This window comes from Corynebacterium sp. HMSC076D02, assembly GCF_001813815.1.
Taxonomy (GTDB): Bacteria; Actinomycetota; Actinomycetes; order Mycobacteriales; family Mycobacteriaceae; genus Corynebacterium; species Corynebacterium simulans.
Map to the genome: position 1 here is coordinate 2,623 of NZ_KV814074.1, position 47,953 is coordinate 50,575.

The 47,953-nt window shown below is 60.3% G+C and carries 41 protein-coding genes, 1 tRNA gene, 1 other RNA gene and 1 pseudogene; 13 read left to right on the top strand and 31 right to left on the bottom strand.

Annotated features, from left to right (window positions below; all coding sequences use genetic code 11):
• Positions 1-137: 137 nt before the first annotated feature.
• From HMPREF2935_RS10230 to thrC, 5 genes are all read right to left on the bottom strand, one after another.
• Positions 138-1,772: a CTP synthase gene (locus HMPREF2935_RS10230; RefSeq protein ID WP_070456092.1), complete on the bottom strand. Its 1,635-nt coding sequence runs from the start codon at positions 1,770-1,772 to the stop codon at positions 138-140.
• Positions 1,773-1,965: 193 nt separating this feature from the next.
• Entirely contained in the window at positions 1,966-2,496 is a 531-nt protein-coding gene (locus HMPREF2935_RS10235) for an NUDIX hydrolase (protein ID WP_061923922.1), read from the bottom strand.
• Positions 2,497-2,544: 48 nt separating this feature from the next.
• Positions 2,545-3,444: a trypsin-like serine protease gene (locus tag HMPREF2935_RS10240; protein WP_246817666.1), complete on the bottom strand. Its 900-nt coding sequence runs from the start codon at positions 3,442-3,444 to the stop codon at positions 2,545-2,547.
• 28 nt (positions 3,445-3,472) lie between these two features.
• Positions 3,473-3,625 (bottom strand): hypothetical protein, encoded by a 153-nt coding sequence (locus tag HMPREF2935_RS13280; protein ID WP_162839576.1) that lies wholly within the window; start codon positions 3,623-3,625, stop codon positions 3,473-3,475.
• A 21-nt stretch (positions 3,626-3,646) separates the two neighbouring features.
• A complete protein-coding gene (thrC, locus tag HMPREF2935_RS10245; RefSeq protein WP_070733135.1) occupies positions 3,647-5,095 on the bottom strand; it encodes a threonine synthase in 1,449 nt (482 codons plus the stop codon).
• A 38-nt stretch (positions 5,096-5,133) separates the two neighbouring features.
• On the opposite strand from thrC, the gene HMPREF2935_RS10250 reads away from it, so the two are divergent.
• Positions 5,134-6,435 carry an MFS transporter gene (locus HMPREF2935_RS10250; protein ID WP_062038130.1) on the top strand — a complete coding sequence of 434 codons (1,302 nt, stop codon included), beginning with the start codon at positions 5,134-5,136 and terminating at the stop codon, positions 6,433-6,435.
• Here HMPREF2935_RS10250 and HMPREF2935_RS10255 read toward each other — a convergent pair.
• From HMPREF2935_RS10255 to HMPREF2935_RS10280, 6 genes are all read right to left on the bottom strand, one after another.
• On the bottom strand, positions 6,432-7,151 hold the full coding sequence (locus HMPREF2935_RS10255) for an AAA family ATPase (RefSeq protein ID WP_070733093.1): 720 nt from the start codon (positions 7,149-7,151) through the stop codon (positions 6,432-6,434). The two genes, HMPREF2935_RS10250 and HMPREF2935_RS10255, sit on opposite strands and share 4 nt — an antisense overlap.
• A 9-nt stretch (positions 7,152-7,160) precedes the next feature.
• Positions 7,161-7,379, bottom strand: coding sequence for a hypothetical protein (locus HMPREF2935_RS10260; protein WP_062038124.1), 219 nt, complete (start codon positions 7,377-7,379; stop codon positions 7,161-7,163).
• Positions 7,380-7,495: 116 nt separating this feature from the next.
• Positions 7,496-7,921, bottom strand: coding sequence for a hypothetical protein (locus HMPREF2935_RS10265; protein ID WP_062043862.1), 426 nt, complete (start codon positions 7,919-7,921; stop codon positions 7,496-7,498).
• A gap of 33 nt (positions 7,922-7,954) precedes the next feature.
• On the bottom strand, positions 7,955-8,314 hold the full coding sequence (locus tag HMPREF2935_RS10270) for a hypothetical protein (protein ID WP_062043859.1): 360 nt from the start codon (positions 8,312-8,314) through the stop codon (positions 7,955-7,957).
• Between the two features lie 59 nt (positions 8,315-8,373).
• Entirely contained in the window at positions 8,374-11,445 is a 3,072-nt protein-coding gene (locus HMPREF2935_RS10275; protein ID WP_070733095.1) for a bifunctional [glutamine synthetase] adenylyltransferase/[glutamine synthetase]-adenylyl-L-tyrosine phosphorylase, read from the bottom strand.
• Positions 11,446-11,467: 22 nt separating this feature from the next.
• On the bottom strand, positions 11,468-12,799 hold the full coding sequence (locus HMPREF2935_RS10280; RefSeq protein WP_061923753.1) for a glutamine synthetase family protein: 1,332 nt from the start codon (positions 12,797-12,799) through the stop codon (positions 11,468-11,470).
• 181 nt (positions 12,800-12,980) lie between these two features.
• On the opposite strand from HMPREF2935_RS10280, the gene HMPREF2935_RS10285 reads away from it, so the two are divergent.
• Together HMPREF2935_RS10285 and HMPREF2935_RS10290 are read left to right on the top strand one after the other, a co-directional pair.
• A complete protein-coding gene (locus tag HMPREF2935_RS10285; protein WP_070733097.1) occupies positions 12,981-14,066 on the top strand; it encodes a DUF2786 domain-containing protein in 1,086 nt (361 codons plus the stop codon).
• 96 nt (positions 14,067-14,162) lie between these two features.
• Positions 14,163-15,929 carry a CYTH and CHAD domain-containing protein gene (locus tag HMPREF2935_RS10290; RefSeq protein ID WP_061923758.1) on the top strand — a complete coding sequence of 589 codons (1,767 nt, stop codon included), beginning with the start codon at positions 14,163-14,165 and terminating at the stop codon, positions 15,927-15,929.
• Between the two features lie 9 nt (positions 15,930-15,938).
• On the opposite strand, the gene HMPREF2935_RS10295 is transcribed toward HMPREF2935_RS10290, so the two are convergent.
• Complete coding sequence (locus HMPREF2935_RS10295; protein ID WP_070733099.1) at positions 15,939-16,124, bottom strand: hypothetical protein; 186 nt, start codon at positions 16,122-16,124, stop codon at positions 15,939-15,941.
• Between the two features lie 201 nt (positions 16,125-16,325).
• Between HMPREF2935_RS10295 and HMPREF2935_RS10300 the strand changes: the two genes are divergently transcribed.
• Complete coding sequence (locus HMPREF2935_RS10300; protein ID WP_061923763.1) at positions 16,326-17,594, top strand: galactokinase family protein; 1,269 nt, start codon at positions 16,326-16,328, stop codon at positions 17,592-17,594.
• Between the two features lie 23 nt (positions 17,595-17,617).
• Here the strand turns inward: HMPREF2935_RS10300 and HMPREF2935_RS10305 are convergent, their stop codons facing one another.
• The 5 genes from HMPREF2935_RS10305 to HMPREF2935_RS10325 all read right to left on the bottom strand — a co-directional run bounded on the left by HMPREF2935_RS10305 (position 17,618) and on the right by HMPREF2935_RS10325 (position 22,261).
• Entirely contained in the window at positions 17,618-19,021 is a 1,404-nt protein-coding gene (locus HMPREF2935_RS10305; protein WP_061923766.1) for a ribonuclease catalytic domain-containing protein, read from the bottom strand.
• Positions 19,022-19,048: 27 nt separating this feature from the next.
• An RNA gene (gene rnpB, locus HMPREF2935_RS10310) (RNase P RNA component class A) lies at positions 19,049-19,489 on the bottom strand.
• Positions 19,490-19,504: 15 nt separating this feature from the next.
• Positions 19,505-20,683 carry a bifunctional RNase H/acid phosphatase gene (locus HMPREF2935_RS10315; protein ID WP_070733101.1) on the bottom strand — a complete coding sequence of 393 codons (1,179 nt, stop codon included), beginning with the start codon at positions 20,681-20,683 and terminating at the stop codon, positions 19,505-19,507.
• Positions 20,683-21,396, bottom strand: a complete 714-nt coding sequence (locus tag HMPREF2935_RS10320) for a zinc ribbon domain-containing protein (protein ID WP_061923772.1) — start codon at positions 21,394-21,396, stop codon at positions 20,683-20,685. Before HMPREF2935_RS10320 ends, HMPREF2935_RS10315 begins: the two co-directional genes overlap by 1 nt.
• Positions 21,397-21,430: 34 nt before the next feature.
• Positions 21,431-22,261 (bottom strand): Nif3-like dinuclear metal center hexameric protein, encoded by an 831-nt coding sequence (locus HMPREF2935_RS10325; RefSeq protein WP_062043821.1) that lies wholly within the window; start codon positions 22,259-22,261, stop codon positions 21,431-21,433.
• A gap of 115 nt (positions 22,262-22,376) precedes the next feature.
• Here HMPREF2935_RS10325 and HMPREF2935_RS10330 point away from each other — a divergent pair, with 115 nt between their 5' ends.
• The 3 genes and pseudogenes from HMPREF2935_RS10330 to HMPREF2935_RS13650 all read left to right on the top strand — a co-directional run.
• The gene (locus HMPREF2935_RS10330; protein WP_070733103.1) at positions 22,377-22,865 is read left to right on the top strand and encodes a low molecular weight protein-tyrosine-phosphatase; all 489 of its coding nucleotides are present in this window, start codon (positions 22,377-22,379) and stop codon (positions 22,863-22,865) included.
• A 9-nt stretch (positions 22,866-22,874) separates the two neighbouring features.
• A complete protein-coding gene (locus tag HMPREF2935_RS10335) occupies positions 22,875-23,864 on the top strand; it encodes an SURF1 family cytochrome oxidase biogenesis protein (protein WP_070733105.1) in 990 nt (329 codons plus the stop codon).
• 149 nt (positions 23,865-24,013) lie between these two features.
• Positions 24,014-24,121 (top strand): annotated as a pseudogene (locus tag HMPREF2935_RS13650) (rhodanese-like domain-containing protein); the annotation flags it as partial.
• A gap of 533 nt (positions 24,122-24,654) precedes the next feature.
• On the opposite strand, the gene HMPREF2935_RS10340 reads toward HMPREF2935_RS13650, so the two are convergent.
• Both HMPREF2935_RS10340 and HMPREF2935_RS10345 read right to left on the bottom strand, forming a co-directional pair.
• Positions 24,655-24,730, bottom strand: a tRNA-Val gene (locus tag HMPREF2935_RS10340).
• Between the two features lie 65 nt (positions 24,731-24,795).
• On the bottom strand, positions 24,796-25,221 hold the full coding sequence (locus HMPREF2935_RS10345; protein ID WP_083313225.1) for a DUF3052 domain-containing protein: 426 nt from the start codon (positions 25,219-25,221) through the stop codon (positions 24,796-24,798).
• 196 nt (positions 25,222-25,417) lie between these two features.
• On the opposite strand from HMPREF2935_RS10345, the gene aceE reads away from it, so the two are divergent.
• The gene (gene aceE / locus HMPREF2935_RS10350) at positions 25,418-28,174 is read left to right on the top strand and encodes a pyruvate dehydrogenase (acetyl-transferring), homodimeric type (protein ID WP_070733108.1); all 2,757 of its coding nucleotides are present in this window, start codon (positions 25,418-25,420) and stop codon (positions 28,172-28,174) included.
• 348 nt (positions 28,175-28,522) lie between these two features.
• Here the strand turns inward: aceE and HMPREF2935_RS10355 are convergent, their stop codons facing one another.
• Positions 28,523-29,533: an alpha/beta fold hydrolase gene (locus HMPREF2935_RS10355; protein WP_070733110.1), complete on the bottom strand. Its 1,011-nt coding sequence runs from the start codon at positions 29,531-29,533 to the stop codon at positions 28,523-28,525.
• Positions 29,534-29,589: 56 nt separating this feature from the next.
• Here HMPREF2935_RS10355 and HMPREF2935_RS10360 point away from each other — a divergent pair, with 56 nt between their 5' ends.
• Both HMPREF2935_RS10360 and HMPREF2935_RS10365 read left to right on the top strand, forming a co-directional pair.
• Positions 29,590-29,889 (top strand): acyl carrier protein, encoded by a 300-nt coding sequence (locus HMPREF2935_RS10360; RefSeq protein WP_062043805.1) that lies wholly within the window; start codon positions 29,590-29,592, stop codon positions 29,887-29,889.
• Positions 29,890-29,891: 2 nt separating this feature from the next.
• On the top strand, positions 29,892-30,674 hold the full coding sequence (locus HMPREF2935_RS10365; protein ID WP_061923793.1) for an HAD-IIA family hydrolase: 783 nt from the start codon (positions 29,892-29,894) through the stop codon (positions 30,672-30,674).
• 16 nt (positions 30,675-30,690) lie between these two features.
• Here HMPREF2935_RS10365 and HMPREF2935_RS10370 read toward each other — a convergent pair whose 3' ends face one another.
• On the bottom strand, positions 30,691-31,089 hold the full coding sequence (locus HMPREF2935_RS10370) for a hypothetical protein (RefSeq protein ID WP_070733112.1): 399 nt from the start codon (positions 31,087-31,089) through the stop codon (positions 30,691-30,693).
• Between the two features lie 257 nt (positions 31,090-31,346).
• Positions 31,347-32,150 (bottom strand): serine hydrolase domain-containing protein, encoded by an 804-nt coding sequence (locus HMPREF2935_RS10375; protein ID WP_070733114.1) that lies wholly within the window; start codon positions 32,148-32,150, stop codon positions 31,347-31,349.
• Between the two features lie 129 nt (positions 32,151-32,279).
• Between HMPREF2935_RS10375 and HMPREF2935_RS10380 the strand changes: the two genes are divergently transcribed.
• Positions 32,280-33,986 carry an alkaline phosphatase D family protein gene (locus HMPREF2935_RS10380; RefSeq protein WP_070733116.1) on the top strand — a complete coding sequence of 569 codons (1,707 nt, stop codon included), beginning with the start codon at positions 32,280-32,282 and terminating at the stop codon, positions 33,984-33,986.
• A gap of 153 nt (positions 33,987-34,139) precedes the next feature.
• Here HMPREF2935_RS10380 and HMPREF2935_RS10385 read toward each other — a convergent pair whose 3' ends face one another.
• From HMPREF2935_RS10385 to HMPREF2935_RS10425, 9 genes are all read right to left on the bottom strand, one after another.
• Complete coding sequence (locus tag HMPREF2935_RS10385) at positions 34,140-35,753, bottom strand: mechanosensitive ion channel family protein (protein WP_070733118.1); 1,614 nt, start codon at positions 35,751-35,753, stop codon at positions 34,140-34,142.
• A 58-nt stretch (positions 35,754-35,811) separates the two neighbouring features.
• Positions 35,812-37,398, bottom strand: a complete 1,587-nt coding sequence (locus tag HMPREF2935_RS10390; protein ID WP_070733121.1) for a peptide ABC transporter substrate-binding protein — start codon at positions 37,396-37,398, stop codon at positions 35,812-35,814.
• Between the two features lie 129 nt (positions 37,399-37,527).
• A complete protein-coding gene (locus HMPREF2935_RS10395) occupies positions 37,528-38,664 on the bottom strand; it encodes a trimeric intracellular cation channel family protein (RefSeq protein ID WP_070432651.1) in 1,137 nt (378 codons plus the stop codon).
• A 209-nt stretch (positions 38,665-38,873) separates the two neighbouring features.
• Positions 38,874-39,821, bottom strand: a complete 948-nt coding sequence (locus HMPREF2935_RS10400) for a PRC and DUF2382 domain-containing protein (RefSeq protein ID WP_070733124.1) — start codon at positions 39,819-39,821, stop codon at positions 38,874-38,876.
• A 326-nt stretch (positions 39,822-40,147) separates the two neighbouring features.
• Positions 40,148-41,725: a phospho-sugar mutase gene (locus HMPREF2935_RS10405; protein WP_070733126.1), complete on the bottom strand. Its 1,578-nt coding sequence runs from the start codon at positions 41,723-41,725 to the stop codon at positions 40,148-40,150.
• A gap of 27 nt (positions 41,726-41,752) precedes the next feature.
• Positions 41,753-42,400, bottom strand: a complete 648-nt coding sequence (gene deoC, locus HMPREF2935_RS10410) for a deoxyribose-phosphate aldolase (RefSeq protein ID WP_062043788.1) — start codon at positions 42,398-42,400, stop codon at positions 41,753-41,755.
• Positions 42,401-42,410: 10 nt separating this feature from the next.
• Positions 42,411-43,832: an MFS transporter gene (locus tag HMPREF2935_RS10415; RefSeq protein ID WP_070733128.1), complete on the bottom strand. Its 1,422-nt coding sequence runs from the start codon at positions 43,830-43,832 to the stop codon at positions 42,411-42,413.
• Positions 43,833-43,852: 20 nt separating this feature from the next.
• Positions 43,853-44,602 carry a purine-nucleoside phosphorylase gene (gene deoD, locus HMPREF2935_RS10420; protein WP_061923823.1) on the bottom strand — a complete coding sequence of 250 codons (750 nt, stop codon included), beginning with the start codon at positions 44,600-44,602 and terminating at the stop codon, positions 43,853-43,855.
• 104 nt (positions 44,603-44,706) lie between these two features.
• The gene (locus tag HMPREF2935_RS10425; RefSeq protein ID WP_070733131.1) at positions 44,707-45,642 is read right to left on the bottom strand and encodes a sugar-binding transcriptional regulator; all 936 of its coding nucleotides are present in this window, start codon (positions 45,640-45,642) and stop codon (positions 44,707-44,709) included.
• A gap of 219 nt (positions 45,643-45,861) precedes the next feature.
• On the opposite strand from HMPREF2935_RS10425, the gene HMPREF2935_RS10430 reads away from it, so the two are divergent.
• Together HMPREF2935_RS10430 and HMPREF2935_RS13075 are read left to right on the top strand one after the other, a co-directional pair.
• Positions 45,862-47,223, top strand: a complete 1,362-nt coding sequence (locus HMPREF2935_RS10430; RefSeq protein WP_061923830.1) for a lipase family protein — start codon at positions 45,862-45,864, stop codon at positions 47,221-47,223.
• A gap of 90 nt (positions 47,224-47,313) precedes the next feature.
• Positions 47,314-47,880: a hypothetical protein gene (locus tag HMPREF2935_RS13075; protein ID WP_061923833.1), complete on the top strand. Its 567-nt coding sequence runs from the start codon at positions 47,314-47,316 to the stop codon at positions 47,878-47,880.
• Positions 47,881-47,953 lie beyond the last annotated feature (73 nt).

Below are 47,953 nucleotides of genomic sequence, written 5' to 3' on the forward strand. Positions count from 1 at the left end.
TTAGGTGGTGGTTTGAGATGTACTACGACTGCTAATTAGGACTGCTAATTAGGGTGCACAGAAAATCCCTGCGGAAGCACAAGCTCTCCGCAGGGATTTTACGCATTTTAGGCCGCTTGCTTAGCGGCCGGCGGCCTTTAGCTCAGCGCCGCTGCAATCAGCCCGTCAAAGAGCGGGTGTGGTTTCGTTGGGCGCGACTTGTATTCGGGGTGGGCTTGGGTGGCCACCATGAATGGGTGCTCAGGGTACTCCACGAATTCGACCAGGTTGCCGTCGGGCGAGGTGCCGGAGAAGACCAGGCCGGAGCCTTGCTCGATCTGCGCACGGTAGGCGTTGTTGACCTCGTAGCGGTGGCGGTGGCGCTCAGAGACCTCAGTGGTGCCGTATGCCTTCGCCACGACGGAGTCTTCAGCGAGCACAGCTGGATAAGCGCCCAGGCGCATGGTGCCGCCGAGATCCGCCTCGCCGGAGACGGCCGCCTGCTGCTCCTCCATCGTGGCGATGACTGGCGCAGAGGTCTCGGGGTCAAACTCTGTCGAGGAGGCGTCGGCAATGCCTGCCTGGCGGGCCGCCTCCAGCACGGTGCACTGCAGACCCAGGCACAGGCCCAGGAAAGGAATCTTGTTCTCTCGGGCGTAGCTCACCGCGGCGATCTTGCCCTCGATGCCGCGCACTCCGAAGCCGCCTGGCACCACGATGGCGTCGAGATCGCCCAGCGGAGTGGCTGAGTCTGCTTCGCAGTCATCCGAGGTGATCCACTTGATTTTCGCCTTCGCGTGGTGAGCAAAGGCTGCATGCCGGATTGCCTCCGCCACGGAAAGGTACGCATCCTGCAGGTCGATGTACTTGCCCACGATGCCCACGGTGACCTCGTGGCGCGGGTTGCGGACGCGATCCAGTAGCTCGCCCCACTGGGTCCAATCCACATCGCGGAAAGGCAGGCCTAGTTTGCGGATGACGAAGGTGTCCAGGTGCTCGCGGTAGAGCACCTCCGGGATGTCATAGATGGACGGCGAGTCGGGGCAGGACACGACGCCTTCTTCCTCGACGTCGGTCATCAGCGCAATCTTGTGTTTTAGGCCATCCGGAACGTCGCGGTCACACCGCAGCACCACTGCGTCCGGCACGATGCCGATGGAGCGCAGCTCCGCCACGGAGTGCTGGGTCGGCTTCGTCTTCAGCTCCCCCGAAGTGCCGAGGTATGGCACCAACGAGCAGTGGATGAAGAAGATATTCTCGCGGCCGACGGCATGACGTACCTGCCGTGCGGCCTCCAGGAAGGGCTGCGATTCGATATCGCCCACGGTGCCGCCGATTTCGGAGATGACCACGTCCGGCACATTGCCGGAGGCATCGGGCGCGGCCATCGCGAGCACGCGATCCTTGATCTCATCGGTGATGTGCGGGATGACCTGCACGGTCTTGCCCAAGTACTCGCCACGGCGCTCCTTCGCGATGACCGAGGAGTACACCTTGCCCGTGGTCACATTCGCGTTCTTCGTGAGGTTGCGGTCCAAGAAGCGCTCGTAGTGGCCCAGGTCGAGGTCGGTCTCGGCACCGTCTTCGGTGACAAAGACTTCGCCGTGCTCGAACGGGTTCATGGTGCCTGGGTCGACGTTGAGATATGGGTCGAGCTTCTGCATGGTCACCGAGAGTCCGCGGGCAGAAAGCAGCTGACCCAGCGATGCCGCTGTTAAGCCTTTGCCCAGGGAGGAGACAACTCCTCCGGTGACGAAAATGAATTTGGTGTTCTGGTTGGAACGAGGTGGCATGGAATGCACCTTTCGAGGAATTTGATTGCTGATGCGGCAAGCTCAGCGCAACGAGACACCCCTTGAAGATCAAAAAATCCGCGGGACGCCTCGCGCGGCGACCTACGGATCTTCAGACTATCACCAGCCATCAAATAGAAACAATTAGCTGACAGAAATCCAGGTTGGAGGTGGTTTTGGGCATACGCGATTGCTAGTTGCGTTTTACAAATCCCATGCGGGGGCGAAAGCCCTTCGGATGCTTCATTTGTGCCACGGCATCACCGATCAGCATACGGTTACGGGCGCTTACCGAAGCCGGCATTTGGGCCACGGAGAACCACTGCGCCGCAAGGTTTTCCTCGTCAGAGACCACCGGCTCCGCGCCTTCTGGAACCGAAAGCCGCAGTGCGGTGGACATGAACATGCACTCGTCGCCATTGTCGTAGGTGACAGGGCCTACCTGCCCCACGCCAAGCAGCGCTTCCGCGGTGGCATCGAGACCGACTTCTTCCTTGACCTCACGGATGGCTGTGGTGGTGATTTCCTCGCCAGGCTCGCAGATGCCCTCGACGGGCGCCCAGGTCTCATTATCGGCGCGTTGCACCAGCAGCACCGATGGGACTTCCCATAGCGCCGCGTTCATGGGAACATCGCGGACAATAACTGCGGTGCACGCTGGCAGGAATAGCTGCTGGTGGCCCACCTTCTCACGGAGGTTGAGGATGTATTCAGGGGTTGCCATGCCTACTACCCTAGCCGCTTTCTTTGTCCGCTTTTGGCCGCGCCCGCGCTAGGCCGCCTGCGCTATTTCAGAGCCCAAAATCTCCGGGATGAGCGCTACGATATCGGCTGCAGGGGTAAAGGAAAGCTCCATGTCCGACGCTTCGGCGCACTGACCTTTTAGCTCCTGCGTGGTGCCAGAGACTACGCCGACGATTGCGGGTCCTCCTGGCAGTTGGGCGTACATCGGCCCGCCGGAATCGCCTTGGGTACCGCACAGGCGCGCCCGAGCGGCCGTGGTTTCCATGCGGATCTCGCCGGACTTCAGCCCGCCCTTTTCCGGGCCATGGCTTAGCTCGCCACAGGTCTCCCCAGTGATCCGCCCTAGCTTGCACAGCTGTTGTGGGAGCTCGCCCGTTGTGGCCACGCCGGCCTCCATGTATTTCGGCGTGTAGTAACCCACGTCGGCATGCAGCTCGATGAGCGCGAAGTCGAGGCCGTGGGTGGTATCGGAATACAAGTCCGAATAGACCACTTCCCCAATTGGTTCTGCCGGGAAAGTAAAGGTGCGATGCGCGTTTCCGGCCCACACACGGTCGCCGGGTTTGCCGCAGTGCGATGCGGTCACCGCGAAGTTGCGGCCATCTTCCAGCGAGAAAGACCACGCTGCGGTGCACATCTGGAAGTCAAAATACTCTCCTGGTTTCGGTTCCTGGGCGGAGATATCCAACGCGGTTCCCGCCGGCATGGGCGAGAGCGCAGGCCGCGAGGTACCGGGGCTCGCGGCGGGGATTTCCGGCTGCGCTGGCGTGGCTTCCGCGTCACCCTCGTTGTTTACCTGAGCATCGCTTTCCGACGCCTCCGGTGCGGCGGATTCAGCAGTGAGGGTGGCCGCGGCGTCGCCAAGCGCGTGCTGCACCGTCTGCGTGGGGATCAAAGAGCAGCCGCCGAGGCCAATTGCTAAAGCCACGGCGGCTGCTATCTGTGGTACCCGCGAGCTAGACCGTGCCATCACCATCGGTGTTCTTGTCTGCTTCGGAAGCTTGCTTGTTTTCCTTTTCCATCTCCGCCATCTCCTTGAGATCGCGGATGAACTTCTCTGGATCGAACTCGGTGAAGTATTCCGGTCCGGAGAACTGTTCCTGTGCCATCTTTTATGCTCCTCTGGGGTGCTATTTCACGTCGGTCTGTGCGATGGAGCTGCGAATGAAGTCTTGGACTGCAGCGACGTCATTGGGCAGATCCGTGACATGCCTTTGCACATCCATGATGCCAGCAAAACGCTCCGGGACTGCTGGCTTGGTGCCGATAGCCTCGACGATGGTCTCGGAGAACTTCACCGGCAGGGCGGTCTCCAGGCAGATGATCGGGGTCTTGATGTCCTCTTCCTTCTGCACCTGGCGGGCGACCTTGATGCCGTCCGCGGTGTGCGGATCCACCAGGTAGTCATAACTTTCCTTGACCGATGCAATGGTGGCCAGGCGGTCCGCATGCGTGGAGGAACCAGAAGTAAAGCCATACTCATCCCGGGCTGCACGCAGTTCCTCAGTGCTGAGCTGGAAACCGCCCTCCTTCAGCTTGGGGCCAAAGAGCTCCGCGGTGCGCGAGGCATCACGGTCAAGCAAATCGAAGACGAAACGCTCAAAGTTCGAGGCGCGGGAGATATCCATCGACGGCGAGGAGGTCTTGAAGGTCTCCTCCGCCGGGCGCGGACGGTAGTTGCCGGTGCGGAAGAACTCATCGAGCACGTCGTTTTCGTTGGTGGCGACGATGAGTTTGTCGATGGGAAGCCCCATCGAACGGGCGATATGGCCGGCGCAGATATCACCAAAATTGCCGGTGGGCACGGAGAAAGAGACCTTCTGCTCGTTGTCAGAGGTGACCTTCAGGTAGCAGTTGATGTAGTAAATGACCTGCGCCATAAGGCGTGCCCAGTTGATGGAATTAACGGCGCCAATGCGGAATTCCTTCTTAAACCCGGCATCATTGGAGGTTGCCTTAACCACATCCTGGCAATCATCGAAGACACCGTCGAGCGCGATGTTGAAGATATTCGGATCATCAAGGCCGAACATCTGAGCCTGCTGGAAAGCAGTCATGCGGCCCGCCGGGGTCAGCATGAAGACGCGGATTCCGGTGCGCCCGCGCATGGCATATTCCGCAGAAGAGCCAGTATCGCCCGAGGTAGCGCCCAGGATGTTGAGGGTTTCATCGCGGCGGCCCAGCTCGTACTCGAAGAGCTCGCCGAGCAGCTGCATGGCCATGTCCTTGAAGGCAGCGGTAGGTCCTTCGGAGAGGTGGCCGATGAAAAGGCCATCACCCAGCGCGGTCACGGGGACAATTTCCTCGCTCGCGAACTTAGGATGGGTGTACGCGCGCTGCGCGATGGCCTCCAGATCATCAGTTGGAATATCATCCACGAAAAGCTTGAGTACTTCTGCCGCAAGCGCCGCGTAGCCTTCCTCAGCAAGCAGCTGACGCCATTCATTGAGCACAGCGCCGTTTAGTTGCGGATAGGATTCCGGCAGGTAAAGGCCGCCGTCAGGGGCAAGCCCGCCTAAGAGAATATCGGTAAAAGAAGCGGGCTGACGGTTAGCGTCGCGCGTAGAAATGTACTTCACCCCCTGCATCATAGTCGGGCACGCGTAAAGTATCAGCCATGTCTGTGCCAAATCCACGGGAAGTTGTGACCACCAAAGCCTTATCCATTTGGGTTGCCGCGATTCTTGTCTACATCGTGGCGATTACCGGGCGCACCTCTTTTGGTGTGGCGGGGCTGGAAGCGATGGAGCGTTTCGACGTCGATGCCTCTCGCATTGCGGTCTTCACCTCAGTGCAGTTGGGTATCTATGCGTTCGCACAGATTCCTACGGGTGTGCTCATTGATAAGTATGGTCCTCGCAAACTGCTCGTTATTGGCGCTGTCATCATGGGCGTGGGGCAGGTAGCACTGGGCTTAACCGCAAATTATTGGATGGCTATTGCCGCTCGGCTTTTGATTGGCGCGGGCGACGCCACGGCCTTCTTATCCGTGATGCGCATCCTGCCATATTGGTTCCCTTTGCACCGCACGCCAATGTTTACCCAGGTGACCTCGTCGTTGGGTCAGCTCGGCCAGTTCGTCTCCGCTATTCCTTTCGCTGCGCTTTTGGGGTGGACCGGATGGACCACGGCCTTTGTAGCTTTGGGTGCGGCGGGCATCCTCATCGCATTAGCTGCGGCGGTTGCCGTAGCGGACACGCCTGAAGCTCTAGGCATCATCGAAACTCCCGCCGAGCAACCCAATTCGCAGGCGCATTCCTTGGCCGCCAGACTGGCCATGGTGCTGCGTTCCCCCGTTGCATGGCAGGGATTTTTCATCCACTTCTGTGGCCTTTTGGGTGCGACTGTATTTGTCATGTTGTGGGGAATGCCGTTCATGACGGAGGGACTAGGAATCTCCAAGGTGCAGGCCGGAACGGTGCTGACCTTTTATACGATCTGCATGATTGCGTTAGGGCCAATCCACGGCAAGATTTCCTCGCGTGCACAGGGTTTCCGCGACTGGATGGCACTGTTTTTCACGACACTCAACATAATGTCGTGGACAGCTTTCTTCCTCTGGGGCAACAGCTTCTTCAGCCTTTTCATCCTCATGGTGGCTATTTCGTTATGCTCTCCGTGCTCGAACTATGGCTTCGACATCGTGCGCGAGAACATGGAACGCAGTGTGGTGGCCACGGCAACAGGCTTGGCCAACATGGGTGGATTCATCTCTTCGATGGTGGCAGCGCAAATTTTTGGCATGGTGCTCGATAGCCGTGGCCACGCGCCACACTACGAACTGGGTGACTTCCACGCGGCCGCTGTAACTTCCCTCATCATTTGGCTTGCGGGCATGCTCGGCATAGCTGTCACGCACTTCCTGCGCAAGCGCGGCGGAGGCACTGGCCCGAAGGTCAAGGTTGTCAGCGTCTCCTAGGCAATCAGGAACTTTATCGTTTCCTCTGGCGCCTCCAGGAATTCCCGGGTGGCCGCCACGGGCTCGGCTGCGTCGAAGGAAATCCTCTCGAAACCGGCGTCGCCAAGCTCGACGATGTCCGCGCCCGGCACGGCAAGCAGAATCGGCGAGTGCGTGGCAATGAGGAACTGGGCGCCGCGCTCTGCGGCTTGATGAATTTCGGCCACGAGCGCCATCTGCCGCACGACGGACAATCCGGCTTCGGGCTCGTCAAGGATATAGAGCCCGCGGCCGTCGATATGCTCGCCCAGCACGTCGAAGACAGACTCGCCGTGGGAGCGATGCTCCAAGTCCACCTCGCGCGGCAAGGTATTACGCCCAGCGCGTTCGTCCGGGGTATTAGCCGCCTCAAGCACGGACTCATGCGTTTCGGCGCGTAAGAAATAGCCACGTTGTAGATTCTCGTCGAGCTTACAGTTCAGCCCCGCGGACAGGCCGCGAAAAGGCGCGCGGATGCGCTTGGCGTCGTCGTAGCGCCCGCCAAAGGGCGAAAAGCGCAGGCGCACCGCGATTGCCTCTAGAAGCGTGGACTTGCCCGCCCCGTTTTCACCCACCAAGCAGGTCACGGGGGAGGTGAACTCGAAGTAAGGCAGGTCCTGCAGGTATTGCACCATGGGCAGCTGGAGCAAGTAGCTATCCAGCTCCTGTTTCTTTAGCGAGATCGAGCGCAGCAACATACTCGCCCACTATAGGCCGGGATGGAAGCTACGCAACGCTTCCCCGAGTTCCTGGCCGGGCTCCTTCAACGGGCTTTGCGAAACTTCATCAGAGTTAATGGGAATTTCCGCACTGGATTCTATTGGCATGGCGTTGACCGCATAGGAAACGCCGAGTCCGCCAGTGACCGGAATTGCTACGGCCAATGAAACACCGATCGCGGTGCCAAGTTTCTCGCGCCAGCTCATGTTCCTCCTCTACACACAATGCGTTATGCATTCGTTATATTTATGAGGATTACATTAAGTCTGGCACCTGCCGGATGCTTCGTGTGGGCCTGCACGGCACCTGTGTGTTCCTGTGATTACTGCGCTGGGGAGCTTTCCGCGACGATGGTATCGACGGCTGGGTTGACCAGGCCCAAATCAAAGGCCTTGAGGATAACGGCGGCCTCCTCATCATTGAGAACGCCTTGCTCGATTGCTTTGCGCAAAACCTGAATCATGGTTCCGCGGGACTCGGAACGATTCGCGGATTCGAGCATGTCGCGCGGCATCGACTCGGGGGGAATGCCAAGCGCTTCAGCCAGCGAGTACATGCGCTCTTCATCGATATTCGACGGCGCTGTGGAATTGTCATTTTGCAGCACACCGCCACCGATGGCCTCTGCCACGGTCTGCGCACCAGCCGGCGGATTATCCCGAGTGGTGGCAAACACGCCAATGCCCAGTGCGAGGATGGCCAGCACGGCCACACTCGCCCACACGGCGACGATCTTGTTGCGATACACGGTTTTAAAGTCTAATCCTGGCTTAGGGCGGTTCTAAATACTTGGGCCAAAGTTACCAAAGGAGCTGCCGCCACGTGGTGGGTCGAGACGCTCAGAAAGAATATCGATGACAGAGCGAAGTGCATTATCGCCCAAGGTGCGCTCCCACGCGCTGCGCGGCTGCTGGGAATGACGCGGAGCCTGCGGCTGCGTTGATTGTGTGGTGGCTGGTTCATCCGCCGGGGCGTGAATATTTTCTTCCGGCCTCGGCTTCGTGACGCTTACGCGAAGCTGCGCGTCCTCCAGCTCTAGCGCGTCGCTGCCTGTGGCCCCGGCTGCCCGAGCCGCGGCTAGGAAGGCCTCCAAGTCAGCCAAGGTGGCGGTGGTGATATCAAGCGACAAATTCAAAGACATGGCTTTCTCAATTCTTTAAGTCCAATGCTGGGACAGTTTTCATTCTCTGCGTTCCCAGCCTAGGCATTTTCGTGCTCGAAGGTCTCCGCCTCACCCCAGAAGACCTCGTCGACCACCTTGCGGGCATGCCGCGTGGTCTTGAGATAGGTGTCCAGGAATTCCTGGTTGTCCTCCGGTGCCCAGCCGGCAGCACCGGCCACCTGGGCCAACTGAGGTCCCGGCGTCGGCAGCTGATCCACACGCTTACCGCGCACGAGAACCAGGGCGTTGCGGGCGTCGGTTGCCAGCAGCCAGGCATCCCGCAGCACCTGAACCTTCTCCGGCGGAATCAGCTCGTGTTTTTCCACTGCATCCAGCACGCGCAACGTCGAAGGATCGTGGAGGTCCGGGTAATCATGGGCATGCATCATGGTCAAAAGCTGTACGGTCCACTCGATGTCGGACAACCCGCCGCGACCCAGCTTGGTATGGGTGTTGCGATCAGCACCGCGCGGCAGACGCTCGTTATCCACGCGAGCTTTCATACGGCGAATCGCGCGCAAGGTCTTTTCGCTAACGCCATCAGCGGGATAGCGGAAACCATCGACCATAGCTAGGAACTTCTCCCCCACGCTGCGATCGCCAGCGACGAAGGCCGCACGCAGCAGCGCCTGCATCTCCCAGGCCTCGCCCCACTCGCGGTAATAACGCTCATAAGAGGCAATCGTGCGCACTACGGCACCGGAACGGCCTTCTGGGCGCAGCCCCAGGTCAACGTCGAGCGGCGGATCGCCGGAAGGTTTAGAAAGCCGACGCCGCAGCTTATCGACGATCCCGATTGCCCACTTGACCGCTTCCGTCTCGTCTGTGCCCTCGCTAGGTTCGGCCACCACGATGACGTCGGCGTCAGAGCCAAAGCCCAGCTCCATTCCGCCCAGGCGCCCCATACCGATGACGGCGATGCGTGCGGGCGGTTCCTCTTGCGCGGCGTCGCCAAGCCAAGCACGAATCTCCGCGCGCAGCGCTGCCTCCAGCACGGCATCCCAAATCGTGGATAGTTCGTAACACACCTGCTGCACTGACATAAATCCGAGCAAGTCCGCCGCGGCAATGCGCGCTAATTCCACGCGGCGCAAGCTACGGGCCACCGCCACCGCCTTGTCGGGGTCTGCATGACGCTTGGTGGAATTAACCAACGCCTTCGATACCTGCTCGGGCTTGGTTTCCAGCAGCTTCGGGCCCGAAGCGCCGTCGGAGAGCTGCTTGACGACGTCGGGAGCGCTAATGATGAGGTCCGAAGCAAAGGGCGAGGTGCCCAAGATGATCATTAGACGCTGCCCCACGATGCCTTCGTCGCGCAGCATGCGCAGGAACCATTGCCGGTCATACGCGGCCTCAGAGAGCTTGCGATAGTTAAGCAGGCCCATATCTGGGTCTGCGGTCGAGGAAAGCCAACCCATGAGCGTAGGCAGCAAGATGGCTTGAATCCTAGCTTTTCGCGACGTGCCCGCAGCCAAGGAGGTCAGGTGCTCAAAGGCGCGGTCGGGATAGACATAGCCAAGTGCTGCCAGCTGCAGCTTTGCCGCCTCCGGAGAAAGCTTGAGCTCGTCGGCGGACATGGAGACCACCGAATTAAGCAGCGGCCGGTAGAACAGGCGGGAGTGGAGATCCTGAATTCGCAAGCGCGTGGTCTTCAGGTACTGGTCCAAGCGCTCGGCGGCGGACTTATTGCCCTGCGGGGTGAACCCGGAGATGATGGCAAGCCATTTAAGGGCCTGCTTATCATCGGCGGGAGGCAAGACGTGAGTGCGGCGGAAGCGCTCAAGCTGCAGACGGTGTTCTAGCAAGCGGAGAAACTCATAGGCCTCGATCAACTGCGTGCCATCTTCACGCCCCACGTATCCAGCGCTGACCAGGGCGGTGAGCGCATCCACCGTAGAAAGAACGCGCAGGGTCTCATCGGAGCGGCCGTGCACCAGCTGAAGCAGCTGCACCGCAAACTCGACGTCGCGCAGCCCGCCCTCTCCCAGTTTCAGCTCGCGTTGCCGCAACTCTTTTGGCACATTATCCAGCACGCGGCGGCGCATGGCTTGGACATCTTCCACAAACGAATCACGCTGGGATGCGGTCCACACCATAGGGCCAATCTGGGCCAGGTAATCCTCGCCGAGCAGCAAGTAGCCGGTCTGCGGACGTGCTTTGAGCTGAGCCTGAAACTCCCAAGTCTCTGCCCACCGCTTGTAATAAGCAACGTGGGATTCCAAGGTGCGCACCAGCGCGCCGGACTTTCCCTCGGGGCGCAGGTTGGCATCGACTTCGAAGAAGGAGGCCGAGCCGATTCGATTAAACTCGGAGGCCACCCGCGTAATCTTCGGCGTAACGACGTCGGATAAAAAGATGACATCGACGTCGGAAATGTAATTCAGCTCGCCAGCTCCGCACTTGCCCATCGCCATGACTGCCAGTTTCGCGTCGACGGGGTCGTCGCCGTAGACGTTGCGGATGGCGACGGCGAGCGCGGCAGTAAGGGCGGCGTCGGCAAGCGCAGTCAAAAGCCGCGTGACAACCTGGAACTCCAAGCGCGGCTGCGGCGCAGACTGCCCCTTGCGGGAGAAAAACGTGCCCGCAAGATCATGAGCGGCGATGCGCATCATGAGCGTGCGATAGGTGGACTTAAGCACCGCCTTGTGGTCCCCTGCGGCGGCTCGGTAGGTGCCGGCCGTGTTCAAATCCGGCGTGGCTGTATCGGGGCGTTCCTCTTGCGCGTCCTCAGTAAATTCCGCAGGTTGAGCGCCCACTGCACCAAGCATCTCCTGCAGCATCTCAGTTGGCGTGGGCAAGGGCTTGGCCAGCTCCCGCCAAAGCTCGGGATTAGCAGCCAAGTGATCACCAAATGCTGTCGACGCCCCGAGCAAAGCTAAGGTGCGCACGCGCAATTCCTCGCTGCTACGCAGCTGCCCATCGAGCTCGGGAACAGCCTCATACATGCGGATTAGCGTGTTCAGCGCAAGGTCCGGATCACCCGAAGCTGCGAGCGTCCACAAAAGCTCTAGCGACTCGGGATTATCCCAGCCCAGTTGTTCAAGATCTTTAGCTGCCGTCGCTCGAGTAAGGCCTAGGGTGGCCGGCGAGGGAACTGCAATAGGGCGCATCAAAATCCTTTAAAGTGCCTAACTAGTAGTTGAGGTTGAGCTCAAAGCTGGTGATTTGCTGCTGATAGGAGTGCCATTCATCCCACTTGGCACGCAAGAAATACTCGAAGACATGCTCGCCTAGGACTTCCGCCATAAACTCCGACTTTTCAAACTCACGCAGGGCCTGGTCCAAGCTGACGGGCAGGTCGCGGTAGCCCATAGCGCGGCGCTCGCGGCGAGTGAGCTGATGGACATCGTCCTCTGCGGGATCGCCCAACTCGTAGCCTTCCTTGATGCCACGCAGGCCTGCTGCCAGCAAGACGGCATAACCCAAGTATGGGTTCATCGCAGAATCCAGCGAACGGATCTCCACGCGACGCGACTCCGCCTTGCCCAGACGGTAGGTAGGCACGCGGACGAGCGCAGAACGATTCGAAACGCCCCAGGTTGCTGAGCCCGGCGCCTCGTTGCCGAACATCAAGCGCTTATAGGAATTGGTCCATTGGTTGGTCACAGCAGTCAACTCAACGGAGTGCTCCAAAATGCCCGCAATGAACTGCTTGGCGGTTTGGGACAAGGAAAATTCATCGTCGGGATCGTGGAAAGCATTGTGCTCTCCTTCAAACAGGCTCAAGTGGGTGTGCATGCCAGAACCTGGCAAGTGTTCAAAAGGCTTCGGCATGAACGTGGCCTGGACTTTTTGGTCAGCAGCCACCTGTTTTATGACGTGGCGGAAGGTCATGATGTTATCGGCCATGGTCATCACGTCGGCATGGCGCAGATCGATTTCCTGCTGGCCCGGCGCGGTCTCATGGTGGCTAAATTCCGTGGCAATACTCAAGGCCTCTAGCGCCGACATGGAGCGACGGCGGAAGCTCGGCGCGCGGTCATGGGTGGCTTGGTCGAAGTAACCGCCATTGTCCGTCGCGATGAGATTTGTATTATCCGGCGATTGCTCCAGCAGGTAGAACTCGATTTCTGGTGCAGCCATGCAGGTAAAGCCCTCGTTGGCACTTTCGGTGACCTGGCGGCGCAGGATATGGCGCGGATCCACCATGGAAGGCTGGCCGTCTGGTTGGGCAATATCGCAGAACATGCGCGCCGAAGCAATCTCCGGCTCATCCTGGTCGAAAGGCATGATCTGAAAGGTCGAAGGATCCGGCAGGGCGAGAGTATCCGACTCGGAGATGCGGGAAAAGCCTTCGATAGATGAACCGTCGAAACCCACGCCCTCCTCGAATGCCGATTCCAGCTCGGAGGGGCTCATGACAACGGACTTGAGTGCGCCCAAGATGTCGGTGAACCACAGGCGGATGAAGCGAATATCGCGTTCTTCGACTGTGCGGAGGACGAATTCATGTTGGCTGTTCATGCTCTAAACCTTACCTGCGATACACGCGTAAATTGCGCACTCTATTAGACACTACTTTGGGCGGCGTTTGACCATTTCAGCAAAGTATCTCGGGGGCAAAAGGTGGGGGCGATGCGAGGAAGGGATGTCTGGGCGACATGCTTTGCTGAACACACATTCGAACACAGCCGAAAGGAAGACCATGTACCAAGACACTGACCACTCCCACCGCGCTCTCCACAACGAAGCTCTCATCAACGCTGTCTGGGCCGCCGAGAAAGGCTGGGCACCGGCCGATATCCTCCACGTTCTAGGTCCTAAGGTCCATCCCCTGCTCTATCGCGCCGCACCACGCGTCCCGGCGCGCATTTCTTCGCCGGTACTGCGCAAGCAATGGCTGCAATTAGCGCCACCACGTTCGGGCTCGCTGATTCTCCCGGAGGAAACACTTCGCAAGCTAAGCCTGGAGCTGTTACGACTGCCTAAGCTGCGTGATACTGAGCTTTTGGTCGCGGCCGCGAAGGACCGCCAAGCGGATATTGATCCGAAGCAAGCGAAGATTCGCGAGAAGATAAACAACCTCCTGCGCAAGGCGGAATCCACTCCCTTTGAGAATGAAGCGGATGCGCTCATTGCCAAGGCGCAGTCCCTGCAACAGCGCTACCGTGTGGAAGATGTGTTTGCTGGGCACGCTCCAGATTTCCTTGCTCGGCGCGTGCATATCCACGCCCCGTATGTAAAGCACCAAGCGAGTTTGCTGGGCGTTGTGGCCTATCACAATGGTTGCGCCTCAATCCTCGCGCACGAAAAGGGCATCGCCTGCGTTGTTGGCACGGCGGAAGATTCCGCGCATGTGGCCCAGCTCTTCGATTCCTTGAGCCGCCAATGCGACTGGTACATGCGCTCCGGAGACGGTGCGGCCCAGGCGCGCAGCCGCGGCGAGACCGCCGCCTACCGCCGTAGTTTCTGGTTGTCCTATGCCGCCCGCATCTCGGAGTTGCTCGATGAAGCTAACTTCACCGGAATGTCTGAAGCAGCAGATGCCCGTACGGCAGAAACCGGCAATGAGGCCGATGGCCGCAGCCTTGCCCGGCAGGCAATCCCGGCGCTGTATGAGCGCCAGGTTGGTTCCGAGGAAGCCCGCAACCGCTTGTTCCCTCACCTTTCCGCAATGACGCTTGCTGCCAGTAGTTGGGCCGGGGTACACGATGGTGCAAGTGCGGCTGAAAAATCGCATCTTGCAGGCGATTCCATAGGCTCAAGCAGCCAGCGGCAGATCGCCAGTTAACGTCTGGAAAGCCTGCCCCATTAACCTACGCTGACGGGTAGGCTTTCGTTTAGTAACTCTTCTTTCCTTAAATACGTATTGATTAAAGGTGTGTGCATGTCTACGAAGACTTTCCTCGAAGTCGAAGCAAAGTTCGCAGTCGCTGAATCCATCCAATTGCCTGAGCTCACCCGGCTCGCTGGCGTGGACCACATCGCTGAAACCCACCACCACGCACTTTCTGCCATCTACTACGACACCGAAGACCTGCGTCTGACCCATGCAAAGATCACGTTGCGTCGTCGTACGGGCGGAAATGATGATGGCTGGCACATTAAGATTCCGGGCAGCCAAGGCCGAACGGAGATTCATGCCGAGCTCGGCGAGCCAGTAGATGGCCGTTACGAGGTCCCAGCAGAGCTTCTCCACGAGGTTCGCTCCGTTATCCGCAATCACCCGCTTGCCCCCATCGCCCAGGTTGATAACAACCGTACTGAGATGGTTCTTGCTAACGCCGAGGGAAAACCGGTTGCTGAATTCTGCGATGACCACGTCACCGCTTTCTCCTTCCTGCAAGGAGGCGGTCAGCATACCTGGCGTGAGTGGGAAGTGGAGCTCGCCGGCGACCTACCAGGCACCAATGAAGGAAGCCGCTTCATCCGCGAAGCCACGTCCCTCCTCATCGGCGCCGGCGCACGCGTTTCCTCCTCCCCGTCCAAGCTGAAGTCCGCTTTGGGCGATTCCATCCGCAACGCGCCCCTTCCTCCAGCACTGCAGACTTCGAGCGTGGAACCGGATTCCGCTGCCGCCGCGGTGGTCAGTGCGCTGAAGGCGAACCGTGACAAGCTCGTCGACTACGACCCCCGCGTCCGTCGCAACGAATGGGATTCTGTCCACCAGATGCGCGTGGCTACCCGCGAGCTGCGCAGCCACATTCAAACCTTCCACGGCATTGTCGTTGGCCCGGAAATCGAGCGCATCGAATCTGAGCTAAAGCTTCTCGCCGGCATCCTAGGCGTAGCACGCGACGCTGAGGTTGTTGAAGAACGCTGGCAGAGCTTGCTTGCCTCCGAAGATTCCGACACATTGGACGAGGCAACGCGCGAGCACATCTCACGCGACATGGGCACCGCATACCGCCGCGCTCACCGCCACGTGGTTGCCGCACTCGATTCGGAGCGCTACTTGGAGCTGCTGGATTCGCTTGATGAGCTACTAGCCAACCCACCAGTAGCACAGGACTCCGAGGAAGCGCCTGCAGATGATGCCGAAGAGACCGAAGACGCCACAGTAGTTTCCACCGTTACTCCAGCTGCAGAAGCCGCGGACGCTGCTGAGGCCTCGGGTTCGGAAGAGACCGCCCAAGAAGCAGAGGCTACGGACACCGCGCCGAAGAAAAAGAAGGACGCTGCCGCCAAGAAGCAGGAAGCTCCGTCCATGGACCAGGTCATGGCGATGCACCTCAACGAGGCGTACAAGAAGCTCGTCAAGCGTCATGAGAAGGCAATCAAGAACTGGGATAACCCAGAACTATCGCTGCACGAGCGTGAGGATTACTTCCACGACATGCGCAAGGCCGCTAAGAAGCTGCGTTATGCAGCAGAGGCTGCCGGTTCTGCGACGAACCTAAAGACCAAGGGCCTGTACAAGGCTTGCAAGCAAATGCAATCGGTCTTGGGTGATTTCCAAGACTCCGTCACTTCCCGTGACAAGCTCCTAGAGCTGGCCAACACCGCTCGCCGCCGCGGTGAAGACACTTTTGGTTACGGCCTTCTTTACCAGCGTGAACGCAATATTGGCCTCGAAGCACTCGACGATTATGCCGAATCCTTCAAGGCCATCAAGTCCGCGTTCAAGCCGCTGAGCAAGAAGCTCAAGAAATAGGATCGAGTCTTAAGCGTCATCTTCCGCGTCGTAAGCATCAGCGGCTTCGTTGCGAGCCTTCGCAATCTCGATAGCGTGCTCTGCTTCCTCGCGGGTGGCGTACGGGCCCATGCGGTTATCCCAACCGCTTTCAGCGCCCTGGGTTATCTTGCCGGTGGCGGTGTCGTAGTACCACTGCTCATCTGGGTTGCTCATAAAAGGCTCCTTTTCTTAACTAGCCCTTCTGCTGCTACTGTCCGCACCCCGTGTTGCGGGTAGCGGTGGCCGGCGGCCACACTAGGGTGTTTAAGGGGTGCCACCACTTTACAGGCACATCCCAATAGGCGTCTGGCGCGTAAACGCTAGACTATGAAAGTCCAAAGTCCCCCAAAGCAGCACCAAGGAGTTCCTCGCACCATGCCGATGTGGTCCACGCCTTCTTCCCCCGCAGCGGAGCGAATCAACGCTGCCCACCTCGAACTAGTAGGCACGGAACCAGCACACTGCGCTAGTGCGCCCGCTACTTTCTCGCTCATTGGCGAGCACATTGACCACTTTGGTGGCGTCGCCATAATGGGCTTAGCGCAGATGCGTGCTGCCGCAGCGGTTAGCCCACGTACCGACGGCACCATTGCGGTTCACCTTGTTCCGCACGAGGGCGAGACCATCAACGACGCCATCAGTCTCACCGAACTGGCATCCCGTGCCGCAGAGCAGCTGCCGTCAATAGATTCTGAGGGCCAGCCCATCATCCCGGCGGCTCCGGTCGGTGGCTTCGCAGCCCGTTGGGGCGGCATCGCACACACCATGATTAACCGCCAGCTGCTTTCTCGTGAAACCGCCGGCATGGACGTCACGGTGGTTAGCGATATTCCTTTCGCAGCCGGTCTTGGTGCGCTTGCCGCGGGAGATGTCGCTGTAGCGTTAGCGTTGCTCGGTGATGCCGAAGATCTTCACTCCGCTCCCCTGCGCGCACGCATCGCCGATGTCTGCTCCCAGTCGGTCGGCACCTTCGGCGAATACCCCGCCCTGCGTGCCCGCCACACTGCCGCGCTCCGAGGCGTGGGCGAGACAGTAACAATCGTGGACTACGCGGATGGCTCCGTCACCCAGGCGCCCCACCCAATTACCCGCGAGATTGCCGCGTTTGCTGTTACCGTCCCCGGCGATTTCGATGCCACACCAGGCATCGCCGCGATTCGCCAGCGTGAGCGTTTCATCGATGATGCCTGCCATGCTTTCGGCGCTGAGTCGTTGCGACTTTTGCCCGACGCATCCCAGCGTGTGCTGGATTGGCTGAAGGCAGTTCACAAGGTCCATGGCTCGGCCAACCAGCCCACCTTGGCCGAAGCCGCCGAGTGGTTGGTGTTCTATTCGGAAGAAACCGAGCGCGCCCAAGAACTCGCCCGCGCCCTGCGTTCGCGCCGCGGCACCGATCTCTTCCCGCTGCTTAACCAGTCGCAGCAAGCACTAACCACGGTTTATAGCCTGCACTCCGCGGAAAAGATTGCCGAGCTAGCCACGGTGCGCGGCGCACGCTCTGCGCGTTCAGCACACGCTGGTACTTCCCAGTCTGTCATCGCTTTCGTGCCGGCGGCCAAGGCCGATAACTTCGCAGCGGACCTCGCCGAGGACGGATTGCTGGTGGTTCCACTGCTCGACGGCGAGCAAGCTAATACCTTCTAGCCACAGCAGCGAACTAACCACAACTAATCAGCAGGCCACGCAAAAAGCACGTCGCGCTCTGCCACGTCAGCTTTGACCAGAGAGAAGTTAGACTCACTGCCCGTATCTGGGTGCCCGACAGCCTCCGCAAATACCGGAGGTTGCGTCACAAAGATGCGGGCTTTCTCACGCGTTGGCCCACCCTGGACCACGATCGCTTCAAAGTTCGTGCCCACCCATGGCTCGAGAACGGTTGCCTCTGTCAGGTTCAGACAGGCTTTATCCACTTGGGAGGCCAGCTGCGAGGTCGTGGCCATCGTGCGAGTTAAGTCCCCAGCGCGCGAACTAACCCACTCCGGCACAGATTCGCCGTGTGCGAGCGCGAGGCAGACCTCCGTGGCGAATCGATCCGCCAACCGCCGCAGCGGCGCAGTCACATGCGCGTAGTAGCCGCCGATGCCCGCGTGTACCTCCGCGGGCGATTCCTCCAGCCACACGTAGCCGGCACCGCGCAGCAGGCGCTGCGCTTCCCGCATTGCGGCCATGCCCCGCGGCGAATCCGCATCGAGTGTTTGCAGGAACTGAGTAATCGAGGCGTCGTCAAGCGAATAGCCCAAGGCCGCAACCTCAGTGCGGAACTCCTCCTCAGCTTCCGCCGTGGCCGCAGGCAGCGTGCGCAGCAACCCCACGCCGTGCTTTTCCATCAGCTGCCCCGCGCACATCCCGGTCAGCAGAGAAATCTCCGAGTTATAGTCCATGACCTCGTACCGCGGCTCAATGACCAGTTCATAGCGGTGTTGGCAATCTTCCTCGAATTCCTCGACACTCTGGGAAGGAAGCCGCAGATTAATCGCCTCCCGGCGCAGCGAGGAAGCCTGCCGCAGCTTTCCTACTTGCGGCAACAAAGCAATCGAGGAATGCATGCTGCCCGCTGCCAGATCCGCGTGCACGCCTTCATAATCCAGCCGCGCCCTCGAGCGCACCAATGCTCGCGCCAAAGTAAAGTCCAGAACCTCGCCCGCCCCATCGAGGTCGATGGTCCACAACACGGCTGGGCGATCCACGCCCTCCAGCAAGGAGGCCTTGTCCTCCGACAACACCGTGGGATGCAAACGCGCTGGTTCATCGGGCAGATATATGGTCTGCCCGCGGCGGAAGGTCTCCTCCTCCAGGGCGCTGCCGGGCTCGATGAAAGCCGCGACGTCGGCAATAGCGTAATACACCCGGTAGCCATCCATGCGCGCCTCAATGCACACGGCTTGGTCCAAGTCTTTGGAGCCCAATGGGTCGATGGTAACCAGCGGGATATCACGCGCATCGCGGCGCAAGGTGGCGAAACGATCCTGCGCGGCCGCGGCCGCCGCACACAGTTCCTCACTAAAGTCGGTGGGCACACCGAATTCGGCGGCGACGGAGCGGAAATCTAATGGGGCGGCATAGAGTTTCATGCCACCCCATTGTTCCAGAAAAATGGGCGAATGAGTCGGCCTATAAGCCGGATTCTGTCTTCCCGCACGCATCAAGCGTGCGGCGGTGAACATCCATCTAGACCAACCGTTGCCAGTTGGTTCAAGCAGCTACCTTCAGGCTAAAGCGAGCAGCCTTCGAACGCCTGATCAAGCCCGCAAAAATGCCGGCCATGATGCCTTGCTCCCAGTGGGGTTTACCCAGCCACCGCCATCACTGACGGTGCTGGTGAGCTCTTAACTCACCGTTTCACCCTTACCTCACGAATCTTCGTACGACGAGGCGTAACGAAGTCGTTAGGCGGTCTACTTTCTGTTGCACTTGCCCGCGGGTCGCCCCGGGTTGCCGTTAGCAACCACTGTGCTCTGTGGAGTCCGGACTTTCCTCGTCCCCCGCCTTACCCCTCGTGGAGGTTGGTTCGGAAAGGACGCGTTCACCCGGTCGGCTCATTCGCGCGTTACAGTCTAGCCCAGTGACTGCAAATGGCCCACATCGTTGAAACCGCGCAGCATCGAGCCGCCGTCCCAGAATTCCGCAATGCTTATCGACGCCAAGTCCAAAAAGAGGCGATTAAAAGTCACCGGACCTGCGTCCAAGCTCTGCCTGATAAAGGACTTGATCGGATTGACATGCGAGACCACCACGACGGTCTTGCCCGCATACTTTTCCTGCAACTCCTGGCGGGTCTTGCGCACGCGGCGGTGAACCTGCTGCAAGGACTCGCCGCCGGGGCAGGCCACGGAGGCATCCTCTAGCCACTGGCCGTGCAGCTCGCCATCGGCAGCGTGGACCTCGGCGAAGGTCTTGCCTTCCCACAGCCCGAAGTCGACCTCGATTAAGCCCGCTACGGTTTCCACCTCAAGAGCATCTTTATCAGCTCCGGCCGGGCGCACGCTGCGCGCAATCGCCTGTGCGGTCTGCTGGCAGCGCTTGAGTGGTGAGCAGACGATGGCATCGACTGGCGTATCGGCCAGCGCCTGGGCAGCTGCGAGTGCCTGTTTGCGGCCGAACTCGGTCAACTCTGGATCGGCATGGCCTGAGTACTGCTTGGCCACCGACATCGCGGTTTGTCCGTGGCGAACCAGGATGAAACGCGTGACCGGGCCTTGCTCGGCCATCCAATCGCTGGGCTGGCTCGCAGCGGCCGGCTCTCCCGGTTCCACACTGGCGGTCTCCTGCACCGCAGGAGCCTGATCCGCCTGCTCAGTATCGCCGACAAAACCCACCGGCTCGCCCGCGGCGGCGGCATCCATCGCCACGTTCGACAACGCATCCGCGACCTTGTTCTTGGCACGCGGCACCCAGCTCAGGTTGAACGTGCCGATTTGGTCGATGAGTTTGCGCGCCTCCAACGCCAGGGCCTGCATGTCTGGGTGCTTGATCTTCCAGCGCCCGTTCATCTGCTCGACCACGAGCTTAGAGTCCATGAAGAAATCAACTTCGTCGGCGCCTAGCTCCACCGCGGCCTCGAGCCCACGCAGCAAGCCGTGGTACTCGGCCACGTTATTGGTGGACTTTTTACCTACGACATATGCGATTTCGCGCAGCAGCTGCTGGCGGTCGGCGGAATAGACAGCGGTGCCGGAACCCGCGATTCCCGGATTGCCACGGGAACCGCCATCGGCATAAATAACCAGCTTCATTAGGCCGGGCGCACCAGGTAGGAGCCGCAATCGCCGCACTGCGGCAGGACCTCGGTTGGGGCGTTACGCACCGCATTCTGCTCTGCCGGCGGCAGCACGATGAAGCAGCCACCACATGCGCGCCCCTTGAAGGCCGCCGCACCGACACCGTTTTCGTGGCGCACGGAATCGTAGCTATCCAGGACGTCGGCAGGCAGCTGCTCGCGCAGCTCCGCAATGCGGATTGCCGGATCCGGGCGGTTATCCACTGCCTCCTGCGCCGCCTCCGCAGCACGCGCGAGCTTTTCCAACTTGCGCTGGGACTCATCCACACGCGCACCGTGCACGTCGCGGTTCGAGCGCAGCGCGTGAATCTCATTGTGAGCTTCCTGCAGCTCGCTCATCAAGTCTGCGATGCGCGACTTTGCCGCATACAGGTCATGCTCCAAGTCCTTGCGACGCTCCGGGTCAACCTCGGCTCCCAACTGGGCCTTATCGTCGCGCTCGCGCTGGCGCAGCTTGCGCTCATCGGCCTGGATACGCAGGATTTCCATCTCCATGTCGTCGACGGCGAGTTGGGCGGAACCGGCGGCGTCGACAAGCCGCTTGTGCTCAAGCTGTGCCTTTTCGTACTCCTGCTGCTCCGGAATGGTCTTTTCTCCCGTAACGCCCTGGGAACGCTCGAGGTTGGCAAGTTCCAGCAGGACAGGCTGCAGTTGCTTCGACAGTTTCATTTAGTTCTCCTTATGGCAGGTCTTCCCGAGGCGATTATTTTCCGTGGACGGACAATGTCCACGGGTCGGTGCGCAGCTCGATGATTTCAGTATCCACCTTGTAAGCCTTATCCACGATATCGCGCGCCTGCGTAGTCCAAGGAAATTCGCTGGCCCAGTGGGCAGTATCGACCACGGCAGGTCCCCCTGCACGCAGGTGCTCGTCCACGGGGTGATGGCGCAGATCCGAGGTCACATACACATCCACGCCCAGCTCACGAGCGGCATCCAGGAAGGAATCACCGGAGCCACTCGAAACCGCCACGCGCTTGACGACGTCATCTGGGTCACCCGCCGCGCGAATTCCCCAGGCCGTCTCCGGAAGCGCATTTGCGACCTGCTGCGTAAATTCGCGCAGAGTCATTGGCTCGGGCAGCTCGCCGATGCGCCCGAGGCCGAGGCTGGTCTCGGTGACTTCGGCGTCGGAAAGCGCGTGCGGAATAATCGGGCGTCCCGGCTCGATGCCCACCAGCTCGGCGAGCTTGTCATTAACGCCCGGGCGGGCCTTATCCGCATTAGTGTGTGCTGCGAACAAGGCGACGCCGCCCTTGAGCAAGGTGTGGATGACCTTGCCCTTTGGCGTATCCGCTGCCACGGAAGTCACCCCGCGCAGGAGCAAAGGGTGGTGCACAACTAGCATCTGCGCGCCCATCTCCACTGCCTTTTCTGCAACCTGCTGGGTACAGTCGAGGGCGAAGGCCACCTTTCCCACCTCGTCTTCCGGATCACCGCAGATAAGGCCCACGGCATCCCACTTTTCGGCCAAGTGCGGCGGATAGGCTTCCTCGAGGACGCGGCGGATATCACCAACGGTTGTCTGCGCCATGGCTTAAGGCTCCTTAATGCATTATTCGCTATGTTTTCGCTCTCTGCGCGCTGCTGCACTATCCTAGCTTTCGTTCAGAAATCGCTCTATTTGCTTATAAGAGGTCTAAACCCCCATGACTTCTGAGGACAACCCCTCCGCATTGCACCTCGTGTTCGTCTGCACGGGCAATATTTGCCGCTCCCCCATGGCGGAAATCATCGTTCGCGATGCCATGGAGACAGACATGCTAGATCTCGTCGCCCGTACCTCTTCCTGCGGATTGGGCGGCTGGCATGTGGGCCAGGGCGCGGACCCGCGCGCCATCGCGGAGCTGCGCAGCGGCGGCCACGACGGCGCAACCCACCGCGCGGCGCAGCTCGGCCCTGAGCACATGGATGCGGATCTTTTCATCGCGATGGATTCCGGCCACCGCGACGCCCTCATCGAGCGAGGTATCGACCCGGAGCGCGTTCGCTTGATGCGCAGCTTCGACCCGAATGCCGAGGAGCTCGACGTGGAGGATCCTTACTACGGCACGGAGGAGGACTTCGCGCGAACGCGCAAGGAAATCGAAGCAGCCGTGCCTGGCCTGCTGGATTGGATTCGCGAGCAGCAGGTCTAGGATAAGGGCATGTTAAAGACGTTCCTCAAGCCGGGATGGGTTCTGCTGCTCATCTTCGTGGTGACCTTTTCCTACTTTGCTTTCACGGTGCTAGCGCCCTGGCAGCTGGGCAAAGATGACCGAATTGTGGAACGCAATCACCTAATCGCCCAGGCTTATGAGGCGGACCCACGCCCGCTTTCTGAGGTCGTTGATTCTGAGGGTGCCATCGCAGATGATGAATGGTCCCGCGCTACCCTCCACGGACGCTACTTGGCTGATGAGGAAGTGCTACTGCGCCTGCGTCCAGTTTCTTCGGGTGCGGTATACCAGTCATTGGTACCCTTCCGCACAGACTCTGGCCTGACCATGCTGGTCAACCGCGGCTGGATTGCCGCTGGTGAGGGAAACACTGTGCCCTCGATTCCTAAGGCTCCTGCCGGTGAGACCACAATTGTCGGCATGATTCGCGCGGACGAGCCGAAGCACGCCTCTGCGCCGATTGATCAAGAAGGCTACGAGCAGGTCTACTCAATTCACACCGAAGAGGTGGCCTCGCTTACCGATACAAAGTTGGGCCACGACTACATCCAGCTCTCGCCTGAGCAGCCGGGTGAGCTGACCGCCTTGGAGGTCCCGCAGCTCGACCGCGGTAACCACTTGTCTTATGGCTACCAGTGGATTGCCTTCGGCATCATGGCGCCGCTGGGCTTGGGCTACTTCGTGTGGTCCGAAATCCGCGAACGCCGCCGGGCCCGCGAGGAAGAAGCGGCATTGCAGGCTGCCTCCAGCACAGATGGCGCTTCTGCCCTCGCTGCAGGCCCTGGCTCTGCTGCAGACTCTGCCCCCACTGCAAGCGTTTCCACGGATTCCGCCAAGGAAACCACGGAGCCCGCGGCCGCCGCGGAATCCACCCCGCGTGCAGATACGACGCCTTCGCGTCGCAGTCGTTCCCGCTACGGCGACTCCAAGCCGGATTTTTATGAAAAAATCCGCGAACGCGGCCAGGAACGCTTCTAAGCCGCCGACCTCACCATTTACGGAGGCTTAGCGTCCTTTGCATCCAAATGGTGAGGTCGCCCCGCAACTCTTGATTCTCAAAGTAACCAGTGTGACGTGAGTAGCCTGAATGTACCCATCGCTCCTCACCATTTGCGGGCTTCCGTCCAGGCATCTGCTTCGCCCAAGCCGTCGCCGCACTGCGCGAGCGCGGTTACACGCAGGTCTACTCCCTGCGCGGCGGCATCAACGCATGGCTGGAGCAGAATACCGCGTAGGCAGCCCATATTAAGGAAACTGAAGGGCTAAGTAGCAAAAAGTGTGTCTGATTCCAAGCATTGGTGCTGGCCAGAATATATAAATGCTTGGTTTGTTTCATCGAATACGAAATAGGCCAGGTTAGATAGCGAAATACCGCTTTCGATGTGAGTCTGTGGTAGTCCACAGCATCCGACTCTTAGAAGCCGTGAATACAACTTCATTGTCGCGGGGGTTCATCAGAGCGGAATGCAACGGTTTAGATTAGCTACCTGCAGCGCATTGCAGGTGGAACGCTTAAAGGCTTCATACCGGCCCTCTACGCCGCCTCAAACGAGGCGCACACAAACTGGTATGTGCGATCTCCGAGGCGCGCACTTTGTGCTCACAACGATGGAAGCCACGTAGCCCCTAGGAGGCTTTATGCCCGGAGATACGTACCCACGACACGCCGTAGCGGACACACTTTTTGCTACTTAGCCCCGAAGCGCGTTTGAAGGAAACAAAAATCTCGAGACCCCATCCAAAGGAACGATGTCTCGAGACTTCACAATGGTGCGGCCTGAGGGGATCGAACCCCCGACCTACTGGGTGTAAACCAGTTGCTCTTCCAGCTGAGCTAAAGCCGCATTGCGTTAACGCTTGCATAAGATTAGCCCACACAAGCGTTAGCTAACAAATCGCCTGGTAAAAGTTATTTCTTGGTATATCCGCGAGCAACCAAACAAGAACCTTGCCACTCGCCTAGGCGCTCCGCTTTAGTCTGCACCAAGCCTGCGAGCTGAGCGGACTCGGAGATGTCACCCGGCGCGAGGTTGCCCGGCTTGCCTGCTCCTGGGGTCATAAGCCAGATCCGGCCAGAGTCCCCTAGCGGGCGGGTTGCATCGACGAGACCATCGACGAGGTCGCCGTCTTCGGCACGCCACCAAAGAAGCACGACGTCGCAAAGCTCGTCAGTTTCTTCATCGAGAAAATCCTCTCCAAGGACATCCTCAATAGATTCGGAGATGCTGGAATCGCAATCCTCGTCCCACCCGAGTTCAAGGACAATCTGCCCCTCGGTGATTCCGAGCTTGCTGGCCGCATCAGCCACTGCTTTATTCCTTCCATTTTCTGGCATGAGCAAGATCATAACGCCTTGCACAGTAGTTTTCGCGATTACACAGGAGATTTACTGCACACAGCAGTTTTGCAAAGTTAGCAAATAGCGCCTTTCACCGGCCGCGTACGGCAATTGACCCCCTTCACACACACAGATGATCAGGGTGCGCGTATCCTGGGGTGCAAACTGTGTAAAACCAATCTAGGAGGTTTAAATGGCCGACCAGGACGCCGTAAAGGATGAGTCCAACTTCCCGATCGTCCGCGACGGAGTTGCTTCTTACCTGCACGACAGCGATCCCGAGGAAACCCGCGAGTGGATGGAATCCCTCGACGGCCTGCTGGATCACGCCGATCCAGAACGCGCCCGCTTCCTCATGCTCCGCGTGCTCGAGCGTGCGACCGCCAAGCGCGTTCCGATGCCTGCCCTGACCTCCACTGACTTCGTCAACACCATCCCGACCAACATGGAGCCGGAGTTCCCAGGTGACGAAGAGCTGGAGAAGCGCTACCGCCGCTGGATCCGTTGGAACGCAGCCATCATGGTGCACCGCGCGCAGCGCCCAGGCATCGGCGTCGGCGGCCACATTTCCACCTACGCGGGCGCTGCCCCGCTTTACGAGGTCGGCCTGAACCACTTCTTCAAGGGCAAGGACGATCCTTCCGGCGGTGACCAGATCTTCTTCCAGGGTCACGCTTCCCCGGGCATGTACGCCCGCGCGTTCATGGAAGGCCGCCTCAGCGAAGAAGACCTCGACGGATTCCGCCAGGAAGTTTCCCGCGGCGAAGGCAAGGGCCTGCCTTCCTACCCGCACCCACGCCTGATGCCTGATTTCTGGGAGTTCCCAACCGTTTCCATGGGTATCGGCCCGATGAACGCTATCTACCAGGCACGCTTTAACAAGTACCTGGAGACCCGCGGCATCAAGGACACCTCCGATCAGCACGTCTGGGCCTTCCTGGGTGACGGCGAGATGGACGAGCCAGAGTCCCGCGGCCTCCTGCAGACCGCCGCGCTCTATGAGCTCGATAACCTCACCTTCGTTATCAACTGCAACCTGCAGCGTCTCGACGGCCCGGTCCGCGGCAACACCCAGATCATCCAGGAGCTGGAGTCCTTCTTCCGCGGCGCTGGCTGGAACGTCATCAAGGTCATCTGGGGCCGCGGTTGGGACAAGCTTCTCGACGCCGATAAAGAAGGCGCCTTGGTCAACATCATGAACACCACCTCGGATGGTGACTACCAGACCTTCAAGGCAAACGACGGCGCGTATGTCCGCGAGCACTTCTTCGGCCGCGACGAGCGCACCCTCAAGCTGGTTGAGGATCTTTCCGATGACGAGGTCTGGGCACTGCGCCGCGGTGGCCACGACTACCGCAAGATCTACGCTGCTTACGCGAAGGCACTGTCCAACAAGGGCACTGGCAAGCCGACCGTCATCCTGGCTCACACCATCAAGGGCTACGGCCTGGGCCACAACTTCGAGGGCCGCAACGCAACCCACCAGATGAAGAAGCTGACTCTGGAGGATCTGAAGCTCTTCCGCGACAAGCAGGAAATCCCGATCTCCGACGAAGTTCTCGAGCAGGATCCTTACGCACCGCCGTACTACCACCCAGGCGAGGACGCACCGGAAATCAAGTACATGCTGGAGCGTCGTAAAGAACTCGGCGGCTTCCTGCCGGAGCGCCGTGACAAGTTCACCCCGCTGGTCACTCCGGGCATCGAGAAGCTGCGCTCCGTGCGTAAGGGCTCGGGCAAGCAGAACGTTGCCACCACTATGGCGCTTGTGCGTACCTTCAAGGAGCTCATGCGTGATAAGGAGCTGGGCAAGCGCATCGTTCCGATCATCCCGGACGAGGCTCGTACCTTCGGTATGGACTCCTGGTTCCCAACCATGAAGATCTGGAATCCACGCGGCCAGAACTACGTGCCAGTGGACAACGAGCTCATGCTCTCCTACCGCGAGGCTACCGACGGCCAGATCATGCACGAGGGCATTTCCGAGGCAGGCGCTACTGCGTCCTTCACCGCGGCTGCAACCTCGTACGCCACCCATGGTGAGGCTATGATCCCGCTGTACATCTTCTACTCGATGTTCGGTTTCCAGCGCACCGGCGACTCTTTCTGGGCAGCCGGCGACCAGCTAGGCCGCGGCTTCATCATCGGCGCTACCGCAGGCCGCACCACCCTGACCGGTGAGGGTCTGCAGCACATGGATGGTCACTCCCCGGTTCTGGCTTCCACCAACCCGGCTGTTATTTCCTACGACCCAGCATTCGGCTACGAGGTGGCTCACCTGATCCACCGCGGCATCAACCGCATGTACGGCGAGGACTCCGAGGCAGTCATGTACTACCTGACCGTGTACAACGAGCCGGTCTCCCAGCCAGCTGAGCCGGAGAACCTCGACGTCGAGGGCCTGCACAAGGGCATCTACCACTACAACACCGCTGAGTCCGGCTCCATCCCGGCCAACATCCTGGCTTCCGGTGTGGGCGTGCACGAGGCACTGCGTGCGCAGGACATCCTGGCTAAGGACTACGACGTCAAGGCATCTCTGTTCTCTGTCACCTCCTGGGTTGAGCTGGCTCGCGACGGCGCGCGCCGCAACAAGGAGGCGCTGCAGAAGGGCGTCGAGCCGACCGAGGCGTTTGCTACCAAGCAGCTCAAGGGCTTCGATGGTCCGTTCGTTGGTGTTTCCGACTTCACCACCGACCTGCAGGAGCAGATTCGCCCTTACGTTCCGGGCACCTACATCGCTCTGGGCGCAGACGGCTTCGGCTTCTCCGACACCCGCGAGGGCGCTCGCCGCTTCTTCAACATCGATGCTGAGTCCATCGTCGTGGCAGTCCTCGAGGGCCTGGCACGCGAGGGCAAGGTGGAGCGTTCCGTCGTCGAGGAAGCAGCGAAGAAGCTGAAGCTCGATGACCCGACCGCCACCGAGTCCACCTCCAGCGACGAGGACTAAGAACTCGCTCTAGGACGGTTTAGGCCGCTCCTCGGTTGCCCTCCTAGCTGGGCGCCGAGGGGCGGTCTTCTCGTTTTGCGGCGCGGCCGGGGCGCAGAAGGGCACAGAAGGGCGCAGGCTTGTCGTACAACGAGCTCGCTGGCCGACCGGCCAACTGGTCCCATTGGTTGGGTCCCCTACTAAGGGTAGTTTTACGAGTAACCGGTTCCGGTCAGAAGCCGCTGGTGGTCCCTTTACCCCGCAAAGGGACCAAACGAATGGGACCAAACCAGCGGGGGCTCTGAGAAACAAGTGGAGGCGCGCGGTGGTCGGTAGAGGGCCGGCAAAGGGCCGGCGGCCGCGGCAACGCTAGTCCACCAACGGAACCAAGAGTCGGCCAAGCGCCTCCGAGATGGCCTCGGGCTCCTCGAGGATGACCATGTGGCCTGCGCCGTCCACCTCAGTCAGCCGGGCGGCCGGCCAGTGATCCAAGATGACGTCCGACTGGCTGCGCGGGGTCACGATATCGGCTGAACCCACGATGACCTCACCGCGCAGGCGGGCCAGACGGTCGGTGGCAGCATACTCGGAGTGGTCGAGAAGGTCGTCAAAGAAGCCCGTGTAACTGGACAGCGGCGTGTCCATCAGCATGGCTACATGGAACTGCAGCTTCTCCATCTGCGGAAAACCCGCCAGCAAAGCAGCAAACAGCGGCGCGACCCACTGCGCGACCTCAAAGCGGATGCGGTCCATCCGCCCCGGCAGCCGCATGCACGCGTTATACAAACTGCCCAGCGCCTTCGACTCGAGAATCTGCGCCACACCCTTTGCCGCAAAGCGGCGCATCGACGTCGCAATCAACAGCGCCGAGTCAACGCGCTGGTACACCTCGTCCGGCGCGCGGCGAATCACATTGAGCGCCACCATTCCGCCCAAAGAGTGCCCCACGACCACGAGCTTGCCGCGGGAGGCGCGCTTGGAAAGGACAGCGAGGACGTCGTCAGCCGCGGCGTCCACCGTGCACTGCGCGGGGGTGACTTCGGTGGAAAGGCCGTGGCCGCGGATGTCGACAAGCAGGCAGCGTATCTCCGGGAAATGCCGGCGCATGTAGTCCACCTGACTGTAGTAGGCCTCCGCGGACAGGCAGTAGCCGTGGATAAACACCACAGTGATGTCCGAGTCCTGCGGGCCGACCTCGTACCACGCGATGTCCAGGCCATCGTTGCGCACGGTGCCCAAGGAATCGATTCCAGTCAGCCCAGGCTCGTCCGTGTGATTGTGCAGGGACTCGTACATGAGGTGCTGTTCGTTGCGACGCGTCGGCCGCAAACGGCGCGCCCAACTGCGCGCAATCGTCTTTGCTCGAGCCCTATGAACCATGATTCCACCAATACTACTCGGTCACCCATTCGCGGAAGAATACTAGACTAGGACGCATGGCAAACGACCTTTCCGCCCAATTGCAAGCTCGCTTCAACCAAGCCCCTGAAAAGGAGGATAAGCGCCAAGACACTTTCGGCGCGGTGGCTGAGCTCATCAAGAAAGTCACTGGCAGCGCGGAGGACGTAGAGCGTGAGGCCGCCCTCGAGGACTTGGGCGTGGATTCGCTCGAGCGCATCGAGCTGGCTGTGCGCGCCGAGGAACGCTTCAAGGTGCGCTTTGACGAGGCCGCAATGAAAGACATCCACACCGTCGGCCAACTGACCGAATACCTAGATAAGCATATGGAGGTTTAGCTTTGATTTCTTACCTATCCGATATGGACGGCGTCCTCATCAAAGAGGGCGAGATGGTGCCCGGTGCCGATAAGTTCATCCAGGCGCTCTATGACAATGACATCGAGTTCATGGTGCTGACGAATAACTCGATGTCCACCCCGCGCGATTTGTCCGCGCGCCTGCACAACACGGGCTTGAAGATTCCGGCCGAGCGCATCTGGACTTCCGCCACCGCCACCGCAGCATTTTTGACCACCCAGACGGGCGAGGGCAAGGCTTATGTGGTGGGCGAATCCGGCTTGACGACGGCCCTCCATGAAGCAGGTTGGGTACTCACCGACAACGACCCAGACTTCGTGGTCTTGGGCGAAACGCGCACCTACTCCTTCGAGGCTATTACCACCGCCATTAATCTCATCCGCAGCGGCGCGCGCTTTATTGCCACCAACCCTGATGTCACGGGCCCGGCGCCGCAGGGCGTGTTGCCGGCAACGGGTGCGGTCGCGGCACTGATTACCGCGGCAACCAACCGCGAGCCTTATTACGTGGGCAAACCAAACCCGGTCATGATGCGCTCGGCGCTCAATAACATCGGCGCGCATTCCGAGAACACGGTCATGATTGGTGACCGCATGGACACCGATGTGAAGTCCGGCTTGGAGGCCGGCCTGCGGACCATCTTGGTGCGCACTGGCATTAGCGACGATCGCGAAATCCAGCGCTATCCATTCCGCCCGAACCAGGTGCTGGATTCGGTGGCAGATTTGGCTGATCGCGTCACTAGCCCCTTCCCCGAGGACTAGTTCTTCGGAGCTAGGGCTAGATTGTAACGTCAACGCGCGCGCTGAATGCGTGCTCGGTTGATAAGAGCTCGACTTCCCTTTCGAGGGCGGCGAGCTCTTTTTGCGTGCCGGTGATGACTTGGCGGCAGCCGATACCCACGCGTGCCGGTACGACGGCGCGCACAAGTTCGGCGTCACCGGGCATGTCCCGGTACCACCGTGTGCACCACTGGGCGGTGAGTGGATCGTCGCCGGGGACGATGAACTCTGACTCAGTGGTGATGCAGCGTGCCATGGCACGCTCTACTGCCGGGCGTAGCTTGCGGGGCATCCCCGCAATGGTGAGCACGGCGGTGTGCACCTGACCGGCATTGCGGTGCGGCCAGGCGCTGGGTGCCGTTGCAGTGGCGACGGCTTCGTGAACGCGAGTATTCACGCCGATTCTCCTTCGACATGTTTAAAGCAACGCTTCGCAGACCTCCCTAAAAGGGGTGGCCTCCAAGTGCTGCCAGACGAGCTTCGTCTTCCCCAACGAACTGTCTGCGCGTTGGGGCCGATTCTCCCGCGTCACATGAGCCCCATCAACCCTAAACAACCACTTCAACCCCCGTTTGATAAACCTCAACCAAAGGTTGAAAATTCACACGAGGAACAGTAGTTAACAAGAGTTTTCAGAAACCCCACTAGTAACGCCTATCGCACCTGACACTCCTTCCAAATCGCTGTGTTCGCCTCCGCCCACAAAGGCTTGGCCCAGTCGCCAAAATCGCGATCCGTCAGAGCCACCATAGCCCAATCCCCCGCCAGCCACAGATAGGTTCCGGACATACCGAAGTGGCCTACAGCGCTGGAAGGCAGCGCGCCCATCCACTGCTGTTTCTCGCCGTGGATCTCAAAGCCCAAGCCCCAGGTGCAATCCTTGAAACTTCCATAGCCCGGCACAATTCCACGCAGGCCAGGAAATTGCACGCGGCGCATCTCGGCCACAGTGCCTGGGTGCAACAGCTGCGGCGAATAGACTTCGGCGGTAAAGGCCGCAAGATCACTGACCGTGGTCACCAAACCGTGGCCGGCAGATCCCTCAAGGCGCGTCGAGCCCATCCTCAGCGGAGCAAACACACCCTCGCGCAGATACTCCGGAAAAGGCATTTCCGTGGCCTTTTCCACCATCTCTGCAGCCCACTCGTAGCCGGCTGAGGAGTAGATGCGCCGCTCGCCCACCGGCTTTTGCTGTTCGCGGGAATCAAACTTCACGCCCGAAGCATGCGCCAGCAGGTGCCGCAAAGTCGAGCCTTCCGGTCCGGCGGGCATATCGAGGTCCACCGCGCCTTCCTCCACGGCCATGGCAATGCCATAGGCCACCACCGGTTTGGTCACCGATGCGACGGAGAAGGCCCTGTCCAGCGCGCCCACCGACTCAACGATTTCGCCGCGATACAGCAGCGCCCCAGCGATATTGTCAGCCGGCCATTCGGAAATCTTGGAGAACTCACTCATGCATTCCAGCGTACCCAGACCCACCCTTCTGAAAGGCCAGAAAAACGCTACGTAAACCGCAAGTAAAGGCAAAAATAAATCTTTCTCCCCGAGTTGCGAGCTTTCCAAACCGGAGAATATTTGGGGAACATGAATATTTTTCCGCGAAACAACTCTCAGAAGGATGCGCCTGCCAGCCGCGGGTTTAATCGCCGCCGCTTCCTCCAAACCAGCAGCGTCGCCTCCGCCGCGGCGCTGACCGCGGGCGGGCTTAGCCCGGCCAACGCGCAGAGCTCACTTCCCGGCAACAAACGCCAGCTCATCGATCCGCCAAAGGGCGAGCTACCTTTCCTGCACGGCGTGGCCTCCGGCGATCCGATTCCGGATTCCGTCATCCTGTGGACCCGCGTTACCGCCTCCCCTGAGGCAATGCCGGGCTCCGGCGTGGGCCCCGACGTCACGCTCGAGTGGGAGGTGGCGACGGATGAGGAGATGCGCGACGTCGTCAAGCGTGGCAGCGTGGTAGCCACAGCCGAGCGCGACCATACCGTCAACGTGGACCCGCACGGGCTTAACCCCGAAACCACGTACTTCTTCCGCTTTCGCGTCACCGACGGCGAGCACGCGGGCAAGGCAAGCCCGGTCGGACGCACGAAGACTGCCCCAGCGGCGAACGCTTCCCCGGAGCAGCTAACCTTTGGTGTGGGCTCCTGCGCTAACTGGGAGTCGGGCTTTTTCAGTGCTTATACGGACATCGCCAAGCGGGCGCGCGCCGGCCAGCTGGATTACATGATTTTCTTGGGCGACTACATCTATGAATACGGCGTCGGCAAGTACTCGGGCTTTGGGCCGGTGCGCCACCATCACCCGGCGCACGAGATTGTTTCGCTGCAGGATTACCGCGTGCGCTTCGGCCGCTACCGCACAGACCCAGAGTTGCAGGCAGCCCACGGCGCACTGCCTTGGATTGTGGTGTGGGATGACCACGAAACAGCCAATAACTCCTGGGCCGGCGGCGCCGAGAACCACGATCCGGCAACCGAGGGCGACTGGAATTCCCGGCGCGCCGGCGCGATGCAGGCCTACTTCGAATGGATGCCGGTACGCATGACGAATCCTTCGCAAGATGGCCACATCTACCGTTCACTAACCTTCGGTGATTTGGTGGAGCTGACCATGATGGATCTGCGTACCTACCGCGACAAGGAGCTTTCCTGGGACCCGGCGGGCTTTGCGAAGGAGGACCGCACAATGCTGGGCTCCGAGCAATATGAATGGCTGCTCGGCAAGCTGGAAACCTCGCAGACCGCGTGGAATATGCTGGGCAATTCTGTGATGTTTTCCCCGCTTAACCTGATTACGCTGCAGCAGGATCCGCAGACCGAAAAGGTCTCTTCCGCGCTTTCTTCCAATATCACGGGCATCCCCGTCAACGGTGATCAGTGGGATGGCTACAGCGCTGAGCGGCGCCGCGTCATCGAGGCACTGGCCGCCAAGGGCTCCCAGGCGCTCTTCGTCACCGGCGATATCCACACTGAGTGGGCACACAACATCACCCACCAAGGCAACATCATCGGCGCGGAGCTGGTGTGCGCTTCGGTTACGGCACCGAACATCAACGAGCAGTTGAAGCTTCCACAGAATAACGCGCTTTCCGACGCCGCCGAGCACATCCTGCGCAGCGCCAACCCGCACTGCAAACACGTGGACTTGGATAACCACGGTTATTCTTTCGTCACCGTGCGCCGCGAGGAAGCGGAGATGCATTGGCTGCGCGTAGATGACATCTTGACTCCCGGCTCGCCAGTTCGCGATAGCCTCACGATGACGTGGCGCAAGGGGCAGGGCTTCAAATAAGGGCTTTAAATAAGGAATTTACCCCCGGTTACCCCCAATCTGGTTGCTTGTTAACGTTTCCCCGCGCGTTTCGATATCCATTACGCGGCGCGCGGGCGCCGTTGGGAATCTCGCCCTATTCCCCTTCACTTATTGCCCTATCCTCCCTATCTCTCAAGCGCCGTCGCTTCCCCCAGCGGCGGCGCTTTCTTCTGCCGCAGTGGGCTCCGCGCTAGGCACCGCGCTCTGCGTTGCTGTTTCAGCAGGTGCGGTGGTGGCGGCGTCGGAGTCAGCGCCCGAGGAGCCCGAGTGCGAGTCCGCCCGAGAGCCGTCCTCACTGGAGCCGTCCTCACTGGAGCCGTAATCGGCAGAGCTTTCCGCGCTTGTGGTTGGCTCCGCGGCCTCGGTCGGGGTGGTGGTCCCCGCGGCAGGCGGGGTCTCCGCCGAGGAGGCGGCCTCCTCCCCCGGCGCGACTGGGGCGGGCGCTTCCGAGGTAGCGGCATCGCGCTGTGACCAGTAGGCAGGGTTTAGCCAACCGGTGCCGGCGTCCTCCGGATTCCAGGAGGCAAAGATGAGCAGTCCGGTAATCGCAAGTGCCGCCAGCAGCGTGGTGGTAGAAGAACGCACGCGCCCACCGGCAGTCCACACGTACTGGAACTTGCTGCTTGGGGTATCCGTACGCCAGATGCCGGTGGCCGACTTTTCTTCCTCTTCCACATCCGCACTCGCGGGCTTGCCGGGGCCATGGTCCTTGGCTTTGGCAACTTCCTCCAGAGCGGTGTCGTCATTGTCTGCGTTGTGGGCGCTAGCGCGCGCTGCGGCGCCATCCGCGCTTGCCGACGCCGCCACTGCCGCGCCCAGCCCCTTTTCCGCCGCGGTTTCAGGGCTGCGCTCGATTCCGGGCTTTTCCGCGGAGCTGGAAAGGCCTGCAGGAAATACGCCAGCCGCGTTGCCAGGCAGGTTGTAGTGATCCCAAAACGCCGAGAGCAGCGCGGAGCGGATTGCGCGCTCAACCGCCCACTGCCGCGAAGGGTTGACCTGCACGAGCACGCGGTATTTAACCTGCCAAGGCTGGCCCGCAACAGTTGGCTCCACGATGCCGGTGGCAGAAAGGATCTCGAGCTCGCCGGCGACGTCGCCAGCAATGGCCGGATCCTTGATGGCCTGCTGGGAGATCGTGCGCACCTGAGAAGTGATTTCCTCAAGGGTCTCGCCCTCGTGAAGCGGCACCGAAAGGTCCACTACAGCGCGGGACCAATCCTGCGAGAAGTTGGTGATAACGCCCGCCGAGCCATTGGGCACCATGACCACCTCGCCCGTGGGCGTGCGTACCTTCGTGGTGCGCAAGGTCAGCGCCACCACGGTTCCCTCCACGCCCGTTGTCCCCTCAAAGCTCACGTAGTCACCGACGCCGAATTGCTTTTCCGAAAGGATGAAAAAGCCCGCGAGGAAGTCCCCGATTATCTTCTGCGCGCCAAAACCAAGGGCGGCAGAAACCACAGTCGCCGGGATTGCCGCGCCCAGCGCCGGCACGCCCACGTTCGAGAGTGCGGCCAGCACGAGCAGGAAATAAGCCACCGCCTGCAATACGTAGACCAAAGCGCCGCCCAAGGCCAGGCGCGCCTTCGTGGACTCTTCGCCTTCATCGAGCCGCGATTCCAGGACGCGGATGGCCAGCCGACCCAGCCGCGGCACCAACATGCCCAGCAGCAACAACGCGACGAGCGGCAGGACATGGTCGATTCCGACCTGCCACATCCGATAAAAGAAGTAGCCAACGAGGTTCATATTTTTAGATTAGCCAGGATTCCGCAACGACAACCGGCTAAAAGCTAAAAATGCGCTGTTAGCCTTTGGCGCGAGTCAGCTCAAAGTAAAACGGCTTTCCCTTCCAGCTGAAATGTGGACGCGCGATATCGGTGTCATAGCCACCAACCACGTTGGATTCCCACAGCGGCAGCGCCGGCAGGTCATGCAAAAGGATGGACTGTGCTTCCACCAGTTTTTGCTCTTGGACCTTTTTATCGAGTTCGGAATTGGCTTCCTTGAACAGCCTGTCGAATTCCGGGTTATTAAAGCCGGACTCGTTGAGCAACGAGTTAGATGCAAAGACCGGCTCCAGGAAGTTAACTTCCGAGGGGTACGCGGCCTGCCAGCTGGAACGGAAGGAACCGCGCATCTGACGGTCCGTTACGGCTTGCCGGTACTTCTTAAAGGGCGTAAAAGCACGGCCATAAGCCTCGATACCAAGTGTCTCTGAAACCTGTTCAGTTACCGCATCGACCCATTCCGCATGCCCGCCATCCGCGTTATATCCCAGAAGGAATGGCCCCGTCCACGGCGAGATGGCGTCAGCCTTTGCCCACAGTTCGCGTGCCTTTTCTGGGTTATAAACCAGTACTTCCTGACCCGGAATCATCCCCATCTCAGGGCAATATTTTTGGGTGGCAAAACATGTAACCGGAGTGACGGTATCGTCCAAGACTTCGTGCGCGATGCGGGTGCGATCGAAGGACATGGAGATGGCGCGGCGTCGCAAAGCGCCGGCCTCTCCGCGGAACATCGGGTCATTGGCCGGGATGGTGATGAAGCTGAACATGGCGGAAGTCTCGTTGAAGCTTCGCCCGTCCAGTTCCTCCTCAAAGCGGTGGATATGCGTGATCGGCACATCCGTGACCAAGTCCAGCTCGCCGCGCTGCAGGGCAGCATAGGATTCCTCTTCGGTCTCATAAAAGCGAAACTCCAGCCCCTCGTTACGGGACTTTCGCGGGCCGGCGTATTCCGCGTTTGGGATGAGGTTGATCTTTTCATCCTTATCCCAGTGCGCTAGGCGGTACGGACCGTTGCCGATGGGGTTCATGCCATATGCGTCATAGCCCTTCTTGGCTGAAGGATGCATGGGGAAAAAGACCGAATGGCCTAGACGTTTCACGAAGTCCGCGGTAGGCTCGGCCAGCTCAATGTGGAAGGTCCTATCGCCTGTTACCTTAAGACCACGCATGGTGGGCTCGCCCTCCCCAAATCCCAGAATCGGCTTGAAGAAGTAGGAGGAAAGCATGTTGTTTTGAACAGCTGCGTTCCAGGAATCCACGAAGTCACGCGCACGAACTGAAGAGCCGTCGGAGAACTTCGCATCCTCCCGCAAGACGACGTCGTATTCAGTAGGCGAGGTCTGGGTAATCTTCTGCGCGACGTCGTATTCCGCCTCGCCTTCCTCGTTGAGGTAGACCAAGCCGGAGTAGATGAGATTAACGATGGTCGCGCCCGGCACATCGTTGATATCCGCTGGCAGCAGCGGGTTCTGCGGCTCCGCGCCGTCAGTGGTGATGAAGTCAACGCCCGAGATATCCGGGGTCTGGTCCGGGGGAACACACGCCGATAATGCCAATACCAGGGTGGCGGCTGCGCTAACGCTTAATACGCGCTTTAACATGACGTTTCCCCCTTTCCACTTATATAAGGAATCGCCTCGGAAAACCTGAAAGATTCCACCGCATAAGCTTATATGAGTGCCCAGCTAAGCAGAAGAAAAGGTGAGTTTTTACACTTAAGTATCCACTTTTTAATTCTGCTTCTTATAGCGCTGGACTAAGTGCTCCACCAACTCATCGGTCAGCTTTTCATCCGAGAGCACGATGTCTAGGTTCTCACGCTGCTCCTTGAGCATTTCTGGATCGAGCAGCGGTGCATCCTCGTCATAGTCCTCATAGGAATCGCCGCTTAAGTCCACGCCGATTTCCTGCAGGATGCCCTTGGATTCTTGGCTTAGAGCTTCCTTATTCTTCGCGGCAGAATCGGAGTTGGTGGCTGGGATGGCCTCACCGTGGAGCTGCTCCATGGTGTCGGTGAAGGACTCAAGAAGCTCGGTGGCATCGCTGGTGGCGGCCGCACGGAGGCGACCATTTTCCACTTGCTTTTCGATGCGGCGCTGCAGGGCCTTTTCCATCTGCTGGTGCCGCCAGCTGCGCACCTTGGAGGGCTCTAGGCGACGCCCCACTGCCCGGCCTTTGCTCTCGGCCTTGCGCGCGAGCAGCATGACCTGCGCCGCAGTATCGTTCAGCGGCGCCCATTCCTGGCGGGCAGGAATGCGCCAGCCGGCCCAGATGCCGAACAAGGTCAGGATGAAGGAAACGACCGGGCCCACCAGCATGCCAGTGGCCAGGTGGTCGAAGGAATCGGCCACGAGCACCACTGCGGCACAGGCCACCGCGGGGATCACCGTGGGCTGATTATCGCCAAAGACGGCTGGCTCGCGGCCCATACTGATGTCACGGATCATGGAACCGCCCGTTGCGGTAAACACGCCCATCATCACGCACGGGATAAGCGGCAGGCCATAGGTCAGCGCCTTCACGGTACCGGTGGCCGCCCACAGCGCGGAGACTATGGCATCCCCGTGAGATTGGATATAGTCCCAGGTTCTGCCTTTGAAGTAGAAGAATCGTGCAATCAGCGCTCCGGCGAAAGCAAGATAGAGGTACTCCGGCTGCGACATAGCAGCGACAGTGCCGCGGTTGATGAGGACGTCACGGATCATGCCGCCGCCCAAGGCCGAGAACATCGCGATAAAGAAAAAGCCCACAATGTCATAGCCGCGCTGGCGCGCAAGCGTGCCACCGATGATCCCCATCAATAACACGCCGCTGACGTCGGACCAGTAGTACAGCGCCTCAATCAGCGGATCCACCTCAACATTCATGATTCCAGTCTATGGGCAGAGGCGCCCTACGGCGGGGAAGTTCTTAGTCTTTTTCCACCCGCTCATCACGTCGGCGATGATGCCGCCGCCGACGGCGGTGGGCCCGCCGAGCAACGCCAAAAAGACAAATAGGCCGCCGGCAATACTGCCAGCGGCCTATTTAGGAGGTGTCTGTACTAGGTACTAGCTACCTAGTGCTATCCAAGTTTTTACTTGATGGTCTTGCCGTCTACGCCCTCGGTCTCGATGCGCTCCTTGCGCAGATCCTCGGAGACGCGCTCGGTGTCGGTAACTTCCTTCTTGTTCAGCTCAACCTTCTCAACCGGAACGGTGTCCTTCTCAACGCGGACGCGCTCCTCGTGGAGGGTGACGGATGCTTCGTCATCGGTCAGGTCACTCTTGCCGCGCAGGGAAGCAGCCTCTTCCTCGGAGATTGGGGTGCGCTCGACGCGAACCTCTTCGCGGGTAACCGGAACCTCAACGTTCTCGGTCTCGGTTACGACATACTTGCGCAGGCGAACCTCACCGGTCTCGACGCGCTCCTTGTTAACGTCCAGCTGCTCCTCGGAACGAACCAGGGAATCGCGGCCATCAACGTCAGCGTGGGTGTGGCCAGCGTTCTTGGTGTGGTCTGCGGTCTCGGTGCCAGCAACATGAGTCTCGGTGCCAGCAACGTGGTCCTTGTGAGCGTGCTCCTTGTGCTCTGCACCAGCAGCGTGCTCTGCACCAGCAGCAGCGCCAACGCCTGCACCTGCACCAGCGCCAGCAGCCAGGCCAGCGTTGTTCTTATCGGAAACGTCGTGGCGGCCGCCGGTGTAGGCCTGCTCGTCCTTCATGGTGTCAACGCCGTAGTGGCGGAAGATTTCGTTCTGGTCGTTTGCGCTAAGAGCCTTGTCGGTGTCAACGCTTGGAGCATCCTTGATGCGCTCCTTGTCGAATGCGAGGATGAGGTCATCTTCGCCAGCGAACTTGTGGCCGCGCATCGGAACGATGGACTCGCTCATGCCGAACAGACCGTGGCTAACCTCAACGAAGGTTGGCTGACCGGAGTTGTCATCAACGAATACTTCCTTGACGGAACCCAGCTTGTCGCCGTTTACGTCGTATGCGGTCTTGTTGAACAGGTCCTTGATATCGCGTACATTCTGGTTAGTCATGATCTCCTCTTTCTTTAAAAAATAGGTAACTATCAGGCCGTTTGGAAAGCCTAAGCGTTTGTGCTAGCTCGCTTTACGGCGCTGAAGCCCACAGTACGGAAGTCGCGAGATTCCGCCACCGCAATGTATGGACATCGCCTGCCATAAACCTGTGAAATGTCTTCATTCAAGCGTTAAAAGCCAGCTTATAGGGTTAGATAACGGTTAGGTCACAACCCATAATTTTCTTAAAATTAATGGCACCAGACGCGAAAGGGGGCGTAACGCGCTCAGCGTTACGCCCCATCTCCTTCCAGGCATCACGGCCTAGGGCAAAGAACTTGCAGCTACATGTCGAAGAAGACCCGCAGATCCTCTGCAATGGCATCCAGGCGGGCCGGATCCGGGGACTCCAGGTAGCACTTGAGCTTCGGCTCGGTGCCAGACGGGCGCACGATGACGCGGTCATCGTCCACGGTGTAGAGCTTCATGCCTTGAGCAAACTTTTCTGCCTTTGCAATCTCCGAGCCCGCCAGTTGAGTCGGTGGGGTCGAGGTGATCTTTTCCATGCCGCGGGTAATCAGCGAAAGGTCTTCCACACGGAAGGTCAGCGGAGCGGTGGCCAGGCGGCCCACGGTGGAGTAAATCTCTGCGAGGCGATCCTGCAGGGTGATGCCTGCATCCTTGCACTCCGAGGCCAGGCTGGCCAGAACAACCGAGGTGGCAACGCCGTCTTTGTCGCGCACGGCCTGCGGGTCGGGGCAGAAGCCGATGGCTTCCTCGTAACCAAAGCTCAAGTCATGGGTGCGAGCAATCCACTTGAAACCGGTGAGTGTTTCCTCATGCGGCAGGCCGTAGTGCGCGGCAATGCGGCCCAGCAGACGCGAGGAAACCAGCGAGTTAGCAAACGTTCCACCCACTCCCCTGCGCGCCAGGTAGTCACCCAACAAGGCGCCGGTCTCGTCGCCGGTGAGCTGACGCCAGACGACGCCGCCTTGCGCACCGTGCGTCGGGATAGCGGCCGCGCAACGGTCAGCATCCGGGTCGTATGCAATAAGGATGTCCGCGCCGATCTTTTCCGCGTGCGCCTTGCCCAGGTCCAGAGCGCCGGGCTCTTCCGGGTTGGGAAAGGAAACGGTTGGGAAATCCGGGTCCGGCTCGGCCTGTTCCGGCACGAGGGAAACCTCGAAGCCGACCTTCTCGAGCAGCGCGGTGCCCAGCTTTGCGCCCACGCCGTGCATGGCAGTCAGCGCAATCTTGGCGCTGGTGGACTGCCCCACCAGCTTGGCGGCGCGCTCGAGGTACTGCGCGCGGGTATCGACTTCCTCGATGTTGTCGGCGGAACGCGGCACTTCGTCGGCAGGCGGCGCCGCAGCAATAGCCGCTGAGATCTCTGCATCCGCCGGGGAGACCAGCTGCACGCCGTTGGCATCGCCGGTGGCCACGCGGCCGCCCAGGTAAACCTTGTAGCCATTATCGGCTGGCGGGTTGTGGGAGGCGGGGACCATGATGCCGGCGTCGGCGCCGAGCTCGCGCACGCTATAAGCGGTCAGCGGCGTGGGGTTCTGCTTGGGCAGCACCAGGGCACGGCCGCCGGCAGCGGAGATGACCTCCGCAGCATCCTGGTAGAAATCGGCCGAGCCGTAGCGGGCATCGCAGCCGATGACCACGACTGGGTTTTCCACCTGCTGCTTTAGCCACGAAACCAAGCCATAGGTGGTGCGGATGACCACGGCACGGTTCATGCGGGACTCGCCTGCCCCAACGGCGGCGCGCAGGCCAGCGGTGCCGAAGGCCAACGGGCCAGCGAAGCCGGCGGACAAAGCAGCTTCGTCGCCAGCCTCAATCCAGTCCAAGACCTCGTCACGGGTTAACGGGTCTGGGTCGTGTTCGGCCCAGGTGCGAGCGTATTCAACAAGTGACATTGTTTCCTCGATTCAGCTTCTAAGCCACTAGTTTTCTAGGTCCGCCAGCACCGCAGCGGAGGAAGACAGGCCGAGGCGGGTGGCGCCGGCGTCGATCATCGCCTGCGCGTCCGCGCCAGTACGGATGCCGCCGGAGGCCTTCACGCCGAGGCGGCCACCCACGGTATCTGCCATGAGCTTTACCGCATGCACGCTGGCGCCGCCGGCTGGGTGGAAGCCGGTGGAGGTCTTGACGAAGTCAGCACCGGCAGCCTCGGCGGCGCGGCAGGCGGCAACAATCGCGTCGTCGGAAAGCGCGGCGGACTCGATGATGACCTTCAGGACCTTGCCCTGGCAGGCGCTGCGCACGGTGCGGATCTCTTCCTCAACTGCGTCGAAGCGGCCCTCAATGGCCAGCGCGATGTTGATGACCATGTCGATTTCCTCGGCGCCGTTGTCCACGGCAAGGCCTGCCTCGGCGGCCTTGATCTCCGGCTTGACGGCGCCGGAGGGAAAGCCCACGACGGTTGCCACGTGTAGACCCTCGGGAACCTCGACCGGCAGCTGGGACGGGGAAATACACACCGAGTAGGTGCCCAGGCGCTGGGCTTCCTCGATGAGTGCGGCGACGTCCTGCGCGGTGGCTTCCGGCTTGAGCAGGGTGTGGTCGATCATGGATGCGACGTTGGATGACATTTCTTCTCCTTTAAGCGAGTGTTTCGGAAGCGTCGACGGAATCCGCGCGAGACGCCGATCGCGCCTCGCGCGCTTCTTTGCGCGCCATGATGCGGTCGGCCACGACGTAGAGGACGGCGCCACATGCGCCAACGGCGGTCAGCACGCCGAGGGCAAGGTTGAAGCCATCGCTTACGTCAATGAGTTTTGCGGTGTACGCGATGCCGAGCGGGATGGCGATGTTGATGGTCAGGTTGTAGAAGCCGATGGCAATGCCGGACTTCGCGGCCGGGATGTTTTGCAGCGCAGTGTTGACCAGCGGTGCATACATCAGCGCGAAGCCAGATGCGAAGGTCACGATGGTCACGGCCAGCACGGCGACGTGCTCCTGTACGAAGAGAGCGGCTACGGCCAGGGAGCCGACGATCATGACCAGTGCGGTGTAGATGGTCTGGCGGGAGTTCAGGACTTTGCCGATCTTGCCGGAGAAGACACCGACCAAGATGGCGCAGATGTAGCCCGGAATCATCAGTAGGCTGGCGCGGTCAATGCTCATGCCGTGCAGCTCGTTGGCCGCAAATGGCAACAGGAAGATGTAGCCCAGCTGCGTGGAGTAGATGAAGAACACCAGGGTAATTGCCCACACGTAGCGGCCGTTGGTGAAGAATTCCGGGCGCACCACGGGCGCCTTAGCGGATCGGATGTGCAGCGTAAATCCAATCACTGCCACGACGGCCAGGATGAGCCACTTCCAGTCGAACGCCTGCATGAACATGGTCAGCGCGGTGGCAAAGAAGCCAACCAGGATAAGGCCGAGCACGTCCAGGCTTGACTCCACTGCTTCGTCCTCGGGCACCATCTTGTGGATGGCAGGAATGCACAGCACCAGGATGAGCGGCACGAGGAACATCGCGGTCCACGAGATGTAGGTGGAGATAAAGCCGGAGGTCAGCGCGCCAATCAGCAGGCCGGCTTGGAAGGCGGCGGTGGAAAAGCCGAGGTAGGTCTTTTGGTCTGCTTCAGATAGGTGCTTGGTCACGTAGATGACGTACAGGGTTTCCGCGGCGGCTAGGCCGGTGGTCTGAATCAGGCGGGCGGCCAGCACGATGGGCCAAGAGCCCGAGCCCACGAAACCAATAACCGAGCCGACAGCCACGAGGAGCACACCGGTGATCATGAGCTTGCGGATGGACACGGAGTCCGCCAGCGCCGCGTAGACCACGGCGCCGATGCCGATGATGACGCCAGCAAGGGATGCCTGCAGCGAGGCAGTGTTGTCATCAATGCCCAAGCCTTGCGCAATCGGCATGGTCATGGTCTTGAAACCATTATCCACCACGAGGGAGAAGACGAAGCAGAATAGCAGCACCGGTACGGCTGCCTTGGGGTTGAGGGCTGCATCGACGCCGCGCTTTACGACGCCCGATGGCTTAGCGTTTGTAGCTTTTGACATGGCTTTTTAAGCCATCCTTCCTAGTCCAGGCCTGCCAGTGGCAGTGCGAGCTTCATCATGGTGTGGAATGCGGTCTGGCGTTCCTCAGCCGAAAGGTGGGTATCGGCAGCGATGTTGTCAGAGACGGTGAACAGACCGAGGGCGTTCACGCCTGCCTCGGCAGCGGTGGCATAAAGCGCAGCGGATTCCATCTCGACGCCGAGCACGCCCATGTGTGCCCAGCGGTCATTGACGGCCTGGTCGAAGTTGTAGAAGACATCGGAGCTCAAGACATTGCCGACGTGGATGTGGGCATTCTGCTTTTCTGCCTCATCGACGAGTGCCTTGAGCAGCTTCCACGAAGCCGTCGGAGAGTACTGGCCCGGCAGGTTGTACTGGCTCAGGAAGTTGGAGTCGGTGGAAGCGGCGGAGGCGACGATGACATCGTGCAGGTCGATGTCCTCCTGCAGTGCGCCGATGGAGCCGACGCGGATCAGGTTCTTCACGCCGTAGTTGTGGATTAGCTCCCAGGAGTAGATGCCGATGGAAGGCATGCCCATGCCGGTGCCCATGACGGAGACGCGGTGGCCCTGGTAGGTGCCAGTGAATCCGAGAATGTTGCGGACCTCGTTGAACTGGACGACGTCTTCCAAGAAGGTATCGGCGATGAACTTTGCACGCAGTGGGTCACCTGGCAGCAAGATGGTCTCTGCGATTTCCGCGCCCTTGGGGTTGATGTGCGGGGTGGCGATTTCGGTGGAAAATTCGTTTGCGTGTGCGGCTTCAGACACGGTGAACTCCTATCGGAAGGACAATGACTTTCAGGCATTACACTACCGCAGCCAGCACAAATGTCAATGATGCTATTTACATTTGTTCACCTTTATGATACGGCTCACTCCCCTGCTAGAACGCGCTGCGCCGTGTTGTGATCGATGACCAAATGCGTGGCCAATCCTTGCTCGAGTACCACCCGGATGGCGTCGGCCTTTTCCGCCCCTCCGGCAACGAGGACGCGTGCCGGCCGCGCCGCCAGGGCGTCGAAAGTAATGCTCACCGTTCGCACGTCCACCTCGGGCACAGCGACGCGGCCTTCAGCGTCAAAGAAGCGGGAGCAGACATCGCCTACCGCGCGCTCCAAGATGAGCTGCGTTTCCTCCCCACTGAGATAGCCCAGGTTCAGCGCCAAAGACTCGCGCGCGGCCGCGCCCACCGTGAACACCGCGACGTCGACCTGGGAGCCCATCTCCACGATGTGGGCAATATGGCGATCCTTTTCCACCCATTGCTTCGCCTCGGCCGAATCGAAAATGACAGGCAGCGGCAGCATAAAGGTCTCCGCATTGAAGGCGCGCGCAAAGCCCTGGAGGGTGGCGAAGTCCTTGGTGGAGCGCTGCGTGTGCGAGTGCCCGCCCTTGAGCTGCACCACCTTTACCCCCTCGAGCGGCAGCTGGCGCAGGTGCTCTGCCACGGCGGACATGGTCTGGCCCCAGGACACGCCGACGCTGGAGCCGTCGTGGACGAGCTCTTCGAGCAGCGCGGCGCCAGCTGCGCCTAGGTCCTGCATGAGGTTGCCGCCGCGTGGGGTGGTGACCACGCGGGCGTCGGCAAGCGCGAAGTGCTCCTTTAGCTCACGCACCAGCTCATCGGAGCGTTCGCGAGGATCGTTGATGCTGATGACCACGAAGCCCTGGTCGTGCGCATGCTGCAAAAGCTTGGAGACGGTAGGGCGCGAAATACCCAGACACTGCGCTACCTCCGCTTGGGATAGGTGCGAGTTGTAGTACAGCTTGGCCACATCGAGGGCCTGACTATCGCGCGCATCAATCATGATTCCATTCAAGCACGCCCGCCCGGAAACGTAATGCTAACGGTGTACACCCCTATACGGGCCTGTACAAACGGATTAAATTCATTTCCCCATTGTTAGTTAGCAAAATTAAACCAATAATAATCGGTGTCAGCTCCACCGCGCAGCGCTCTCCCCGCCCCCTAACGGCGTAGCCAGACAAACACTAAGACTCCTCCGATCTCTAGAAAGGACGTTACCGTGCAAAAATCACTGCGCACCTACCTGCCACTGCTTGCTTCTGCTTGCCTGACCTTCAGCATCTGCCCCGCCGCCGTCGCTGCCGATGCTCCGAACACCGAGCTGCCTGAAAGCGCCCTCATTGAAAAGGCCCTCGAAGATCCAGTTGCTGACGAGAGCCCGGCTGAGGCCTCCGACATCGCAACCGACGCCAAGGAGCTTGACGACGCCGCGCCAAGCACCGACGCCGCAGCCCCCTCCGATAACAAGGTCGGCGACGAGTACAAGGCCTTCTACCACGACCCAGTCGAGCTCGAAGGCTCTGAGCCAGGCCAGCTCTTCCGCTCCGATGCCGTGCGCAATCCCGCCAACACGCTGGGCATTACCAACGTGGGCCCGTACAAGGCACAGCGCATCCTATACTCCTCCACCAACCGCAAGGGTGAGAAGATTCCGGTCAGCGGCATCGTGATTGAGCCGAAGGCGGAGTGGACCGGCAACGGTCCGCGCCCGCTCATCGCCTTCGCACCGGGCACCCAGGGTGTGGCCGACCGCTGCGCACCTTCGCGCAAGATTGCCGACGGCGTGGGTGACTACGAGCAGTTCTTCTTTGAGCAGTACCTGAAGAAGGGCTACGCAGTCGTGGTCACCGATTACGAGGGTCTGGGCACCCCGGGCATGCATACCTACATGGACCGTGTCTCGCAGGCACACGCCGTGCTCGATAGCGCCCGCGCTGCCCGCCAGCTAGAAGGCTGGGATATCAACGCCGATAACCCGGTCATCATCAACGGTTACTCGCAGGGTGGTGGCGCCGCCGCTGCTGCCGCTGAGCTTTACGACGACTACGCCCCAGAGCTCAACGTCAAGCTCGCCACCGTCGGCGCCGCTCCTGCGGATCTGACCTTGCTGCCGCCGGCTCTCGACGGCACGCTTTACTTCCTCTTCGAGTCCTTCGCCCTGCTGGGCCTTAGCAACTCCTACGACGTGGACCTGTACTCCCACCTCAATGAGGAGGGCAAGACCGTCCTGCAGAACGCCACCAACTCCTGCACCCTGGGTCTGACCAGCTTCGCGGGCAAGAAGATTGAAGACGTCAGCATCGATGGCAAGAACGTCGACGAGTTCATCGCTGAGGCACCTTACGACAAGATCCTGGCCGACCAGCACATTGGCTACGACGCTCCGTCCATCCCGGTGGTCATCACCCACGGCCGCGGCGACGATGTGATTCCTTTCTCCACTGCTGAGCAGCTGGCCAAGGAGTGGTCTGAGCGCGGCGGCGACGTCACCTTCATCCCGAACGACGCCGGCTCGCATGTGGCAGGCACCATCCCACACATCAAGGAATCCCTGAAAGCAATCGAGTCTGCTTTGCAATAAGCCGACAGCTAGAAGCCAGCTTCGCCACAGAAACGCTTCCTAACATAACCCGTGGTCCGAAAGACCGCAACGATAGAAAGGATTTATCCTATGAGTTCCATGAACGCCCTGCGCCGCGCAACCATTGCCGCCGCACTTCCAGCAGTTGTAATCGCCGGTGCCGCCAACGCCACCGCCGCTGAGACCACAGCCGGAACCCCGGCTGCCGACGCCACCACCACCGACACCGCCGCAACCGCCCCGGCTGCCGACGGCGCCGCAACCACCAACACCGGTGCTACCACCAACGGCGAAACCGACTCCGGTATCACCGCGGACACCCCGCTGAACCAGCTGTCCTCTGCCGACCCTGCTGCCCTCCTGCAGCTCGGCAGCTCCCTGCTCGGCGGCAACCGCCCGGACTTCTCCGATCTCCTCGGCGGCAACACCGACTCCAACAAGGAGAACCTGCCAACCGGCATCAACGCCTTGAAGCACGAGGCTGCACAGCTGGAGCAAGAAGCCGGCCACAAGCTGTTCGAGCTGAACGTCATCGATTCCACTCATGTCCATGTCGGCTTCGCTGAAACCTACGACCTGCAAAAGGACGCCAAGGCTCTCGCTGCACTGCAGCAGACCGCCGAGACCAACGGCATCACCCTGACCGCCGACCGCTAAAGCGGCAGAAAGTCAGGCAAAGTACGAAAGTACTTCCTCTTCTTCAGATAGCCACCCCGCGGCGCAGTAAATC

Excerpts from the sequence above, each read along its gene's own strand:
- HMPREF2935_RS10395 (WP_070432651.1), bottom strand. The coding sequence starts at position 38,664 with ATGAATGTTGAGGTGGATCCGCTGATTGAGGCGCTGTACTACTGGTCC.
- HMPREF2935_RS10360 (WP_062043805.1), top strand. The coding sequence starts at position 29,590 with ATGGCAAACGACCTTTCCGCCCAATTGCAAGCTCGCTTCAACCAAGCC.
- HMPREF2935_RS10375 (WP_070733114.1), bottom strand. The coding sequence starts at position 32,150 with ATGAGTGAGTTCTCCAAGATTTCCGAATGGCCGGCTGACAATATCGCT.
- HMPREF2935_RS10280 (WP_061923753.1), bottom strand. The coding sequence starts at position 12,799 with ATGAACAGCCAACATGAATTCGTCCTCCGCACAGTCGAAGAACGCGAT.
- HMPREF2935_RS10325 (WP_062043821.1), bottom strand. The coding sequence starts at position 22,261 with ATGGCGCAGACAACCGTTGGTGATATCCGCCGCGTCCTCGAGGAAGCC.
- HMPREF2935_RS10400 (WP_070733124.1), bottom strand. The coding sequence starts at position 39,821 with ATGACTAACCAGAATGTACGCGATATCAAGGACCTGTTCAACAAGACC.
- HMPREF2935_RS10345 (WP_083313225.1), bottom strand. The coding sequence starts at position 25,221 with ATGCCAGAAAATGGAAGGAATAAAGCAGTGGCTGATGCGGCCAGCAAG.
- HMPREF2935_RS10260 (WP_062038124.1), bottom strand. The coding sequence starts at position 7,379 with ATGAGCTGGCGCGAGAAACTTGGCACCGCGATCGGTGTTTCATTGGCC.
- HMPREF2935_RS10290 (WP_061923758.1), top strand. The coding sequence starts at position 14,163 with ATGTCTACGAAGACTTTCCTCGAAGTCGAAGCAAAGTTCGCAGTCGCT.
- HMPREF2935_RS10300 (WP_061923763.1), top strand. The coding sequence starts at position 16,326 with ATGCCGATGTGGTCCACGCCTTCTTCCCCCGCAGCGGAGCGAATCAAC.
- HMPREF2935_RS10415 (WP_070733128.1), bottom strand. The coding sequence starts at position 43,832 with ATGTCAAAAGCTACAAACGCTAAGCCATCGGGCGTCGTAAAGCGCGGC.
- HMPREF2935_RS10270 (WP_062043859.1), bottom strand. The coding sequence starts at position 8,314 with ATGTCTTTGAATTTGTCGCTTGATATCACCACCGCCACCTTGGCTGAC.
- HMPREF2935_RS10295 (WP_070733099.1), bottom strand. The coding sequence starts at position 16,124 with ATGAGCAACCCAGATGAGCAGTGGTACTACGACACCGCCACCGGCAAG.
- HMPREF2935_RS10380 (WP_070733116.1), top strand. The coding sequence starts at position 32,280 with ATGAATATTTTTCCGCGAAACAACTCTCAGAAGGATGCGCCTGCCAGC.
- HMPREF2935_RS10355 (WP_070733110.1), bottom strand. The coding sequence starts at position 29,533 with ATGGTTCATAGGGCTCGAGCAAAGACGATTGCGCGCAGTTGGGCGCGC.
- HMPREF2935_RS10425 (WP_070733131.1), bottom strand. The coding sequence starts at position 45,642 with ATGATTGATGCGCGCGATAGTCAGGCCCTCGATGTGGCCAAGCTGTAC.
- HMPREF2935_RS10335 (WP_070733105.1), top strand. The coding sequence starts at position 22,875 with ATGTTAAAGACGTTCCTCAAGCCGGGATGGGTTCTGCTGCTCATCTTC.
- HMPREF2935_RS10255 (WP_070733093.1), bottom strand. The coding sequence starts at position 7,151 with ATGTTGCTGCGCTCGATCTCGCTAAAGAAACAGGAGCTGGATAGCTAC.
- deoC (WP_062043788.1), bottom strand. The coding sequence starts at position 42,400 with ATGTCATCCAACGTCGCATCCATGATCGACCACACCCTGCTCAAGCCG.
- HMPREF2935_RS10330 (WP_070733103.1), top strand. The coding sequence starts at position 22,377 with ATGACTTCTGAGGACAACCCCTCCGCATTGCACCTCGTGTTCGTCTGC.
- HMPREF2935_RS10275 (WP_070733095.1), bottom strand. The coding sequence starts at position 11,445 with ATGCGCCCTATTGCAGTTCCCTCGCCGGCCACCCTAGGCCTTACTCGA.
- HMPREF2935_RS10390 (WP_070733121.1), bottom strand. The coding sequence starts at position 37,398 with ATGTTAAAGCGCGTATTAAGCGTTAGCGCAGCCGCCACCCTGGTATTG.
- HMPREF2935_RS10235 (WP_061923922.1), bottom strand. The coding sequence starts at position 2,496 with ATGGCAACCCCTGAATACATCCTCAACCTCCGTGAGAAGGTGGGCCAC.
- HMPREF2935_RS10250 (WP_062038130.1), top strand. The coding sequence starts at position 5,134 with ATGTCTGTGCCAAATCCACGGGAAGTTGTGACCACCAAAGCCTTATCC.
- HMPREF2935_RS10320 (WP_061923772.1), bottom strand. The coding sequence starts at position 21,396 with ATGAAACTGTCGAAGCAACTGCAGCCTGTCCTGCTGGAACTTGCCAAC.
- HMPREF2935_RS13075 (WP_061923833.1), top strand. The coding sequence starts at position 47,314 with ATGAGTTCCATGAACGCCCTGCGCCGCGCAACCATTGCCGCCGCACTT.
- HMPREF2935_RS10230 (WP_070456092.1), bottom strand. The coding sequence starts at position 1,772 with ATGCCACCTCGTTCCAACCAGAACACCAAATTCATTTTCGTCACCGGA.
- HMPREF2935_RS10315 (WP_070733101.1), bottom strand. The coding sequence starts at position 20,683 with ATGAAGCTGGTTATTTATGCCGATGGCGGTTCCCGTGGCAATCCGGGA.
- HMPREF2935_RS10305 (WP_061923766.1), bottom strand. The coding sequence starts at position 19,021 with ATGAAACTCTATGCCGCCCCATTAGATTTCCGCTCCGTCGCCGCCGAA.
- aceE (WP_070733108.1), top strand. The coding sequence starts at position 25,418 with ATGGCCGACCAGGACGCCGTAAAGGATGAGTCCAACTTCCCGATCGTC.
- HMPREF2935_RS13280 (WP_162839576.1), bottom strand. The coding sequence starts at position 3,625 with ATGGCACAGGAACAGTTCTCCGGACCGGAATACTTCACCGAGTTCGAT.
- HMPREF2935_RS10405 (WP_070733126.1), bottom strand. The coding sequence starts at position 41,725 with ATGTCACTTGTTGAATACGCTCGCACCTGGGCCGAACACGACCCAGAC.
- HMPREF2935_RS10285 (WP_070733097.1), top strand. The coding sequence starts at position 12,981 with ATGTACCAAGACACTGACCACTCCCACCGCGCTCTCCACAACGAAGCT.
- HMPREF2935_RS10385 (WP_070733118.1), bottom strand. The coding sequence starts at position 35,753 with ATGAACCTCGTTGGCTACTTCTTTTATCGGATGTGGCAGGTCGGAATC.